Origin of the sequence: Streptomyces sp. 796.1, from assembly GCF_047525675.1 — a bacterium.
In the GTDB taxonomy this organism is placed as follows: domain Bacteria; phylum Actinomycetota; class Actinomycetes; order Streptomycetales; family Streptomycetaceae; genus Streptomyces.
In genome coordinates, this window is record NZ_JBLIWA010000027.1 from 57,672 (window position 1) to 110,252 (window position 52,581).

Annotated in this window: 37 protein-coding genes and 2 pseudogenes (1 of these 39 cut by a window edge); 15 read left to right on the forward strand and 24 right to left on the reverse strand. The window is 72.8% G+C overall.

Going from position 1 to position 52,581, the window contains the following annotated elements; all coding sequences use genetic code 11:
- On the forward strand, positions 1-60 hold the final stretch of the coding sequence (locus ACMA1D_RS19345) for a L,D-transpeptidase family protein (protein ID WP_414725250.1). It extends 885 nt beyond the left edge of the window; the window shows 60 of its 945 coding nt (coding positions 886-945); the start codon falls outside the window, past its left edge; it ends in the stop codon at positions 58-60.
- A 2,872-nt stretch (positions 61-2,932) separates the two neighbouring features.
- Here ACMA1D_RS19345 and ACMA1D_RS19350 read toward each other — a convergent pair.
- The 4 genes and pseudogenes from ACMA1D_RS19350 to ACMA1D_RS19365 all read right to left on the reverse strand — a co-directional run.
- Positions 2,933-3,514 (reverse strand): annotated as a pseudogene (locus tag ACMA1D_RS19350) (RNA polymerase sigma factor); the annotation flags it as partial.
- A gap of 78 nt (positions 3,515-3,592) precedes the next feature.
- Complete coding sequence (locus ACMA1D_RS19355; RefSeq protein WP_414725251.1) at positions 3,593-4,486, reverse strand: DUF4328 domain-containing protein; 894 nt, start codon at positions 4,484-4,486, stop codon at positions 3,593-3,595.
- An 812-nt stretch (positions 4,487-5,298) separates the two neighbouring features.
- On the reverse strand, positions 5,299-5,571 hold the full coding sequence (locus tag ACMA1D_RS19360; protein WP_414725252.1) for a hypothetical protein: 273 nt from the start codon (positions 5,569-5,571) through the stop codon (positions 5,299-5,301).
- Positions 5,572-5,780: 209 nt separating this feature from the next.
- Entirely contained in the window at positions 5,781-6,674 is an 894-nt protein-coding gene (locus ACMA1D_RS19365) for an NADP-dependent oxidoreductase (protein ID WP_414725253.1), read from the reverse strand.
- A 70-nt stretch (positions 6,675-6,744) separates the two neighbouring features.
- Between ACMA1D_RS19365 and ACMA1D_RS19370 the strand changes: the two genes are divergently transcribed.
- Positions 6,745-7,359 (forward strand): TetR/AcrR family transcriptional regulator, encoded by a 615-nt coding sequence (locus tag ACMA1D_RS19370; RefSeq protein ID WP_414725254.1) that lies wholly within the window; start codon positions 6,745-6,747, stop codon positions 7,357-7,359.
- 149 nt (positions 7,360-7,508) lie between these two features.
- On the opposite strand, the gene ACMA1D_RS19375 is transcribed toward ACMA1D_RS19370, so the two are convergent.
- Positions 7,509-9,194, reverse strand: coding sequence for a beta-N-acetylhexosaminidase (locus ACMA1D_RS19375; RefSeq protein ID WP_414725288.1), 1,686 nt, complete (start codon positions 9,192-9,194; stop codon positions 7,509-7,511).
- A 603-nt stretch (positions 9,195-9,797) separates the two neighbouring features.
- Between ACMA1D_RS19375 and ACMA1D_RS19380 the strand changes: the two genes are divergently transcribed.
- The 5 genes from ACMA1D_RS19380 (at position 9,798) to ACMA1D_RS19400 (ending at position 14,262) form a co-directional block, all read left to right on the forward strand.
- The gene (locus ACMA1D_RS19380) at positions 9,798-10,391 is read left to right on the forward strand and encodes a 2-oxo-4-hydroxy-4-carboxy-5-ureidoimidazoline decarboxylase (RefSeq protein WP_414725255.1); all 594 of its coding nucleotides are present in this window, start codon (positions 9,798-9,800) and stop codon (positions 10,389-10,391) included.
- A 473-nt stretch (positions 10,392-10,864) separates the two neighbouring features.
- Complete coding sequence (gene sdhC / locus ACMA1D_RS19385; protein ID WP_349992057.1) at positions 10,865-11,245, forward strand: succinate dehydrogenase, cytochrome b556 subunit; 381 nt, start codon at positions 10,865-10,867, stop codon at positions 11,243-11,245.
- 2 nt (positions 11,246-11,247) lie between these two features.
- Complete coding sequence (locus tag ACMA1D_RS19390; RefSeq protein WP_349992074.1) at positions 11,248-11,718, forward strand: succinate dehydrogenase hydrophobic membrane anchor subunit; 471 nt, start codon at positions 11,248-11,250, stop codon at positions 11,716-11,718.
- 22 nt (positions 11,719-11,740) lie between these two features.
- Entirely contained in the window at positions 11,741-13,495 is a 1,755-nt protein-coding gene (gene sdhA, locus ACMA1D_RS19395) for a succinate dehydrogenase flavoprotein subunit (RefSeq protein ID WP_414725256.1), read from the forward strand.
- A complete protein-coding gene (locus ACMA1D_RS19400) occupies positions 13,495-14,262 on the forward strand; it encodes a succinate dehydrogenase iron-sulfur subunit (protein WP_414725257.1) in 768 nt (255 codons plus the stop codon). The genes sdhA and ACMA1D_RS19400 overlap by 1 nt, the downstream gene beginning before the upstream one ends.
- 194 nt (positions 14,263-14,456) lie before the next feature.
- Here the strand turns inward: ACMA1D_RS19400 and ACMA1D_RS19405 are convergent, their stop codons facing one another.
- Positions 14,457-14,858, reverse strand: a complete 402-nt coding sequence (locus tag ACMA1D_RS19405) for a MerR family transcriptional regulator (RefSeq protein WP_414725258.1) — start codon at positions 14,856-14,858, stop codon at positions 14,457-14,459.
- A gap of 66 nt (positions 14,859-14,924) precedes the next feature.
- On the opposite strand from ACMA1D_RS19405, the gene ACMA1D_RS19410 reads away from it, so the two are divergent.
- Positions 14,925-15,821 carry an alpha/beta fold hydrolase gene (locus ACMA1D_RS19410; protein WP_414725259.1) on the forward strand — a complete coding sequence of 299 codons (897 nt, stop codon included), beginning with the start codon at positions 14,925-14,927 and terminating at the stop codon, positions 15,819-15,821.
- A 145-nt stretch (positions 15,822-15,966) separates the two neighbouring features.
- Here ACMA1D_RS19410 and ACMA1D_RS19415 read toward each other — a convergent pair whose 3' ends face one another.
- The 3 genes from ACMA1D_RS19415 to ACMA1D_RS19425 all read right to left on the reverse strand — a co-directional run bounded on the left by ACMA1D_RS19415 (position 15,967) and on the right by ACMA1D_RS19425 (position 19,850).
- A complete protein-coding gene (locus ACMA1D_RS19415) occupies positions 15,967-17,535 on the reverse strand; it encodes an ABC transporter substrate-binding protein (protein ID WP_414725260.1) in 1,569 nt (522 codons plus the stop codon).
- Positions 17,536-17,990: 455 nt separating this feature from the next.
- Positions 17,991-19,583, reverse strand: a complete 1,593-nt coding sequence (locus ACMA1D_RS19420) for a metallophosphoesterase (protein ID WP_414725261.1) — start codon at positions 19,581-19,583, stop codon at positions 17,991-17,993.
- Between the two features lie 15 nt (positions 19,584-19,598).
- The gene (locus ACMA1D_RS19425) at positions 19,599-19,850 is read right to left on the reverse strand and encodes an SCO4848 family membrane protein (RefSeq protein ID WP_349992075.1); all 252 of its coding nucleotides are present in this window, start codon (positions 19,848-19,850) and stop codon (positions 19,599-19,601) included.
- Between the two features lie 112 nt (positions 19,851-19,962).
- Between ACMA1D_RS19425 and ACMA1D_RS19430 the strand changes: the two genes are divergently transcribed.
- A complete protein-coding gene (locus ACMA1D_RS19430) occupies positions 19,963-21,390 on the forward strand; it encodes a D-alanyl-D-alanine carboxypeptidase family protein (protein WP_414725262.1) in 1,428 nt (475 codons plus the stop codon).
- Between the two features lie 96 nt (positions 21,391-21,486).
- Here the strand turns inward: ACMA1D_RS19430 and ACMA1D_RS19435 are convergent, their stop codons facing one another.
- The 5 genes from ACMA1D_RS19435 to trpS form a co-directional block, all read right to left on the reverse strand.
- The gene (locus ACMA1D_RS19435) at positions 21,487-22,512 is read right to left on the reverse strand and encodes a YihY/virulence factor BrkB family protein (RefSeq protein WP_414725263.1); all 1,026 of its coding nucleotides are present in this window, start codon (positions 22,510-22,512) and stop codon (positions 21,487-21,489) included.
- A 409-nt stretch (positions 22,513-22,921) separates the two neighbouring features.
- Positions 22,922-25,186, reverse strand: coding sequence for a HelD family protein (locus ACMA1D_RS19440; RefSeq protein WP_414725289.1), 2,265 nt, complete (start codon positions 25,184-25,186; stop codon positions 22,922-22,924).
- A 744-nt stretch (positions 25,187-25,930) separates the two neighbouring features.
- Positions 25,931-26,641, reverse strand: coding sequence for a TetR/AcrR family transcriptional regulator (locus tag ACMA1D_RS19445; RefSeq protein ID WP_414725264.1), 711 nt, complete (start codon positions 26,639-26,641; stop codon positions 25,931-25,933).
- A gap of 55 nt (positions 26,642-26,696) precedes the next feature.
- Positions 26,697-27,308, reverse strand: coding sequence for a 2'-5' RNA ligase family protein (locus ACMA1D_RS19450; protein WP_414725265.1), 612 nt, complete (start codon positions 27,306-27,308; stop codon positions 26,697-26,699).
- A gap of 269 nt (positions 27,309-27,577) precedes the next feature.
- Complete coding sequence (trpS, locus tag ACMA1D_RS19455; RefSeq protein ID WP_414725266.1) at positions 27,578-28,591, reverse strand: tryptophan--tRNA ligase; 1,014 nt, start codon at positions 28,589-28,591, stop codon at positions 27,578-27,580.
- A 261-nt stretch (positions 28,592-28,852) separates the two neighbouring features.
- Here trpS and rocD point away from each other — a divergent pair, with 261 nt between their 5' ends.
- Positions 28,853-30,064, forward strand: a complete 1,212-nt coding sequence (rocD, locus tag ACMA1D_RS19460; protein WP_414725267.1) for an ornithine--oxo-acid transaminase — start codon at positions 28,853-28,855, stop codon at positions 30,062-30,064.
- Between the two features lie 324 nt (positions 30,065-30,388).
- Here rocD and ACMA1D_RS19465 read toward each other — a convergent pair whose 3' ends face one another.
- Entirely contained in the window at positions 30,389-31,894 is a 1,506-nt protein-coding gene (locus ACMA1D_RS19465) for a PLP-dependent aminotransferase family protein (RefSeq protein WP_414725268.1), read from the reverse strand.
- Positions 31,895-31,940: 46 nt separating this feature from the next.
- On the opposite strand from ACMA1D_RS19465, the gene ACMA1D_RS19470 reads away from it, so the two are divergent.
- Both ACMA1D_RS19470 and ACMA1D_RS19475 read left to right on the forward strand, forming a co-directional pair.
- Positions 31,941-32,426, forward strand: a complete 486-nt coding sequence (locus tag ACMA1D_RS19470) for a carboxymuconolactone decarboxylase family protein (protein WP_414725269.1) — start codon at positions 31,941-31,943, stop codon at positions 32,424-32,426.
- Complete coding sequence (locus ACMA1D_RS19475) at positions 32,426-33,175, forward strand: isocitrate lyase/PEP mutase family protein (RefSeq protein ID WP_414725270.1); 750 nt, start codon at positions 32,426-32,428, stop codon at positions 33,173-33,175. The genes ACMA1D_RS19470 and ACMA1D_RS19475 overlap by 1 nt, the downstream gene beginning before the upstream one ends.
- A gap of 826 nt (positions 33,176-34,001) precedes the next feature.
- On the opposite strand, the gene ACMA1D_RS19480 is transcribed toward ACMA1D_RS19475, so the two are convergent.
- A complete protein-coding gene (locus ACMA1D_RS19480) occupies positions 34,002-35,504 on the reverse strand; it encodes an aldehyde dehydrogenase family protein (protein ID WP_414725271.1) in 1,503 nt (500 codons plus the stop codon).
- Between the two features lie 202 nt (positions 35,505-35,706).
- Here ACMA1D_RS19480 and ACMA1D_RS19485 point away from each other — a divergent pair, with 202 nt between their 5' ends.
- Both ACMA1D_RS19485 and ACMA1D_RS19490 read left to right on the forward strand, forming a co-directional pair.
- Positions 35,707-36,486, forward strand: a complete 780-nt coding sequence (locus ACMA1D_RS19485) for a hypothetical protein (protein ID WP_414725272.1) — start codon at positions 35,707-35,709, stop codon at positions 36,484-36,486.
- A gap of 348 nt (positions 36,487-36,834) precedes the next feature.
- Positions 36,835-38,061, forward strand: a complete 1,227-nt coding sequence (locus tag ACMA1D_RS19490; protein WP_414725273.1) for a metallophosphoesterase — start codon at positions 36,835-36,837, stop codon at positions 38,059-38,061.
- 607 nt (positions 38,062-38,668) lie between these two features.
- On the opposite strand, the gene ACMA1D_RS19495 is transcribed toward ACMA1D_RS19490, so the two are convergent.
- The 8 genes from ACMA1D_RS19495 to purN all read right to left on the reverse strand — a co-directional run bounded on the left by ACMA1D_RS19495 (position 38,669) and on the right by purN (position 50,977).
- The gene (locus ACMA1D_RS19495; protein WP_414725274.1) at positions 38,669-39,658 is read right to left on the reverse strand and encodes a malate dehydrogenase; all 990 of its coding nucleotides are present in this window, start codon (positions 39,656-39,658) and stop codon (positions 38,669-38,671) included.
- 889 nt (positions 39,659-40,547) lie between these two features.
- Positions 40,548-41,447: a macrolide 2'-phosphotransferase gene (locus ACMA1D_RS19500; protein ID WP_414725275.1), complete on the reverse strand. Its 900-nt coding sequence runs from the start codon at positions 41,445-41,447 to the stop codon at positions 40,548-40,550.
- 370 nt (positions 41,448-41,817) lie between these two features.
- Positions 41,818-42,648, reverse strand: a complete 831-nt coding sequence (locus ACMA1D_RS19505; RefSeq protein ID WP_414725276.1) for a hypothetical protein — start codon at positions 42,646-42,648, stop codon at positions 41,818-41,820.
- A gap of 217 nt (positions 42,649-42,865) precedes the next feature.
- The gene (locus ACMA1D_RS19510) at positions 42,866-46,291 is read right to left on the reverse strand and encodes a DUF2690 domain-containing protein (RefSeq protein ID WP_414725277.1); all 3,426 of its coding nucleotides are present in this window, start codon (positions 46,289-46,291) and stop codon (positions 42,866-42,868) included.
- A gap of 921 nt (positions 46,292-47,212) precedes the next feature.
- Complete coding sequence (locus ACMA1D_RS19515; RefSeq protein ID WP_414725278.1) at positions 47,213-47,710, reverse strand: DUF3017 domain-containing protein; 498 nt, start codon at positions 47,708-47,710, stop codon at positions 47,213-47,215.
- A 29-nt stretch (positions 47,711-47,739) separates the two neighbouring features.
- Positions 47,740-48,612, reverse strand: coding sequence for a bifunctional methylenetetrahydrofolate dehydrogenase/methenyltetrahydrofolate cyclohydrolase (locus ACMA1D_RS19520; protein WP_414725279.1), 873 nt, complete (start codon positions 48,610-48,612; stop codon positions 47,740-47,742).
- Between the two features lie 152 nt (positions 48,613-48,764).
- Positions 48,765-50,330, reverse strand: a complete 1,566-nt coding sequence (purH, locus tag ACMA1D_RS19525; RefSeq protein ID WP_414725280.1) for a bifunctional phosphoribosylaminoimidazolecarboxamide formyltransferase/IMP cyclohydrolase — start codon at positions 50,328-50,330, stop codon at positions 48,765-48,767.
- Positions 50,327-50,977, reverse strand: a complete 651-nt coding sequence (gene purN / locus ACMA1D_RS19530; RefSeq protein WP_414725290.1) for a phosphoribosylglycinamide formyltransferase — start codon at positions 50,975-50,977, stop codon at positions 50,327-50,329. The genes purH and purN overlap by 4 nt, the downstream gene beginning before the upstream one ends.
- Before the next feature lie 1,178 nt (positions 50,978-52,155).
- Here purN and ACMA1D_RS19535 point away from each other — a divergent pair.
- Positions 52,156-52,581, forward strand: a pseudogene (locus ACMA1D_RS19535) (hypothetical protein); the annotation flags it as partial.

Here is a 52,581-nt window from a genome sequence, read left to right on the forward strand (position 1 = left end):
AAGATCGCGGCCGTCTTCGACCAGGTCAAGGCGGGCGACAAGGTCGTCGTCTACCGCTAGCCGCCGGCGCGGAGCGCCCGCCGGCCACCACGGCTCGGGAACCGCTGCTGCTCGCGATCCGCCTACCCCGACCCGCGCCAGGCCCTCATCAACGAGCTCCGGCACGGAGAGGGAGCGGGCGTGGGCGCGCACTCGGGCGCGTAACGCGGTGCGCACGGAGGCGCGTACGCGGGCGCCAACAACGCGACCGGCAGCGGCCCGGTCCCACCGCCGGCACGGACCTATCGCCACCGCCGACGCTGGCCCACCGCCACCGGCGCAGCCCCGTCGGCCGCCGCCGTACGCGGCACGGGGACGGGCACACGCCGCCAGCATCCGAGACGAGGTGACGGGGCTGGCGAGGCCGCAGCCGTGCAGCGTCGTGCGTGTCACATCGCGCCCTGTCCCGCGGCGCGGGAATCGCGAAGGGAAGAGGGGGCGCGGGCAGGGCCGGGGGAACGTGCCCCACCCGCGCCGAGTGCGCGTAGCCGCAGGTACGGGGGGAACCCCGGCTTGCGCGCGGCCGATGACCAGTCGGCCCGCTCCGTACAGCGCCGTGAAGCGAGAAAACGTCACACCTCATCGGTTCTGAGCGACGCACATCACCTTACGGTGAACATTTTGCCGCTTTATGTCCGGGTTCTCGGGGGCGCTAGCCGGCCCGCGCGCCCCGCCGGCGCTCCGATTCCTGCATGAACATTCAGTGGCCCGTGGCGGGAATCGGTGTGCCGCTCGGGGCGGCGGAGGGCGTTACGGGGGTGGATTCCGAGGGAGAGGGGCCGCCCGTGGCGGGGGGCCCCTCTCCCTCACCGGCCCCGCCGGGACGGCCGCCATGGCCGCCGGCGTCACCGTCGTGGTCACCGCCGCCCGGCTCGGCACCTCCGTGGTCACCGCCACCACCGCCGCCCCCGCCTCCGCCTCCGCCGTTGGCGCCTCCACTGAGGCCACCGCTGACCCCACCCGCGCCCGGTTGGGAGTCGGTGCCTTCGGCGATGAGATCGGCGCAGAACTTGCGTACGGCACCGGCTCCGCCGGCCGATCGTTCCAGGGTGAGCAGGGTCTCCTGGTCGAGCCCGGCGTCATGGCCGTTCTTCTGCGCGACGTAGTCCCGGCACACCGCGATCGCCCACCGCTTCCTGGTGGGGTCGGGCTTCCACCGCGGCGGCTGGTGGCCGGGGCGGCCACCGGGCCGGGTCACGGGCGGGCGCTGGCCGTCCGCCCAACCGTCCGCCCAGCCGCCGGTCGGGCTGGCGTCGCCCTCCCGGCTCGGTTCGTCGCCGGGGTGGGACGAGGCCGAATCGGCGGGCTCGGGCTCGGCACGGCGCGTGGTGGCCGAGGGGTTCGGGCCGCCGGTCGACGTGCTACCCGCGTCACCACCGCTGACCTTCGGTTGGGGCAGGGCGCCCTGCGGCGTCTCGGCGGCCGTCATGCTGGGGGCCGGCGCGGGCCGCATACCGCCCCGAAAGGGGGTCGCCAGCACGCCGGTGCCGGCCGCGACGGCCACGCTGCCGAGGGCGCAGCCGACCAGGGCCGCGGCGAGCCCGGCGCGCAGCGGCCGGCGTACCGACAACGTTCTCCCGCGGGTGGGCTTGCCCTTGCGGCCGGGCCCGGTGTCCGCACGGTTCGGCCCGGCGGTCGCCGGGGACCCGGGGGCACGTCTGCCGCGAGCCGTGGTGAGGGGCGTACGGGGTTGCCCGACCCCGCCACGCGCACCCGCTTCGGCGCCGGTGGCCGCGGGTTCACGCGCCGGCGCGTCCGCCCCGTCGGCGGTGGCCGCCCGGCCGGTCCCGGACGTACGGCTGGTTCCGGGTGGAGGGCTGACCCCGTCGTGGGCACTGTGCGCGCCCTGGCCACGCAGCGGATCGGCGTCCCGCCCGGCGCGCCGGGCATCGCGTGCGCCCGCGGTCGAGCCGGCAGGCGATGCGGGTCCTGGCGCACCGGTACGCGCCGAAATCTCGGACGTCACGGCGCCGTCGCGGGCCGGCGACAGGCGACCGGGGGCGGCGTCGGAGGCCACGGCGCCGAGCGGGCCGGTCAGAGACGCGGCAGGGGCCGCGCGGGCCGCACGGAAGGCGGCGACCGCCGCCTCCTCACCCGGAAGCGGGTCGTCCGCACCGGCGGGACGGGCGAGCGGCCCGATGGCGTCCTCCGCCACGGCCGCGAGCACGGCCGCCAACCGCTGCTCCGTCACCACCCGGCCCGCTTCCGACCCGGCGGAACCGTCACCGCCGCCGGCGCCACCCACCGCGCCGGGGCCGGACGGGACACGCGCCCCGCGGCGCCGGCCGCCGCCAAGGGCCGCAGCACCGGAAGCACTCCGAACGGCAGGGGCGTCAAACGCACCGGGGGCATGCGGGCGCGCGGCGCCGGGGGCTTGATCATCCTCCGCTCGCCCGGCGCTCTTGGCCGAGTCCGCTGCCTCACCCACGGCCCGTACACCCGCGTCGGACGAGGTCTCCGGGCCCGCGTTGACGATTCGTTCCGCCACGCTCCGCACCAGGTCAGCAGGGGTATGATCAGGTTCGGAAGGGTCGGGTTGCGCGGGGTTGAACGCGCTGTGACCCTGCACCGGAGTGCCGCTGAGCAACCGCTCTGCGGCGTCGTCATCCAGCCAGCCGTACTGGTGCTTGTCGGCCATCACATGTCCCTCTGCGTCCGCGGGCACGAATCCGTCACACTCGCGGACGTCGCCGCTCCGCTGCGCCCCAGACGCTGCGTCGCGACCGCTTCCCCCGCCGCGTCCGCTCCCACCTCGGCCGGCATCCCCTCCCTGCCCGTCAGCGCCGGCGCCCCCGGTCGTACGGCGGATGGCGCCCCCCGGCGCGGCAGCGGGGCCGGCTCCCGCGCCCGCATGGTCCCCCCGTGGGCCGCCGTCGCCCGGAGCGTCGCCGGGCCGCCGCCCCGGGGGGCCTTCGGAGTCGGCGGGCGGCCCCTCGATGAGGTCGGCCAGCCGTCGCAGCCCGCGGTGTGCGGAGGTCCGTACGGCGCCGGGGCGCTTGCCCAGCACTCCGGCCGCGCTCTTCGCATCGAGCCCCACGACCACCCGCAGCACCACGGCTTCGGCTTGGTCGCGGGGCAACTGGGCGATCAGTGCGAGGGTGTGCCCGGTGCCCAGCGACTCCAGGGCCTCGCGCGCGGTGTCGGCATCGGCCGGCCGGTCGGCGAGTTCGGTCTCGTCGCCGCCTATCGCCGGGCGCCGCCCGCGCATCCTGATGTGGTCGAGCGCCCGATTGCGGGCGATGCGCGCCGCCCAGCCCCGGAACCGGTCGGCGTCGCCGTTGAACCTGCCGAGGTCCCGGGCGATCTGCAACCAGGACTCGGAAGTGACGTCCTCCGCATCCGATTCGCCGACCAGTGTCCGTACATATCCGAGCAACCGTGGGTGCACGGATCGGTAGACGGTCCGGAAGGCGGCCTCGTTCCCTTCCTGCGCCGCGCGGACCGCGGCGGTCAACTCCCCGTCGTCCCCCTGCACGCCCTCATCCTGCTCCACTTGGAGAATCCGCTGCTCAGCGGCGCCGTACGTGGTCGTCGTCCGGGCCGCCCTTCAGGCTCAGTACCCGGTGGGACCCGAGCCGTACGGGTTCTGTTGCTGTCCCGGCGCCTGGTACCCGGGCCCGGGAGGCGTACCGGGGCCGGCGCCGTACTGCTGTCCACCGTACTGCGGACCGCCGTAGGGGGCGGCGCCCCCGTAGGGCTGGCCCTGCGCCCCGTACGGAGCGGTGCCGGGCGCACCGAACGGCGGGGTGCCGCCCTGCGGACCGAGCGCGGCGCGTCCTTCCTGCATGCGGGTGATCTGGCGGACGAGGATGATCGCCAGAATCGCGCAGGCGATGAGCACCAGGGTGGAGACGACGCTCATGGCGAGGCCGGTGTGCATGTCGTCCAGCAGGTCATTGGCCTCCGCCAGGCTGGTGACGCCGTTGTCCATGTCGTCGTACGCCTGGTCGTACATGATCTGGCCCCACGTGCCCACGATGCCGCCCGCAAGGAACGTCACCCACCAGGCGTTGAGCAGGCCGCGGGGGGCGGCGTGCGGGCCCTGCGGGGAACTCGCCCGCCAGATGTCGTTGGCGATCTGCTTCGGGAACCACAGGTTCACCACCGGCGTGAACCAGGCGCCGGCCGCCCAGCCGGGGCTGAACCGGTGCTGCCCCGGCGCGAAGGTCTCAGCATTGAGCCGCAACCGCCGGAACCAGACGGCCCACACGACGATGACCGGAACCACGGCCACCAGGTTGAGGAACGACATGGCCACCGCGAAGTCGTCGGCGTCCTCCGCCTTCCCGTACGAGACGGACTTGCCGTCCTTGATGTCCCCCACGACGCCCAACTGGTTGATCTCGGCGATCAGCACGAGCGCCAACGTGACCAGCATGACCGGGAACAACACCGTCAGCGTGGTGGACAGGCCCCGGCGCAGGTCGACCGGGACGGGCATCCCCATGCCGGGGACCGCTGGGGACGGGTAGCCGATCGGAGGCGCGCTCGGCAGCGGCTGTTGCTGCTGGTAGGCGCCACAGGCGGCGCAGCGCCCGTCGACTCCCACAGCGGTGGCGCGGCAATTCCCGCACGGATACATGTCAGGCCCCCTGGGTCGCGGCCGGTGGTCCACGCCGCGAAGAGATATGCAAAAGACGCGCCTGTCGGCGCGGACCTGCACGTTACGGGCATCCGCTAGGCCGCGTCCAGACCGGTTTCGAGCGCCGGTGTGACGCATTCGAGGCGCACGGCGCTGAAGGGGATACGGGCTCGTACGCGGGCCCGTCTCGTACGGCGGTCGGGGCCTCTCCTGTGGGGGGTGGCGGCCCCGGCCGTCTTGAGTGAGCCCCACCTCCGGGTGGGGCTTCTCTTTTCCCCACCACCTCTCTGAACAGCCCCTGACCAGGCATTTTGCCGAACGCGGCCGGTACGCGCCGAGCGTGGAGTGGCTGTGTGGTGGCTGTGCGATGGCTAGGGGCGGGGCCTTCGGCGGACATGTGACCTAGATGTGACCAAGGGGGGCGGGGGGCGGGTGTCCATTTGCTGAGACAGGGGGCTCCCCCTCCCCCTCCCCCGGCGTATGCCGCAGCCCGCCCGCGCCCCCAAGCACCTCGTTTCGTTCGCCAGAAGTTCTTCCAGCCGCCGGAGGAGTGGCACGGCATCGGTACCGGGATGTCGGCGCCGATCATGCCGGCGCCACCCTCGCGCCGGCAGCGGCGGGCCGACCCCGCCTCGGTCGCGCGCCGCGTACGACCTTGCGGGGAGAGTGGAGGGACGTCAGCAGCGCGACGCCAGGTTGCCGACCGCGAGGAGCCGCCCCGAAGTAGTGCCGGAGGGCAGCCGGGCGTAGCACGTCGACAGCGGACCCAGGGCGAACGGTGCGCCCCACACCAATACGACGCCGAGCAGGGGCACCAGCGACCAGCGGGCCAGAACCCCGAAGTAGGCCACCAGACGCCAACTCGCCCGGTTCCTGGCGAGCGTCACCGCCGAGGCGAGCAGCGGGCCGGGCAGGGCGGGTCGGCGGCTGAGACGGTACGACCACTTCACAGATGCTCGCCCAGCGCTGGCGGTCGGCGGCGCCGAGCAGGTGCAGTGCCCGGTCCGCGAGGATCACCAGCGGTATGCCCGTCCAGTCCGACCGGCACCAGGCCGGCGGAGTCTTGACGCTAGCGAGGGAGGCCCCCCTGCGCGGGCGCCGCAGTCGGGCTGGCCGGTGTGGCGACCTGTGTGCGCGGCGCCGGGGGTTGTGGTGGTGGCTAGATGACGATGACTCGGCGCCCGCGGGTGTGGCCGGCCTGGCTGTCGATGTGGGCCGTGGCGGCGTCTGCCAATGCGTACTCCTTCTCTATGGGGATGTGGAGCCTGCCGAGGGTGATCAGGCGGACGGCTTCGGCGAGGGCGTCGGGCACGCTGCCTGCGGCGCCGGAGAAGCGGACGCCCAGGGTCGGGGCGTCGAGGTCGGCTATGGAGGTCACCTTCCGGGGGTCTCCGGTCAGCTCGACGAGTTCGCGGATCACGCCGGAGCCGGACAGGTCGAGCGCGGCATCGACCGGGCCGATCGCCCGCACCCGCTCCACCCAGCCGGGGCCGTACGTCGTGGCGCGGGCGCCCAGGTCGCGCAGATAGTCCTGGTTGGCGGCGCCGCCCGTGCCGATCACTGCGATGCCGCGGTCCCTGGCTATCTGGAGCACCGCCGAGCCCACTCCCCCGGAGGCGCCGCTGACCAGCAGTGTCTGCCCTGGCTCCACGCCGACCTCGCGGATGATGCGCAGCGCGGTCTCCACCACCGACGGATAGCCGGCGGCTTCCTGGAACGAGAGGCCCGCGGGCATCGGGGCCCAGGCGGACAGCACCGCGAACTCCGCATAGGTGTCGATGCCCTCGCCGAAGACGCGGTCGCCGAGCTCCACGCCTTCGACACCCGCGCCGAGCTCGTCGACGACTCCGGCCGCGTCGAGACCGAGGCCGGCGGGCAGGGCGATCGGGTGGGCCTGCAACTTCTGGCCTTCGCGGATTCTCCAGTCGACGGGGTTCACGCCGGCCGCGCGCACCGCGATGCGCACCTGGCCGGGGCCTGGGTGGGGCTCGTCGGCCGTCACGAGGCGTAGCACTTCGGGGCCGCCGAACTCGGCGAAGTTGATTTTCTTCATGTGACGTAGCGTAACGCTAGCGGTTATGGTTTTGCAACGGGTTTGGAGTTGGATTTGTTAGCATGACGTCATGACCATGCCGACTGGCCGCCGGGAGCGTAAGAAGGCCGCCACCCGCCAGAAGATCGCCGATGCCGCCCTGTGGCTCTTCCTGGAGCGGGGGTACGACGAGGTGGGCATCCGGGACGTCGCTGCCGAGGCGGACGTGGCCGTGACCACGCTCTTCTCCCACTTCGCCTCCAAGGAGGCGCTGGTCTTCGAGCAGGACTGGCAGTTCAAGGACCGCCTCACCCGGGCGGTCACCGAGCGGGACGCGGACGCGCCGCTGCTGCCGGCGCTGCGCCAGGAGATCCATGCGTTGGTCGCGCACTGCACGGCGGACGGTGCCGCGCCGATCTGGAACATGATCGCGGGCTCGGCCGCGCTGCGGGAGTACGAGGAGTCGATGCGGCTGCGCCATGCGGAAGCGCTGGCCGCGGCCATCGACGCCGACCCCCGCCTGCCGCTGACCGCCACGGCCGGGCGCTCGATCGCCCGCTTCGTCGTGGACGCCTACTCCGTGGCCCGCGAGGCGGACGACCCGCCGGCCGCGGTGGACGAGGTCTTCCGGATGATCGAGGCAGCCTGGGAGGTCGCCTGCTCGACGGGTCCGGAGCGGGGAGCGGCAGAGCAGACTGCCGGATAAGGCCGAGAAGACCAGCAAGCCAGCGAGAACGCCAGCAGGCAGGCCGGCGCCGCCGATCCGACGGCCGGCCGCCCTACCGACACGCGCCCACCCCGCACCCCACCCAACCCCGCCCGCCCCCTCGAATCGAGCAGCGCGAGCCCCGGTCGTCAGCGTCCCGAGCCCGCAGGTTGCGCCGTGACCTGGTCGCCCAGTGCGGCGAACTCCTTCCACGGCCGTGTCGGTGGGCGCGGGTCCCACACCCGCTGGGACAGGGCGCGCAGCGGTCCGCGGATGCCGCGGGCGATCTGTTCCGGGGTCTGTGCGTCGGCGATGTCGCACCAGATGCCGAAGCGACCGCCCAGGATCCGGTCGGGACCGCCCAGTTCGGCGGGTACCGGCTCGGTGCCCCGCACCACCCGCGGCGACCACTGTTCGTAGATGCGCCGCCCGGTGGGGTAGGTGAAGTCGTTGGGTTGGCCGAGTACGTAATAGAGGTACTCGTCGTTCACGTTGATCAGCGGGCGGCCTTCGCGCAGGTACTCCTCCGGCTGTCTGGCCCCGATCTCCTTGCCCGTCCAGTACTCCACCTCGCGGTCCCGGTCGGCGTGGACGACGCCGCCGCGGAAGAGGCCGTCGTTCCACGACTTGACCCGGGCGCCGGCCTTGCGGGCCGCCGCCGCCCGGTCGTTGAGCCAGCCCGTCGCCAGGTCCTGCACCCGGGCGCCCTTGCCGTACTTGCGCACGGCCGCCGCGGCGAGGTCGGGGAAGGTGTCCTCCGGGTCGCGGACCGTCAGCGCCTGGTACTCGTCGCCGCCCAGGTGCCAGTACGGGCCGCCGCCGCTGTGGGTCGCGAACAGCGGCGCGAACTCCCGCAGCAGGTCGTCCAGGATGCGCGCGGCACCCGGGGCGGAGATGTCGATGGTGCCGCGCGGGGCCTGCCCGTCCACGCCGCGCAGTTGCAGCGAGGGGTGGGCGCGGATGACCGTGCCCAGGTGGCCGGGCGAGTCGATCTCCGGGATGACCGCGACGTGCAGTTGCTCGGCGAGCCGTACGATCCGGCGGACCTGTTCCTTGGTCAGGTGCTGCCGGGAGACGACCTCCGGGTGTGAGCTGCTCTCGATCCGGAAGCCCTGGTCGTCCGTGAAGTGCAGGCCGACCTGGTTGAGCTTGAGGTCCGCCGCCTCGCGCACCCGGTCCTCGATCCAGCGGGCCGGGAAGTGCTTGCGCGCCGTGTCGATCATGAGCCCGCGTTGGGCCCGGTCCGGGCGGTCGCGTACGACGCCGGCGGGGAGTTCGCCGCCGCCCGAGCGCAGCGCCTGGCGGACGGTGCGGGTGCCGTAGAAGACGCCGGCCTGGCCGCTGCCGGTGATCAGGGCCTGCCCGTCGCGGACGGTGAGCACGTAGGACTCGCGGGCGATCTGGTCGGCCGCGGCGCGGGCGGCGGGTGCGGGGGCGGCGGCCGGTCCGCCGCCCGAGGCCGTCGGCCCGTCGGACGGTGCGGGCTTCGCCGGGCGCAGGGCCAGGGCGATGTCGCCGCGGCGGGGCGGGCCGGCCGCGACGGTGAGGCCGAGTTCGTCGGCGAGCCGGCGCGCCTCGTCGCCGAGCGGCCCCCGCGGGTCGGCCACCACCCGGGAGCCGGGGCCCGGCCGCCAGCCGGGCCCGCCTTCCGGTTCGTACGCGCGCACGGCCGGGATCACCCGCGGCGCGGGCGGTGGCGCGGCCGAGCCGAGTGGGCGGGGCGAGCGGTCGTCCAGGGGGGTCGGCCCGGCGGACGCGGAGCTCGGTCCGGTACGCCGGGCCGGAGCGGAGTCGTCGCCGTCCGGCCATCCCACGATGAGCAGGGTGATGGCCATGGCCGCCACGACGACCACGGCGGCTGCGGCGATGACCGTGGTCTTCGACACGGAGCGAGGCATCCTCATGGGGGCAAACTTCCCATTGAGGGACGAAATACCAGACGAAGCGGAGGTAATGCGTCCATCACTCGCAGAAAAACTCTCTCCTTCGAGTGAAATTGATGTCGCATGGGGTTCATTTCGGGGAGGTGTCGCTACCGTGACCTCCGCCTCCCCCCTGAGCCTTCGTCACGCGTCTCGTTCCGACTCCGTCCGACTCCGTCCGAGTTCATTCGCTCCCGCCGGCCACCGCTCGCCTCCGCCCGTCTCCGCGCTCACGCGTTCGACCCGGCGCACCCGCACCCGCTCCTTCCGCCACAACCCGATCGACCGCTCCTCGTCCGACCCCTCTTGACCTCGTCCCGCGCGCGGCGCCCCGCCCGTCGCGCGATTCCGCATCTCTCCTTCCGCGTCAATTTCCCTCACCGTTCCCTACATGTAGCCGGCTCGTCACACAGCGCAGGCACCACGCCGTGCGGTGTGGCCCGGCGTCCGATCCGCCGCTCCGAAACTCCGATTGCCGCCTTCTTCTCCGGGCTCGTTCATCCCGAGGAGGCCACCGTGCCCAATCCGACTCCGCACGTGCTGCCCGACGCGTCCACCGCGCCCGCGCCCGCGCGTACCGCCACGCCCGACGCACCGGCCACGGCGGTCACCCCGCCGGCCCTCTGCGCCTTCGACCGCCTCAACACCGCAGCGGACGGGGCCGCCGAGGCCGCCCTGCTCGCCTGTTGCGGCAGCCGTCGCTGGGCCCGCCGGATCGTCACCCACCGGCCCTACCCGACCCTGGAAGCGCTGCTCGCCGAGGCCGACGAGGCCAGCCACGCCCTGACGCCCCGCGACCTCACCGAAGCGCTCGCCGACGAATCCGCCCTGCAACACGCCCTGTGCGGCGCCCGCAGCCCGGGCCCGCCCGTCGCCCACACCGCGCTGCGCGCCGCGCACGCCGCCTACGAGAGCAAGTTCGGCCACGTCTTCGTGTACTGCCTACAGAACGTCCCGGAAGAAGAGGTGGTCGGCCACGTGCTGGCCGCGATCCGGGCCCGGCTCGGCCATGCGGAGGAGGCCGAACGGGAGGTCGCAGCCGAGGAACTGCGCCGCATCGCCCGTGGACGCCTGGCCCACCTCGCCTCCACCACCCCACACAGCCCCTGACACACACCGCGCGCACCACACCGCACACCGCAGATACGCCCCACCCGCACCAAGCATCGCCAAGCCCGCCCCACAGCACCCACACCAGCTCGCCCCCGACCAGCCCGCAGCCCGCACCCGCTGCCCGGCCCCGGACCTGACGCGTACCACCCCCGCCGCGCCAGGTCCGCCACCGGGCCGCCCGCTCCGGCCCGTACGCGCGAGGACACCGGCCCGTACGAGCGGGTGCCCCGAGAAGCGCGGAGTGTCGCCCCGTACGAGGGGAGGTGCGGACACGCCGCGCGGGGCCGGGGCGGGCGCGTGAGGGTGCGGCGCCCCTAGGCCGTACGTGGCTGTTTGATCACACCTCTGGACCCCGACGTGGGGAACCGACAACACGTCGCTACGATGGCCAGGGCCGGTGGACCGTACCCGGCCGGGCCCGACCGACAGTGAAGCCGGTGGCCCCAGTCCCCGCTCCCGGAGGGTTTTCCGTGCCGGCTGGAACGCTGTACCGCGGCCGGGAAGGCATGTGGTCGTGGGTGGCTCATCGAGTCACCGGCGTGACCATTTTCTTCTTCCTGCTCGTCCATGTCCTGGACACCGCGCTCGTCCGCGTCTCTCCCGAGGCGTACGACGACACGATCGCGATCTACAAGAATCCCGTAGTGAACCTGATGGAGTACGGCCTCGCCGCCGCCGTGCTCTTCCACGCGCTGAACGGCCTGCGGGTCATCGCCGTGGACTTCTGGTCGAAGGGTCCGCGGTACCAGAAGCAGATGCTCTGGGCCTCGGTGGGTATCTGGGTCGTCCTGATGGCCGGCGCCTTCTACCCGATCATGGAGCACACCCTGCGCGACCTCTTCGGGAGCTGATGATGGCGACTGACACCACCCCCGCGGTCAACGACACGGTCACGGCGTACGACGTCGACCACCCGGCCCCGGTCATCGAGCCGCCCCGGGCGCGCACGGCCAAGACCCCCAAGGCCAGCCGCACCAACTTCGAGCTGTACGGCTGGCTGTTCATGCGGCTGTCCGGCATCCTGCTCACCGTCCTGGTCATCGGTCACCTGCTGATCCAGCTCGTGATCGACGGCGGCGTCTCGCGCCTCGGCTTCGCCTTCGTCGCCGGCCGCTGGGCCTCGCCGTTCTGGCAGGCGTGGGACCTGGTGATGCTGTGGCTGGCGATGCTGCACGGCGCCAACGGGCTGCGCACGATCATCAACGACTACGCGGAGCGCGACCAGACCCGTTTCTGGCTGAAGACGGTGCTCTACTGCGCCACCGTGTGGACCATCCTGCTGGGCACGCTGGTGATCTTCACCTTCGACCCGAACATCCGCTAGAGCCCGGGGCTGACGCATACCGATGAAGATCCACAAGTACGACACCGTCATCGTCGGCGCCGGTGGCGCCGGGATGCGCGCGGCCATCGAGTCGACCAAGCGCAGCCGGACCGCCGTTCTGACGAAGCTCTACCCGACCCGCTCCCACACCGGCGCGGCGCAGGGCGGCATGGCCGCCGCCCTGGCCAACGTCGAGGAGGACAACTGGGAGTGGCACACCTTCGACACGATCAAGGGCGGCGACTACCTGGTCGACCAGGACGCCGCGGAGATCCTGGCGAAGGAGGCCATCGACTCGGTCCTAGACCTGGAGAAGATGGGCCTGCCGTTCAACCGGACCCCGGACGGCACCATCGACCAGCGCCGGTTCGGCGGTCACTCCCGCAACCACGGTGAGGCCCCGGTCCGCCGGTCCTGCTACGCGGCCGACCGCACCGGCCACATGATCCTCCAGACGCTGTACCAGAACTGCGTCAAGGAGGGCGTGGAGTTCTTCAACGAGTTCTACGTGCTCGACCAGCTCATCACCGAGGTCGACGGCGTCAAGAAGTCGGCCGGCGTGGTCGCGTACGAGCTGGCCACCGGCGAGATCCACGTCTTCCAGGCGAAGGCCGTCATCTACGCCTCCGGCGGCTGCGGCAAGTTCTTCAAGGTGACCTCCAACGCGCACACCCTCACCGGTGACGGCCAGGCCGCCGTCTACCGGCGCGGGCTGCCGCTTGAGGACATGGAGTTCTTCCAGTTCCACCCGACGGGCATCTGGCGGATGGGCATCCTGCTCACCGAGGGTGCGCGCGGTGAGGGCGGCATCCTGCGCAACAAGGACGGCGAGCGCTTCATGGAGAAGTACGCGCCCGTCATGAAGGACCTCGCCTCGCGTGACGTCGTCTCCCGCTCGATCTACACCGAGATCCGCGAGGGTCGCGGCTGTGGCCCCGAGGGCGACCACGTCTACCTGGACCTGACGCACCTGCCGCCGGAGCAGCTCGACGCCAAGCTGCCGGACATCACCGAGTTCGCGCGGACCTACCTGGGCATCGAGCCGTACACGGACCCGATCCCGATCCAGCCGACCGCGCACTACGCGATGGGCGGCATCCCGACCAACGTCGAGGGCGAGGTGCTGGCCGACAACGACACCGTCGTGCCCGGCCTGTACGCCGCCGGCGAGGTCGCCTGCGTGTCGGTGCACGGCGCCAACCGGCTCGGCACCAACTCGCTCCTGGACATCAACGTGTTCGGCCGCCGGGCGGGCATCGCCGCCGCCGAGTACGCCGCCAAGGCCGACTTCGTCGAGCTGCCCGATGACCCGGCGTCGCTGGTCGTCGAGCAGGTCGAGCAGTTGCGGGAGTCCACCGGCAACGAGCGGGTCGCCGACCTGCGCAAGGCGCTCCAGGAGACGATGGACGCCAACGTCATGGTCTTCCGCACCGAGCAGACGATCAAGACGGCGGTCGAGGAGATCGGCGCGCTGCGCGAGCGGTACCGGAACGTTTCCGTGCAGGACAAGGGCAAGCGGTTCAACACCGACCTCCTGGAGGCCATCGAGCTGGGCAACCTGCTCGACCTGGCCGAGGTGATGGCCGTCTCCGCGCTGGCCCGCAAGGAGTCGCGCGGCGGTCACTACCGCGAGGACTACCCGAACCGCGACGACGTCAATTTCATGCGGCACACCATGGCGTACCGCGAGGTGGGCGCAGACGGCAGCGAGTCGATCCGGCTCGACTACAAGCCGGTCGTGCAGACCCGCTACGAGCCGATGGAGCGTAAGTACTGATGAGCAGCGCGACCCTGGAGAAGACGGCACTGGCGGACGCCGAGTCCGCCGCCGCGCACCTGATCACGGTCACGTTCCGAATCCGCCGGTTCAACCCGGAGGTCTCGGACCAGGCGGTCTGGGAAGACTTCCAGATCGAGATGGACCCCAAGGAGCGCGTCCTGGACGCCCTCCACAAGATCAAGTGGGAGTTGGACGGGACGCTCACGTTCCGCCGCTCGTGCGCGCACGGCATCTGTGGTTCGGACGCCATGCGGATCAACGGCCGCAACCGGCTGGCGTGCAAGACGCTGATCAAGGACATCAACCCGCACAAGCCGATCTCGGTGGAGCCCATCAAGGGCATGACGGTCCTGAAGGACCTCGTGGTCGACATGGAGCCGTTCTTCCAGGCGTACCGGGACGTGATGCCCTTCCTGATCACCACGGGCAACGAGCCGACGCGCGAGCGCCGGCAGTCCTCGGCCGACCGCGAGCGGTTCGACGACACCACCAAGTGCATCCTGTGCGCCGCGTGCACGTCCTCGTGCCCGGTGTTCTGGAACGACGGCCAGTACTTCGGGCCGGCGGCGATCGTGGGCGCGCACCGCTTCATCTTCGACTCGCGTGACGAGGGTGGCGAGCAGCGCCTGGAGATCCTCAACGACCGGGACGGCGTGTGGCGCTGCCGTACGACGTTCAACTGCACCGAGGCGTGCCCGCGTGGCATCGAGATCACCAAGGCGATCCAGGAGGTCAAGCGGGCGCTGATCACGCGCCGCTTCTGACCTGTGCCGACGGCGGCTGATCGGTCGTCGCCCACACGTACCAAAGCCCCGTCCCGGCCGCGCTGGCCGGGGCGGGGCTTTGGTGTGGGCTGCGTTTGGGTGGGGCCGGTCGTTGCCTGTGTGTACGCGCGCGTGCGCGCGTGGCTGCGGGGCTCCCCCGGCCGGAGCGTGCGCGGTGTGGTCCGTTGCGCCGGCTACCGGGCGGTGTGCTCGACCTGGCCGGTGTGCTCCGGGACCGCGGGGCCCGTGAGGTCGGAGACGGCCGCGTAGTCGGTCAGGGCGGCGCGGCGGCGCTGGAGTTCGGCTATCTCTCCGTCGAGCTTGGAGAGTTGACCGCTGACGATCTCGGTGAAGTGGGAGCAGTCCCGGACGCCGGGGCCCGCGGTCTGCGTGCAGGGCAGCACCGTCCGGATGGTCTCCGTGTTGAGCCCGGTGGCCAGCAGTTCGCGTACGCGCTGGACGGTCTGCACGGCCTCCGGCGCGTACCGCCGGTAGTCGTTGGCGTCCCGCTCGGAGCGCAGCAGCCCCTGCTCCTCGTAGTAGCGCAGCAGTCTGGTGCTGACGCCGGTACGCCGCGCCAGTTCGCCGATCCGCATCACAGCCGTCCGTCCTTCCGCCTGGGCTTGACCTTCACACCCATGTCAAAGGGCAACCTACTGCTCATGGCAGAGATTCCCGCGGCCGGTGCCGCGCAGTTCACCACGTCCACCCCGTCCGCTCCGTCCGCCACCGCGCTGTCCGCGGGTGGGCCGGCCGCCGGAGGTGCGGCGCCCGGCGGCGCGGCGTTCGGGCCGCTCGCCACCCGGGTCATCGGCTCGGGCCCCGGGCTGCTGCTCGCGCACGGCGCCGGTGGCAGCATCGACGGCAACTACGTGCCGATCTTCCCAGCGCTGGCGGCGGGCCACACCGTCGTCGCGCCCGACTACCCGGGCTCCGGCGCGACCCCCCGCGCCACCGGGCCGCTCACCCTCGACGGGCTGGCCGATGCGCTGGTCGCGGAGGCGGTGGGGGCGGGCGTGGAGACGTTCACGCTGGTCGGCTACTCGCTGGGCTCCGCCGTCGCGGTACGGGCCGCCGTCCGGCACCCGGCGCGGGTGCGCGGGCTGGTCCTGACGGCCGGTCTGGCCCGGGCCAACAACCGGGCGCGCACCTCGCTCGAACTGTGGCAGGAGTTGCTCGCCCAGGACGACCTGCGGACCTTCGCCAGGTTCACCTCGGTGTCCGCGTTCTCGCAGACCGCGTACGAGGAGTTCGACGAGGCGCAGCGCCGGGCGCTCGTGGACGACATCGCGGCCTCGGTGCCGGCCGGGACGTCGGAGCAGGCGGCGCTCGCGCTGGCCGCGGACACCACCGCCGACCTGCCCCGCCTCACCGTGCCCACGCTGGTCATCGCCACCACCGAGGACCTGCTCGTCGCGCCCGCCCACTCCCGGGTGCTGGCCGACGCCATTCCGGGCGCGGAGTACGCGGAGTTGGCCACCGGGCACATGCCGATGGTCGAGCGGCCGGCGGAGTGGGCCGCGCTGATCACGGACTTCCTGGGCCGGCACGGGCTGTGAGGCGGGGCGGCAGCGGATGCCGGAGCCGGGTGGGCGGCGGTGACACGGGGCGCTGGTGGCGGTGACGCCGGGCGCTATCGGTACGGCGCCAATTCGGCCGGCTCCGGCCACTCCGGCCGCGCCGGCCACTCCGGCCGCGCCGCCGTCAGATGCGGCCCAGTTCCCACAGCCGCCACATGCCGTTGCCTTCGGACAGGAATTGCGTGCCGGCTATCGAGTCCTTGCTGACCACGATGTCCTTGCCCTGCCACAGCGGCAGGATCGGAATGTCGCGGGCCACGATGTTCTGGATCTCGCGGAAGTCCCATACGCCCCGGTCACGTTGCGGGGTGTTCTGGGTTTCGCGAATCAGGGTCTCCACCCGCTCGTTGCGGTATCCGTTGTGCAGCGTGGACTGCGCGCCGATGAGCGGACTGACGAAGGTCTCGGCGTCCAGGAAGTCCGGATACCAAATGACCCCGTACGCGTCGTAGTCGCCCTTGTTGAAGCCGCTCTGGAATTCGTCCCACGGGTACTGCTTGAACGTCACCTTGAACAGCCCGGTGGCCTCAAGTTGGGCCTTGAGCTCCTCGCCCTCGGCCTTGGCCGCGGAACCCGGTGCATAGGCCATGCTGAAGTCCACGGGCGTGTTGACGCCGGCGTTCTGGAGGAGTGTGCGGGCCCGTTCCGCACTGGGTTCGGGATAGGCGTCGTAGAAGGCGGTGTTGTGGCTCGTGACGCCCTTGGGGATGAGCGAGTAGAGCGGTTCGACGGTGCGGCTGTGCGCCTTGCGGGCGAGTTCCCCGCGGTCGACGGCCGCGGCAATGGCGCGCCGAATGGCGGGGTTGCGCAGCGGCGAGTCCTTGCGGAGGTTAAACACCAGGTTCCCGGTGGTGGCGCCCGGGTTCTCCATCACCTTCACGGAGGAATCGCCGGCGGAAAGCGAACGCACATAAGCGGGCGGCAACTGCCGGGCCGCGACGTCGACATCGCGCTTCTTCCAGGCGTCCCGCAACTGTTCCGCGTCCTTGAAGTAGCGGACCGTGATGGGCTTTCCTGATTGCTTGATGGCGCCCTTGTACTTGCCGTTGGGGCGGAGTTCCGCAACCTTCTCGTGCTCGTACTTCTTGAGTACGTACGGGCCCGAACCCGACACCTCGTCGCCGGTGCGCAGCTTGGTCGGGCTGTACTCCTTGCTGTCGACGATGGAGCCGGCCCCGGTGGCAATCTTGTACGGGAAGGTGGCGTCCGGCGAGCTCAGGTGGAAGACCACCGTGTCCTCGCCCTTGGTCTCCACCGACTTGAGGCTGGTGAGCAGGGGCATCGGGCCGCGCGGGTCGCGGATGGTGGCGAGCCGGTCGAAGGAGAACTTGACGTCCCGTGCGGTGATGTCGCGCCCGCTGGCGAAGCGCAGGCCGGGGCGGAGCTCACAGACGTACGTCAGGAGTTCGTCGGTGGTGAAGGCGCACTGTTTGGCGGCGTCCGGAACCGGCTTGGGGCTCTCGGACTTGAAGGTCAGCAGCGACTGGAAGACGTTGCCGTACAGGCCCCAGGAGCCCGCGTCATACGCGCCGGCCGGGTCGAGCGTGTCCACCGGGTCGGCGGTGCCCACCGTGATGGGATCGTCGCCGTCCCCCGACGACGTCAGAACGCCGCAACCGCTGGCGCCCCCCGCGGTCACCACGACCCCGAGCACCCACCCCAGGGCAAGACATCGCTTGCCGACCCTTCGCATCCCCGCGCCCCCTCCGGCACCTCACGTCACAGGGACGAAATCACGGGCACCCGTGGTAACCCTGCTCCCTGTTCAACAATGCGCATCACCCAATCACACGCCCGACGTGTGCGCTAGCAACCTCCAATTGTCGTTGCAGATTTGACCACTTTACGGCCGCGTACGCCCCCGGGATCCGCTTGGAGTAAGCGGCGCACAACCGGAAAGGGGCTTGCACCGCCGCTTCTCCTGGCCGCGGGCAGGGCGATTTGAGACAGCCGCGCCACAACGCCCGCCCGCGACCCACTAGTTGAAAGCGACCACACCACAAGCCGAAAGCGGGCAAGTCGGTCAGCACTGCCCGGAAAGCGTCGGGCCTTTGGTTACCGCGTGGAATGGCGCGCATACGGATATGGCGTGCCGTGGATATGGCGCAGACCAATGCGCGCGCTTCCGGGGCCGCCCCGGGATATGGGTCAGGCGTTTAGCGAGGCGAGTTCGACGACGGTGATGTCGGGCGGCGCGCCCACCCGCACCGGCGGGCCCCACGCCCCGGCGCCGCGAGAGACGTAGAGCTGCGTGTCGCCGTAGCGCTCCAGCCCGGCGACGGTCGGATTGGCCAGCTCCGCCAGGTAGTTGCCGGGCCAGAGCTGGCCGCCGTGGGTGTGCCCGGAGAGCTGGAGGTCGACGCCGTGCTTGACGGCGTCGTGGATGACCACGGGCTGGTGGGCGAGGAGTACGGCGGTCCGGGCGCGGTCCCGGCCGGCGAGGGCGCGCGCGAAGTCCGGGCCCTTCCCCTCGTCCTCGCCCGCGACGTCGTTGACCCCGGCGAGGTCGAACCCGGGCAGTTCGGTGCGCTCGTTCTCCAGCGGACGCAGCCCGAGTTCGCGCACGTGGTCCACCCAGGCGTCCGCGCCGGAGAAGTACTCGTGGTTGCCGGTGACGAAGAAGGAGCCGTCACGCGCCTGGAGGTGCCGCAACGGTTCTGCGGCGGGCCCCAGGTCGGCCACGCTGCCGTCCACCAGGTCGCCCACGACGGCCACCAGGTCCGGGTTGGTCCGGTTGATGGTCTCGACCACGCGTTGCGTGTGCGACCGGCCCAGGATCGGGCCCAGGTGGATGTCGCTGACGACGGCGATCCGGTATCCGTGGGCCTGCCGGGACAGCTTGGCGAGCGGCACGGTGACCCGCTTGACCCGCGGGCCGCGGAAGACGCCGTAGGCGCCGTACCCCACCGTCGCGGCGGCCACGGCCCCCGCGCCCACGGCCACGGTCCGGGCGACGAACAGCCGCCGCGAGGTCTGGGCGGCGTGGTCGTCGGGGGTGGGGGTTTTGGGGGTGGCCGTGGTGGCGGGGCCCGGCGCGTCAGTGGTGGCCGTGGTGGCGGGGTCCGGCGCGTCAGTGGTGGCCGTGGTGGGTCCGCTGGTGGTTTCGGCCGGGCCGTGGGTCGCGGGAGTCGCCGGAGCGGGGTCCGGGGCGGCGGTGGGCGGCGGCGTGCTCGTGGCGGCTGCGGTCGTGCTCGTGGCGGCTGCGGTGGTGGGCGGCGTGCTCGTGGTGGCCGAGGTGCCGCTGCCGGCGGGGTCGGCGGGGGTGCCGATGGCGGCGGGGGTGTCGGCGGGGCTCCGGGGCTCGCTGGGAGTCGGGGTGTCCGTGATCGCCGGGGGGCTCGTGACAGCCGGGGGGCCGGTCGCGCTCACGGTGTCGCTGGTGGCCGGTGTGGCGGTCAGGTGTGGCGCGGCGTGGCGGGCGCGCCGTTCCAGGAGGCGGAGCAGCAGCGGCCGGACGGCCTCGCCGACGAGCAGGGCCAGCACCAGGTACAGCAGCACCGCCAGCCACAGGTAGCCGGGCCAGGCCAGCACCTGCTGCACGGTGAACGGCGCTCCGGCCCGCCCGCTGACCAGCGCGCCGACGCTGAACAGCGGCAGCACGACCACCGCCCAGGTCCCGACGCGCCGCGGCCATCCCCCCACCGCAGTGACATCGCGCACCATTCTGCGCCATACGTACCCGTGCACGACCACCAGTAATGCGATGATCAGCAGCGCAACCAGGACAAAGACCGCAATCATCCCCCGTACCTCCCGTTACGCCGAAGCGTCCTCGCGTCGAAGGGCACGCAGCCCACGGAACCCGAGCACTCCGATCCCCGTCCCCAAGAGAAACGAGGTCACGGCGAGTGCGAGATGGACCCAGAAGTACGCGGTCGGGTCGCCGGCGTCGTTGAAGGCAAGCCCGCTTGAGTCTTTCCAGAGGTTTTTCACAAAGGTGAACCAAATGCACCAGCTCCACGCCCCGAACGCGAGCAGGAACCAGGACACGGGGCGGCTGAGCTTCATGGCTTCCAGTATGCGGAACGACTCGACGGCTCCCCGAGCAGGGTCGCCCTCGCCCGAACCGACGCCGGCGCCGGCCCCGGAGAGGGCTACCGATACGTTCACCCCTGTGCCGATGTCTCTCCGTACCTCTCCGCTCACCGCGCGCACCGTACGCGCCTCCGACTCCTCCCGCGCCGTACCGGACCCGCACACCACCCGTGCCGTGCGCCCGGCGCGCGCCGGAGGGCGCGGCAACGGGCTGCCGAGGCTCCCGCGCGGGCGCGGGCGCACCGCCGCGGTGGCCGCGCTGCTGCTGCCGGCCGTGCTCGTCGGCGTGGGCGCGCAGCCCGCGTTCGCCGCCGACGGCGACAGCGACGACGGACGGCCGAAGGAGCCCAGGCCGCCGGCCGCGATGTCCACCGTGGGCGGTGCGCAACTGGGCAAGCCGGGCACCCAGGTGCGGCTGAAGCCGGGCGCGCCGGCGCTGCCCAAGCAGCTCACCGCGCGGTCCTGGATCGTGTCGGACGCCGAGTCCGGCGAGGTGCTGGCCGCGCACAACGCGCACTGGCCGCTGCCGCCGGCCAGCACGCTGAAGATGCTGTTCGCGGACACCCTGCTGCCGAAGTTCGACAAGAACGACACGCACAAGGTGCAGCTCTCCGACCTCGCGGGCGTCGGCGAGGGCAGCAGCCTGGTCGGCGTGAAGGAGAAGTACACGTACTCCGTGCACGACCTGTGGCTGGGCGTCTTCCTGCGCTCGGGCAACGACGCCGTCCACGTACTGTCCGCGATGAACGGCGGCAGGCCGCAGACCGTGCGCGACATGCAGGCGCACGCCACCGAGCTGAACGCCCGTGACACGCATGTCGTCAGCCCGGACGGCTACGACGAGAAGGGGCAGGTCAGCAGCGCGTACGACCTGACGCTCTTCGCCCGCTCGGGGCTGCGCCGGGCGGACTTCCGGGAGTACGCATCCACCGTGCGGGCCAAGTTCCCCGGCGAGGTGAAACGGGACAAGAAGACGAAGAAGCCCAAGCGCGAGTACTTCGAGATCCAGAACACCAACCGGCTGCTCACCGGCGACGTGGACCTGGAGCCGTACCAGGGCATCGCGGGCGTCAAGAACGGTTCGACCACCAACGCCGGCGCCACGTTCACCGGCGTTGCCGAACGGGGCAACCGCGTCCTGCTCGTCACGGTCATGAACCCGAAGAAGGACGAGCCGCACGCGGTCTACAAGGAGACGGCGCGGCTCCTCGACTGGGGTTTCAAGGCCGCCGACGCCGTCGAACCGGTCGGCCGCCTGGTGGCGCCGGGCGCGACCGGCCTCGCCGACGACGCCAAGGCCAACGGTCAGGACGGTGCCGCCGGCGGCGGCAAGAACAGCCGCCAGCAGGCGCAGACCGCCGCGGTCGCGCACCCCGGAGAGGACTCGGGCGGCGGCGGCTGGACGGCGGCCGGCATCGCGGGCGGCTCCCTGCTGCTCCTCGGCGCGGCCGGCTACGGAGTACATCGCCGCTGGCCGCTCCCGGAGATGGTGCGCCGCCGACCTCGGGGGTGAGGCTGTTGGGCCCCGGGGCCGGGGGCCCGGCGCCTGGGGCCCGGGGTGGCCGGGGTGGCTGAGCGGGGGCGCGGGGGTGGTCGGGGTGGCTGGGCGTCAGTCCTCGGTTCGCCGGCCGGGCCTGGCCGGGGAGGCTGACGCGCCGGACGGTACGTCTGGGGGCACGGGCCGTGGCGGGTCCTGGGGTGACTCGGTTCGAGGGTCCGGCTGCGGTGTACCCCCAGCCGGGGCGCTCACCCCGTCCGCGCCCGGCTCGGGTACGGGTACCTCCTGGGCCTTGGAGGGGGTGGCCGTCCAGCCCGCGCAGTACAGGGACAGCTTGGCCGTCATGTTGATCCAGAGCAACAGCGCGATCGGCGTGCCGAACGCGCCGTACATGCTCTTCGCCGCCACCCCCTGGAGATAGCCGCTGAGCAGGTACTTGAGCAGTTCGAAGCCGAGCGCCCCGATCAGCGCCGCGACGACGACGGCACGGCGGGGCGGGGTGACGCCCGGGAGCCAGGTCAGGACGTAACACAGCAACAGGAAGTCGGCGGCGACCGCGGCGGCGAAGGCCGTCAGCCGGAGCAGCCAACTGCCCACGCCGCCCTCGGGGATGTCCAACTGTTGGGCGGCCCACCCCACCGCCGTGATCGCGAACGTCGAGACGGCCAGCGAACCGAGCGCCACCCCGCCGAGGCCCAGCAGGATGCCGCCGTCCTTGAGCTTGCGGAGCACCACGTTGTCGTGCTCGTCGTCCAGCTCCCACACGGCGCGCAGGCACTCGCGCAACGAGCCCACCCACCCGATGCCGGTGAACAACAGCGCGGCGCCCGCCAACACCCCGACCGTGGCGGCGTTCTCCACCAACCCGCTGAGGTCAAGCTGCCCCGAGATGCCCGGCACCTGGTCGGCCAACTTGCCCTCCAGTTCACGCATCTTGGCATCGCTGAGCACCGCGGCACCGATGGCCGCACCCACTGTGATCAGCGGGAAGATGGCCAGGAAACTGATGAAGGTGATCGCGGCGGCCAGCCTGGTCCAGTGCACCCGGTCCAGGGTTTCGTAAGTCCGCCATGCGTGGGTACGCATCAGCCGCGCCACGATCGGGCCGATCCACGGCACTCGGGTCAACCAATCCATGGACCTTTTCTACCCCTATTCACATATTTATTCCTATCTTGTTCGACTGGGCCGCTTGCCTGGTCCGCTTGCCTGGTCCGTTCGCCTGGTCCGTTCGCCTGGGCAGCTTCGCCTGGTCCGCGTGCAGGGGTGGAGGGGTGGGTGCGGGCGGCTTGCGGCGACGTGGGTGCGGGGCGGGCGGCTTACGGCAGTGGCAAGGGCGGGCGAGGGGACGACTTGGGGCGGGGCGGCTTGGGGTGAGGTGGAGGCGGGGCGGTCCGGCTTGGGTGGGGGTAGGCGGGGTGGGAGCAGGGGCGGGGGTGGATTTGTTCGGGGTGCCGCCGCCCAACCGCCCGGCCCACCCGCTGCGCGTCCGGCGTGCCGAGTCGCGCCTGACGCTCCGTGCCGCGTCTGCCCTCAGCCAGGGCGGCTATGCCTGTGTCGTGCCTCCTTCCGTCGGGGCCAACATGCTGAGCTCCGCAGGCAGTGGGCGGGCGTGCACGATGTGGAGTCGGGACACCGCCCTGGTGAGCACCACGTACAGCCGGTGGAGCCCCCGCGGTTCGGCCGCGACGATGTCCGCCGGCTCCACGGCGATCACGTGGTCGTACTCCAGGCCCTTGGCGATCGACGCGGGCAACAGCGTCACCCGCCCCTCCGCGTCCGCCGCGCTCCCGCTGCGGCTGGCGGCGCCGGCGCCGCCAGTGCCGGCACCCGCCTCCGCGCCGCCCCCGCTTCCAGCACCGCTCACCGAGTCGACACCAGCGCCACCGGTATCAGCGCCGAGCTCAGCCCTGGCACCGCCCCCGCCCCCACTCGCCACGCCGTCCGGTGTGGTCGTCGCGATGCCCGCTGCGCTCAGGGCACGGCGCACGGACGGCAGCGCGGCGTCAGCGGATATCACGCCGATCGAACCCGCCGTGGGCAACGCCCTCCGCACCGCCGCCACCACGCCAGCGGCTATCTCCGGCACCGGGCAGACCCGCAGTTCGCCGTCGGCGCGCAGCGAGCGGGCCGGGGGCACATCGGCCGCCAGGTGCGTCAGGAGTTCGTTGGCCGCCGCCACGATGGCCGCCGGCACCCGGAACCCGCTGGTGAGGGGCGCCACCGTGGCGTTCGGCTTGCCCAGGTGGGCCAAGTGCTCCGGCCAACTCCGGGCCGCCCAGGGGGTGGTGCCCTGGGCCAGGTCGCCGAGCACGGTGAGCGAGCCGAAGTCGCTGCGCCGGGCCAGTACGCGGCACTCCATCGGGGACAGGTCCTGTGCCTCGTCGACCACGACGTGGCCGTAGCCCTCCGGGCGTTCGATGAGGCCGGCCACCTCGTCGATCAGCACCAGGTCCGCGGTCGACCACTTGGCGCTCTTGACCGAACGCGGCGGCTTGGCCCAGCACAGGGCGGCCTGTTCCGCATCGGTGAGCAATCCGTCCGCGGCGGCCCGGACCACCTGCGGGTCGCCGAGCAGGTCCGCCACCACCTCCTCGGGGCGCACCGCGGGCCAGGCCGCGTCCAGGAACTCCTTGACCGCACGGGAGCGGCTCATCCGACGCACCCACTCCTGCGGCGGAGGCCCGGCGCGCCGCTCGACCTGCCGGCGGACCAACTCCATCGTGCGCGAGCGCACCCATTCGCGTCCCGTGGCGTAAGGCGGTGCCTGTTCCTGGACCTGGGTGACGACCTCGTGCAGCTCGTCGGCGCCGACCCGCCACCGGTAGGTGCCGTCCGGGATGGCCAGGGATTCGTCCGGCGGGCGTACGCGCTGGTGGAGGGCCCGGGCGAGGACCTGTGCCATCCGGGCGTCGTGTTTGACGGAGGCCGCCGCCACCCCGTCCTCGGCCCGCACCGGGAACCGGTCGACGAGGTCGCCGACCGTGCACTGCCGTACGTCGATCTCACCGAGGGCCGGTAGCACTTCGGCGATGTAGCGCAGGAACGTCCGGTTGGGGCCGACGACCAACAGGCCGCCGCGCTGGATGCGTTGGGGGTAGGTGTAGAGCAGGTACGCGGCACGGTGCAGCCCGACGGCCGTCTTGCCCGTCCCGGGAGCGCCCTGGACGCAGACCGAGTCGGTCAGGGGGCGGCGTACCAGTTCGTCCTGTTCGGGCTGGATGGTGGCCACGATGTCCCGCATCGGGCCCACCCGTGGCCGCTCGATCTCGGCGGCGACGATACGGCTCCCGGTAGCCGGGAGGCCGGCCCCACCCGACGTGGCATCCAGCGCCACGCCCGCCCCCGGGGCAGGCGCTGGTCCCGGCACTGGTCCCGATGCTGGCCCTGCCGCCGGCAACGGGTCCCGCCCCGCGCCGAGTCGTTCGTCCTCCAGGCCGGTGAGGTCGGCCGGCTCGCCCTTGCTCGCGGGGGCCCAGCCGAATCGGCGGCGCACCGCAACTCCCTGCGGGTCGCGGGGCGATGCCTGGTAGAAGACGCGGGAGACCGGTGCCCGCCAGTCGATGACCAGCGGGGTCGCGGTGGCGTCGGCGGCGACGTGCCGGCGCCCGACGTAGTACCGCTGGCCGCGGTGGTCGCCCGCCCCTGGGGTGCTGTCGAAATCGAGCCTGCCGAAGAACAGCGGCCCCTCCGGCTCCTCCGCCAACTGCCGGGCGTAGCTACGGAGGTAGCGGCCGAGCACTTCGGCGCTCGCCCCGTCGCCGGAGACGTCCTCGCCGAGCTTCACCTGCCGCCTCGCCGCCGCGACCATACGGGCCAACGTCGCCCGGCTCGCCTCGATGTGGGCTCGTTCCGCAGCGAGTTCACGAGCCAGTCCGTCAGCGTCGGAGGGCTGGGGCGGCCCGTCGGGCGCCCGTTGCCCCGCGGCGTGGGCCGCCCCGTCACCGGGGGCCGGCGCGCCGTCGGCAGCCGATCCGCCACCAGCGGGCAGGGCACCGCCGGATGGCGACCCGGGGCCGGGCGTGGCAGTGGCCAGGCCGTCGGATGGTAAGGACACGTCGGTACGCCTTTCGCGCGATGGTGGTGGGCAGTTGGCCGGTGGAGGAGGGGCGGAGGAGAGTGGCGCCGAGGGGGGCCGGTGGGCGAGAAGGGAGCGGGGAGCGCCGGGCCGCGAGCTGGAGTGGGGCGGGTGGGTGCGGGCACCTGGCGACCGCGGGCCCGCCCCGCCACCAAGCCCCGCCACCCCGCCCCCCCGAAGGCAGCGTCTGGCGCCCAGACGTGGCCCCGGGAGCCGGAGCCCCGCCCGCGCCACGAAGCCTCGCCACCCCGCGCTCCCCCGAAAGCAACGCCCGGCCCACGCGGAGTCCCCACCGCAACCGCACTCCGAAGCCGCAAGCCGGCAGACGGCAGACAGCAGACAGGAACAGCCGCCAGGGCCAGAAGCGCCAAGGGGCAGCCCCCGGCGAGGGCCCGGGAGGGGCCGGGGGCAGCAGCGGTCAGCGCCCAGAGGCCAGCGGCTGCCGAAGCGGTCGGGCTACCGGAGCCCGGGGCCGCACTAATGAGGTGCTGGGGAGCCGAGGATCGCGAAGGCGTGGTCGGCCGCTATGACGGCCGAGGGGTAGACGGCGTCGGCGCTCTCCCCGTCGGCTATCCGTCGCCAGTTGTCGAGCGCCAGGATGCGCTGGGCGGCCGTGACCTGACCGGCGGTGAGGCGGGCCGTCAGGGCCTCCAGGCGGGTCGGCTCACCGGGGCCGGGGAGCTCAGGATCGGTCGGGGGCGGGGTGGCGGCGTCGGCTGCCGCTGTCGCTTCGGTGCCGGAGGCCACCGCGTACAGCGTGCGGGCCAGGGCCTCTTCGGCTCGCGTCGTGTACTCGTACAACCGCGCCACCAGGGTGGGCGTGCCGTACAGCAGGCGGTGGTAGGCGAGGACCTCGGGGACGTCGCACAGGCCCGTGACCGGGTCGCGGGCGTCCAGGCCGGCGCGGAAGTGGGCGTGCAGGGCGGCTATCGGGGTCTGGCCGGGCGCGCGGCCTGCTACGACCCGGCTGGCTTCGCCCTCGTGGTCGGCGAAGCGGTACAGCGCCAGGTCTTCCTTGGTGGGGAAGTACCGGAAGAGGGTGGGCTTGGACACCAGGGCGGCGGCTGCCACCTCAGCGACCGAGACGCGGTCGAAGCCCTCCTTGAGGAAGAGGTCGATCGCGGCGTCGGAGATCGCCTGGTAGGTGCGCTGCTTCTTGCGCTGGCGAAGGCTCGTCTGACCGTCCATGGGGACAGCCTACCGAAAACGTGACCCGGTTAAAAGTGTTACAGCTGGCCTTTTTTTACTCGGTTACATTCAGGGGTTGGTCGCGCACCGGTTCACGGCGCGATGCCTGGCGCGGGAAGACCGGGCCCTGCCCCTGCCCTCCCGCGAGCCCGAAAGGGTACTCGCGCTCCAGCCGCCAGACCCCGTCAGCGCCCTGTTCGTAGAGGGCGAAGCCGGAGCTGGTCCACGTCGCCTCGTACTCCTTGAGCTCGGCGTACGCCCGGTCCATCGCCTCTTCGGAGATGCCGTGCGCGACGGTGACGTGTGGGTGGTACGGGAACTGCAACTCGCGGGCGCACGGCCCGGAGGCCGCGCGGACCCGCTCCTGGAGCGCCGTGCACTCCTCCGCACCCTGCACGATCTTCACGAAGACCACCGGCGACAGCGGCCGGAAGGTGTCCGTCCCGGACAGCCGCATCGTGAAGGAGCCCCAGCCGGTCGCGACCTCCGCGAGGTGCCGCTCGATCCCGGGCAGCGCCGCGGCGTCCACCTCGGTCGGCGGCAGCAGCGTGACGTGCGTGGGGATGCCGTGCGCGGCAGGGTCCCCGAAGCCGGCGCGCCGCTCCTGGAGGAAGCTGCCGTACGGCTCCGGGACCGCGATCGAAACGCCGATCGTTACGGTCCCCACTGCGTTCTCCCTTCCGGGCCACTGTCTGGTCGAGCTGTCCATCACACCGCGTGCCTTCATGTCCCTGCCAGGCCGGTCGAGCGCCCGTGTCAGTGTGCCGGCTCGTCGGGCGTCCCGGCTAGGTTCCGCTGATCCCGTGGCTGGGCGGCGACCTCACGGAGCCGCCCGGGCCGGTGCCGGCGGGCGCCGCGTCCCGGCCGCCCGCGGCTGCCGGCCGGGCCACCCGCGGCCCGCCGCACCGGCGCCGCCACGGATGGTCAGGCCCCTGCTCAGTGCTTGGCGGGCAGCAGGCCGATCTTGTCGTAGGCCAGTGCCAGCGTCTCGGCCGCGACGGTGCGGGCCTTCTCCGCACCCTTGGCCAGGATGTTGTCGAGCGTCTCAGGGTCGTCCAGATATTCCTGGGTGCGGTCCCGGAACGGCGCCACCCAGTCGACCACGACATCGGCCAGGTCGGTCTTCAGCGCGCCGTAGCCCTTGCCCTCGTACTTGCGTTCAAGGTCGGCGATGGAGGTGCCGGTGAGGGTGGCGTAGATGGTGAGGAGATTGCTCACACCCGGCTTGTTCTCCTCGTCGTACCGGATCACCGTGTCCAGGTCGGTGACCGCGCTCTTGATCTTCTTCGCGGAGACCTTCGGCTCGTCGAGCAGGCTGATGATGCCCTTCGGCGTGGACGCCGACTTGCTCATCTTGATCGACGGGTCCTGGAGGTCGTAGATCTTGCCGGTCTCCTTGACGATGTGCGCCGACGGGACCGTGAAGGCGTGTCCGAAGCGACTGTTGAAGCGCTCCGCGAGGTCCCGGGTCAGCTCGATGTGCTGCCGCTGGTCCTCGCCGACCGGCACGTGGCTCGCCTGGTAGAGCAGGATGTCGGCGACCTGGAGCACCGGATAGGTGAAGAGCCCGACCGTGGTGCGGTCCGCGCCCTGCTTGGCCGACTTGTCCTTGAACTGCGTCATCCGGGACGCCTCGCCGAAACCGGTCAGGCAGTTCATCACCCAGCCGAGCTGCGCGTGCTCGGGCACGTGGCTCTGGATGAAGAGCGTGCACCGGTCCGGGTCGAGCCCGGCTGCCAGTAGCTGCGCGGCGGCCAGCCTGGTGTTGGCGCGCAGCTCCCGCGGGTCCTGCGGCACGGTGATCGCGTGCAGGTCGACGACCATGTAGAAGGCGTCGTGGGTCTCCTGGAGGGCGACGTACTGACGGATCGCGCCGAGGTAGTTCCCGAGGTGGAAGGAGCCCGCAGTGGGCTGGATACCGGAGAGCGCGCGGGGACGGTCATGGGCCATGCCGTCCATTCTCTCAGGTGCCCGACGCGATCACGGCCTCCGGTCGCCGGGGAGGGGGCGCACCGCATCGCCCGCCGGCACCGTGGAGGGTGGGCGCCCGCACGCGCCGGCACGTACCGCAATGCGCTGTGCCGGCAAAGACGGCGGCCCCGTGTGCCACACCCCAGAGGCCACATCCGGAATTTTTCTTCGCATTCCCCGCGGGCAGCGATAGAAAGAAGGCTGAGCCCGCCCCGACCCCGCAAGAAGGATGGAGCGCACGTGACCGCTAGTGAACGCAGCATCGCCGCAGCCGAGGCGCACAGCGCGCACAACTACCACCCGCTGCCCGTGGTCGTCGCTTCGGCCGATGGCGCGTGGATGACCGACGTCGAGGGCAACCGCTACCTCGACCTGCTCGCCGGCTACTCCGCGCTCAACTTCGGACACGGCAACCGCCGCCTCATCGATGCCGCCAAGGCCCAGCTCGAACGGGTCACCCTGACCTCCAGGGCGTTCCACCACGACCGGTTCGCCGACTTCTGTACGGAGCTTGCCGCGCTGTGCGGCAAGGAGATGGTGCTGCCGATGAACACCGGCGCCGAGGCCATCGAGACGGCCGTGAAGACCGCCCGGAAGTGGGGCTACCGGGTCAAGGGCGTCCCGGACGGCCAGGCCAAGATCGTCGTCGCGGACAACAACTTCCACGGCCGCACCACCACCATCGTGAGCTTCTCCACCGACCCGGAGGCCCGCGCCGACTACGGTCCGTACACGCCGGGCTTCGAGATCGTTCCGTACGGTGATCTCGCCGCGCTGGAGGCGGCCGTCGACGAGCACACGGTGGCGGTGCTGATCGAGCCGATCCAGGGCGAGGCGGGCGTGCTGGTGCCGCCGGCCGGCTACCTGCCGGGCGTGCGCGAGCTGACCCGGGCGCGGAACGTGCTGTTCATCGCGGACGAGATCCAGTCGGGCCTCGGGCGCACCGGGCGGACCTTCGCCTGCGAGCACGAGGACGTCGTGCCGGACGTGTACGTGCTCGGCAAGGCGCTCGGCGGCGGCGTCGTGCCGGTCTCCGCGGTCGTCGCCGACCGGGACGTGCTGGGCGTGTTCCAGCCGGGCGAACACGGCTCGACGTTCGGCGGCAACCCGCTGGCCTGCGCCGTCGCCCTAGAGGTGATCGCCATGCTGCGCACCGGCGAGTACCAGCGGCGCGCGGCCGAGCTCGGTGAGCACCTGCACCGGGAGCTGGCCCTGCTGACCGGCGACGGCGCGATCAGCGCGGTGCGCGGGCGCGGCCTGTGGGCCGGCGTGGACATCGATCCGGCCCTCGGCACCGGCCGCGAGGTCTCCGAACGCCTGATGGCCCGCCGAGTCCTGGTCAAGGACACCCACGGCAGCACCATCCGCATCGCCCCGCCGCTGGTCATCAGCAAGGAAGACCTGGACTGGGGCCTGGAGCAACTGCGCGCGGTGCTGGACGCGACCCGGTAGCGCGGGTGGCAAGCGGCGGGCCCGCGCGCACAATCCCGTACCCGTGGGGCAGCGCGCGGGCCCGCACGCGTGGGTCAGCTTCGGCCCCCCCAAACCCGGCCCGCCCGGTTCAGGCTCCCGGTACGCGCTCGGTACGTGCGGACCCGCGCGCGTGGGTCGGCTTTCGCCTGCTAAACCCGGAGCACCGGTCAAGGCTCGCGACACGTGCGGGCCCGCGCGCGTCAGCCCGTACCCCCGTACACACGGGGACGCACGCGCAGGCCCGCGCGCGTAGGCCACACCGAGGTGGACCAAACCCGCGTGGGCCCGCCGCTCCCCCGCCCGCTAGTCCGGCAGCGCCCTGCACAGCGCGTCCAGCGCGCCCGCGTACGCGTGGTCGGGTGGTGAGCCATAGCCGACGACCAGGGCATCGCCCATGACGTCGTCGCGCGGGGCCGGGGCGTCACCGGTGCCGGCGCCCAGGCGGTAGCGGCGCAGGCCGTCCAGGGCCAGGCCCTGCCAGGCGGCGCCGTTGATCACCGACTGTTCGGTGCCCTGCGGCAGTTCGAGGACGGCGTGCAGGCCGGCCGCGATGCCGCTGACCTTGATGTGCGGGGCGCGTTCGGCCAGCGCCGCCACGAGTTGGTCGCGGCGGCGCTGGTAGCGCTGGCGCATGCCGCGCACATGCCGGTCGTACGCGCCCGACGTGATGAACTCCGCCAGCGTGAGCTGGTCGAGGCCGCTGGTCTGGAAGCCGGGGCGGCGCTTGAGCTCGGCAACCGCCGCGAACAGCCGCTCCGGCAACACCAGCCAGCCCAACCGCAGCGCCGGCGACAGGCTCTTGCTGGCCGTCCCCATGTACACCACGTGCTCCGGGTCCAGGCCCTGGACGGCCCCGATCCGCTGCCCGTCGTACCGGAACTCGCCGTCGTAGTCGTCCTCCAGGAGCACCCCGCCGCGCTCCACGGCCCACTTCACGGTCGCCGCGCGCCGCTCCGCAGGCAGCGACACGCCGAACGGGAACTGGTGCGCCGGCGTCAACAGCGCCGCCCTGGCCCCGGTCGCCGACAACTCCTCGGTACGCGGCCCCTGTTCGTCGAAGCCGACGGCCACGGTGCGCAGCCCGCAGCCGGTCAGCAGGTCGCGGTGGATGTCCAGGCCGAAGGACTCGACGGCCACCAGGTCCGCACCGGGCCCCGCGCCCGGCAGCCGCGCCGTCGCCCCCAGCACCTCGCCGACCAGCCGCAACCCCTCCGACAGGCCCGAACAGATCAGGATGCGCTCGGGCGCCGCACGCACGCCCCGGGCGCGCGCAAGGTAGTCCGCCAGCGCGCGGCGCAGTTCGGGGCGGCCCGCAACGTGCGTGCCGTAGCCGAAGGCGTCGTTGGGCGCGTGGGTGATGGCCCGGCGGGCCGCGGTCAGCCAGGCCGCGCGCGGAAAGGAGGACACGTCGGGCGAACCCGGCATCAGGTCGTAGATCGGGGCCGGCGCCGGCCGGACCGGCGGGCGGCGCACCGGAGCGGGGGGCTCGATACGGGTGTCGGAGGCAACGGCCCGTTCGGCCACGCGGGTGCCCGAGCCCTGGCGGGCGGTGAGCCAGCCCTCGGCGACGAGTTCGGCGTACGCGTCGGCGACCGTGTTGCGGGCGATGCCCAGGTCGGCGGCGAGGGTGCGGGAGGAGGGCAGCCGGGTGCCGGCGGCCAGCCGGCCCGAGCGCACCGCATCGCGCAGCGCGCTCATCAGCGACGCCCGGACACCCCCCGTTTGGCTCAGCTCCAGGTGCAGGTCACTGCCGACGGCGAAGTCGGCCTCCGGTTCCGGTGGCACCTGACTGGCCCAAGAATCTGCCATGGAAATGGACCATACCCCTGGGCTACTGCCGCCGTAGCGTGAGGGCATGTCGACGAGCGAAACGGCCCGGAGACGGGAGCAGAGGATGGCACTGCCCGCCCTCGCACCCGAGTTCTACAAGGCCATGATCAATCTTGACGCGGCGGCCAGGCGGCGGCTCGACCCCGCCCTGATCGAGCTGGTGAAGATTCGCACGTCGCAGATCAACCACTGCGCCTTCTGCATCACCATGTACACCCGGGACGCCCGGACGGAGGGAGAGAGCGAGGAGCGGATATACCTGCTCAACGCTTGGGAGGAGTCACCCACGTACTTCACCGCCAAGGAACAGGCGGCGCTCGCGCTGACCGAGGCGGTCACCGTCCTCACCGACGGATTCGTACCGGATGCGGTGTACGACCGGGCGGCCCAGCACTTCGAAGCCGCCGAGCTCGCCCAGCTCGTCAGCCTCATCATCACGATCAACGCGTGGAACCGGATCAGCGTGACCACGCGGATGTCCCCCGGCAACCCGCCTTCTGAGGAGCTGTGATGTCTTCCCCCAACACCGCCGCCGCCTTCCTCGCCCTGCACCAGGACCGCGCCCCCGGCGACCCGCTGATCCTCCCCGGCCCGTGGGACGCGGCCAGCGCGCGGGTCTTCGCCGACGTCGGCTTCCCGGCGCTCGCCACACCCAGCGCGGGCATCGCGGCCTCGCTCGGCTACGAGGACGGCGGTGGCACGCCGGTGGACGAGATGTTCGCGGCGATCACCCGCATCACCCGGGTGGTGGACCTGCCGGTGTCGGCCGACGTCGAGGACGGGTACGGGCTCGCGCCGGCCGAGCTGGTCGAGCGGCTGCTCACCGCGGGCGTGGTGGGCTGCAACCTGGAGGACACGGACCTCGCGGCCAAGCAGCTCAAGGACCCGCAGCAGCACGCGGACTGGCTGGCGCAGGTGCGCGAGGCGGCCGGCGACCAGCTCGTCATCAACGCCCGCGTCGACACCTTCCTCAGCGGCGACACCACCGCCGACGCGGCGATCGAACGGGCTCGGCTGTACCTGGCGGCCGGCGCGGACGTGATCTACCCGATCCTGGCGCCGGTGGAGCTCGTCAAGGAACTGGCACAGGGCATCGACGCGCCGCTCAACGTGGCCTTCCTGCCCGGCGGCCCGGCCCCGGCCCAGCTCGGCGAACTGGGCGCGACGCGGATCACCTTCGGTCCCGGACTGTTCCACGAGGCGATGGAAGCGCTCCGTGGCCACGCCGAGCAACTGCGCTCGGCCCAGCCGCGGGCGTAGCCCCACAGCGGGGCGCCGGACACGGGGGTTCTGGCGCCTCTCGCCCCCGCCGCCGGTCCATCCGGCGGCGGGGGCCCACAGCGGGCCGGTGGAACGGGCGCGTACGGACGGGGGATGTGCGTACGACGGGGGCCGTTCCACCGGCCGATGAACGGAGCGCGGGCCGCGTAGATGCGCGGCCTGCGGTTCCACGGGCCGGATCCGTACGGATTCGCCGTGGGCGGCGGCAGCACACGGCCGCGGCCTGCGGGGCGGGCCCAGGGGGGTGCCACGTCTGCGGGGGCGGCGTGGCCTACGGGGAGCCGCGCGCCGCCTGGCCGGGGCGCGGCAACACGGGGGAGAACGGGGGAGGTCCGGCCGTCTGAGAGGTGCCGGACCGCACGGGGGAGCCGCGCCGCCACGGGGGTGGCACGGCACAACGGGGAAGTCCCGCCGCCCGGAAGGGCAGTGGCGGGACACTCGGTCCGACTGCCCAGCGGGCGGCCGGGCCACGGGGTCGAAGCCCTGGTCAGGCGACCGGCCCCAGGGAAGGGCCGCGGTGCACGGGGGCGCCGCGGCGGGCCGTCGGGGCAATCACGTTGGTGGTTGTCTCGGCGGCTCTTTTCTGTTTCCTGTCCCTGCTTTCTTGCGGGCTGGTTCTTCTTGCTTCTCGCGGGCTGGGTGGTGGCTTTGGGCTGTCGGCTTCTGGTCATCAGCTTCCGGTTGAAGGCTTCCAGTCGTCGACTTCCGACGTCCGACTTCTGGCTTCTGGCTTCTGGCTTCTGGCTGTCGGCCGGCGCGGGTTGCGCATGGTGGATGTCACCCCCGCGAACGCGCGGGCGCAGACTCAGCCCGTGAACCAGCGGACCGGGCGCGGTGCCAGGTTCTGGTAGATGTGTTTGGCCTCGCGGTATTCGGCCAGCCCGGTCGGGCCGAGTTCCCGGCCCACGCCTGACCTGCCGAACCCGCCCCACTCGGCCTGCGGCAGGTACGGGTGGTAGTCGTTGATCCACACGGTGCCGTGCCGCAGCCGCCCCGCGACCCGGCGGGCGCGTCCCGCATCCGTGGTCCAGACTGCGCCGGCGAGCCCGTACTCGGTGTCGTTGGCCAGCGTCACCGCCTCCTCCTCCGTACGGAAGGTCTCGACGGTCAGCAGCGGGCCGAAGGTCTCTTCGCGGACCACCCGCATGTTGCGGTGGCAGTGGTCGAGCACGGTCGGGGCGAAGAAGAAGCCGGTGGCGGGGCGGTGCGCGGCGGGCTCGGGTCGGCCGCCGCCGCAGCGCAACACCGCACCGTCGGCGAGCGCCGACGCGACGTACGCCTGGATCTTCTCCCAGTGCTGACGGGAGACGAGCGGTCCGCACTCGACGCCCTCCTCGGTGCCGCGACCGAGCTCGATCCGCTCGGCGCGGCGGGCGAGTTCGGCCACGAAGCGTTCCCGTACCGACTCTTCGACGATCAGCCGGGAACCGGCCGAACAGACCTGGCCACTGTGGATGAACGCGGCGTTCAACGCCTGGTCGACGGCGGTGTCGAAGCCCTCGTCGGTGGCGCAGGCGTCGGCGAAGACGACGTTGGGGTTCTTGCCGCCGAGTTCGAGTGCGACCTTCTTGACGGTGGCGGCGGCGGCCCGGGCCACCTTCGTACCGCTGGCCAGCCCTCCGGTGAAGGAGACCAGGTCCACCTGGGGGTGCTCGGCCAGGCGCGCGCCCACCGGGTCGCCGGCGCCGGTGACCAGGCCCGCGACGCCGGCCGGCAGCCCCGCTTCCAGTAACAGCCGCACCAGGTGCACGGTGGAGAGCGGGGTGATCTCGCTGGGCTTGATGACGAAGGTGTTGCCGGCGGCCAGCGCCGGGGCGACCTTCCAACTCGCTTGGAGGAGTGGGTAGTTCCACGGGGTGATCAGCGCGCAGACGCCCACTGGCTCGTACTCGACCACGCTGTGCACCTCGGAACTGCCCGCGTCCACGACCCGGCCGGCGCCTTCGCTGACGACCAGATCGGCGAAGTAGCGGAAGGCGGCGGTCACATCGTCGACGTCGACCCGGCCTTCTTCCAGTGTCTTGCCGGTGTCCCGGCTCTCGACCAGCGCGATCGTCTCGCGATCGCGCTGGAGGAGATCGGCGACGCGGCGGAGGAGGGCGGCGCGCTCGGAGACCGGCGTACGCGGCCAGGGGCCGTCATCGAAGGCCCGGCGCGCCACGGCGACGGCCAAGTCCACGTCCGACCGATCACTTTCAGCCACTCGCGCGAGCGTGGTCGCATCCGCGGGATCCCACACCTCTCGCTGGGCGCCGCCGAGGGCCGCTCGCCACTCTCCGTCAATCTGGATGGACTCGATCGCCGACACGGTGTCCCGCCTTCCGCTTCTCCCGGGATTCCTGCTGGTCACAACAGCAACCGAAAGTCCTCCCCGGAAGTCTTACAGGTATGCGGCCATGGCTGAAGAAAGTGTCCTGCTTCACGGTCCGTGGTCAGTCCGCGCGAACTTTGACTAGTAAAGAACTGATAAATTCATTTCAGCCAGTCACCACAAGCGGAGGAATCTCGCCATGAAGAGGAAGCACGGCGTACTCGCCGCGGCGGTATGTGTCATCGCGGCGCTCGGCGTCACGGCCTGCGGCAGCGACAGCAAGGACGACAAGGCGTCGCAGGAGCCCAAGAACGAACTGGCCGACCTCACGGCACAGCAGATTTCGGACAAGGCCAAGGACGCGCTGCTCAAGGCGACTTCGCTGCGCATGAAGATGGACCAGGGCACGGGCACCGAGGGCCTCAAGATGAACCTGGCCCTCGACAACAAGGGTGACTGCAACGGCACCGTGGGCGACGGCGCCGGCGCCAGCTCCGAGATCATCAAGGCCGGCAACAAGGTCTGGATGAAGCCGAACGAGAAGTTCTGGCAGCAGCCCGACGTCGCCGGCGGCAAGGACGGCGCCATGGCGGCCCAACTGCTCAAGGGCCGCTACATCCACGGCACCACCGACAACGCCATGCTCAAGGGCAACGCCGACATGTGCGACCTGTCCTCGATGCAGTCCGGCATGAAGTCCTCGGACGACTCGAAGGACAAGCTGACCAAGGGCGAACCCACGAAGATCGGCGACCAGCTCGTCGTGCCCCTGAACAGCCCCGCCGAGAAGGACGGCGAGAAGCAGACCATGTACGTCGCCGCCACCGGCACCCCCTACCCGGTGAAGATCGTCGTCGAGGGCGGCAGCGAGCCCGGCACGGTGGAGATCAGCGACTACGACAAGCCCGTCGTCACCACGCCCCCGCCCGCCACCGAGGTCATCGACGTGGACAAGCTGGAAGCCCAGCTCGGGGGGTAGTTCGGGGAGTAGGGGGGTGGTTGGGGGTTGGGGCTGGGGGTTGGTTGGGGTTGGGCATTGGTTGGGGGTTGTGGCGGGGTTGGTTGTGGTGGGTTGACGGGGGTTGGCTCGTGGGTGGGGTGGTGGGGCTGGGTTGAGGTAGGGCTCGGGTTTTGACACCTGCGGGGGGGCTCCCCCTCCCCCTCCCCGCCCTCCCCCACTCCCCCTCCCCTCCCAGCACAGCCCGCCCCCGCCCCACCCAAGCCGCCGCTCCCGACCCCCAGCCCAGCCCAGCCCAGCCCGCAGAGCTTCACCTCACGTTCGCCATGCCTCCACCATTGGGTCGAAGTTACCTGCGAGAAACTTGGCATGTGCGATGACGAATACACCCCTCCTCGGCCGGACCTCACCGAACGGCAGTGGCTTGACCTCGACGACAGCATCACCACCACGGGTCGGCCAACCCCGGCGCCCATAGCCGACGGCGAATCGGGCGTGCGGCGGCGGGCCGTGCTCGGTGGCGCGGTGGCCGGTGCCGCGGCGCTGACGCTGCTGCCCCAGGCGGCTCACGCGGCGCAGGTCGCCAAGGCGAGCGGTACGCCCGTCACCAAGTTCCCGCTGCCCACCAGGCCCGGCCGGGACGGTTCGTATGCCGTGCTGGTCACCGGCGACGCTGGCACCGGCAACAAGGCGCAGTACGCCGTCGCGACCGCGGCCAAGAAGGTGTGCCGTGCCGAGCGCGTCGGGCTGGCCATCGGGCTGGGCGACAACCTGTACGAGAACGGCCCCGAGTCTGCGCACGACGACGAGTTCCAGACCAAGTTCGAGCAGCCCAACGCGGGCATCGACGTGCCGTGGCTGATGGTGCTCGGCAACCACGACTGCTCCGGCCTCATCCCCGGCAGCGGCGGCGACCCGTCGCGCGGCGACCGTGAGGTGGCCTATGCGACCACGTCGCGCCGCTGGCACATGCCCGCGCGCTACTACTCGACCGCGCTGCCGGCCGGGCGGGGCGGGGCGCCCGTCGTGGAGTTCTTCGCGCTGGACACCAACCCGGTGGCCTCCACCGTCGCCCAGCTCGACCCGTACTTCCGCTGGAACGGCCCGTACATGCGCGAGCAGCGGCGCTGGCTGGACGAGGCGCTCAGCGCCTCCCGCGCCAAGTGGAAGATCGTCATCGGACACCACCCGTATCTGAACAACGGCAAGCACGGCAGTGCGGGCAGCTATGACGGGTTCACGATCGGCCACTACACCAGCGGCGTGCACCTCAAGGAGCTGTACGAAGAGGTGGTGTGCGGGCGGGCCGACCTGATCCTGTCCGGTCACGACCACACCCAGCAGATCCTGGAGCCGACGAAGCGCTCGCGCGGGACCCGGCAGATCGTGTGCGGCACTGCGGGCAAGAAGGGCGACGGCAAGGCACACGGCGATCACCCGGCGCGCTGGCAGAACTTCTCCGAGCACGGCTTCATGCTGCTCAAGGCGTCTGCCGGCAAGCTGACCGTCGACGTCTACACCGTGGACGTGGACACCGCCACCGCGCACCGTGTGCATACCTTCACCTCCACTTCGAAGTTGCGCGCCCACGCCTGACGCTGCGCCACACCAACTGCCACACCAGCCGCCGCGGCCCGCGGGCAGGCCCCATCGCGCCGTGCCCGCGCCGGCCCGGCATCCGGGCACGGGGCAGCACCGCAGCGGCGGACCGCTGGGGGCGCTCCCGGGCCGGTGGATCGGGCGGCGCGTTCGACGTTAGGGGAATCGGGGCCGGCGCGGGGATCGGGGCTCGTACCTGTGGATAACTCGGGTGAGGGATGGCACCAGCCCTGTGGACAAGCGCTCTCTCGCGCGTCGCTGCCGGTGCGTCGTCCCCACACCGCCCCGGGAGCCGCCCCGTACGGCCGAGGTGTGACCGATGCGTACGCCGCCCACCCACGGCAGCCCACCCCGTCCCCACACCCACGTCCACGCCCACCGCCCACCGCCCACACCCGAACCGCGCCCGGCCGTACCCCTTCGCCGGTCCGCAGCGGGTCGGCGTACGGCAAAAGGCCGCCCCCGGCAGATGCCGGGAACGGCCTTTCGTGTCCGTGCGTACGTCCAGGTCACGCGCCACTGCTCCCGCAACCGGGCGGGGCGCTGCGGGGGCGCGGTGTCGTGGCGCAGCCGCGGCGCGAGGGGCGGACGTTGCGCAGGGGACTTAGATCAGGCCGAGGCCGCGCACGGCCTCGCGCTCCTCTTCGAGCTCCTTGACCGACGCGTCGATGCGGGCGCGCGAGAAGTCGTTGATCTCCAGACCCTGCACGATCTTGTACGTGCCGTCCTGCGTGGTGACGGGGAAGGAGGAGATGAGGCCCTCCGGCACGCCGTACGAACCGTCCGAGGGGATGCCCATGGAGGTCCAGTCGCCGTCGGCGGTGCCGTTGACCCAGGTGTGGACGTGGTCGATGGCGGCGTTGGCGGCCGAGGCGGCCGAGGACGCGCCACGGGCCTCGATGATCGCGGCGCCGCGCTTGGCGACCGTCGGGATGAACGTGTCGGCCAGCCACTGCTCGTCGTTGACGACCTCGGCGGCGTTCTTGCCCGCGACCTCGGCGTGGAAGACGTCCGGGTACTGGGTGGCCGAGTGGTTGCCCCAGATGGTGAGCTTGCGGATCTCGCTGACCGGCGTGCCGGTCTTCTGGGCGAGCTGCGAGACGGCGCGGTTGTGGTCCAGGCGGGTCATCGCGGTGAAGCGCTCGCGCGGCACGTCGGGGGCGGCGGCCTGGGCGATCAGCGCGTTGGTGTTGGCCGGGTTGCCCACGACCAGGACCTTGATGTCGTCCGCGGCGTGCGCGTTGATCGCGGCACCCTGCGGCTTGAAGATGCCGCCGTTGGCCTCCAGGAGGTCACCGCGCTCCATGCCCTTGGTGCGCGGGCGGGCGCCGACCAGCAGGGCGACGTTGGCACCGTCGAAGGCCACGTTCGGGTCGTCCGAAATGTCAATGCCGCGCAGCAGCGGGAACGCACAGTCGTCCAGCTCCATGGCGGTGCCCTCGGCGGCCTTCAGGCCCTGCGGGATCTCCAGGAGGCGGAGCTTGACGGGCACGTCCGCGCCGAGGAGGTGGCCGGAGGCGATGCGGAAGAGCAGCGCGTAGCCGATCTGGCCGGCCGCGCCGGTAACGGTGACATTGACGGGAGTGCGGGTCATGGCAATCTCCTGCTGCGAGCTAGCGGTGGGTGTCCCTGCCCATTTTCCGAGGTCTCTTGGTATCGAGAGACCCGGCGTCAGGCTATCCGACGCGACGCACACCCATTCCGCGGCCCGGTGTGTCCCACCTCACCGGACGCATGGCGGCGGGGCCGCGGGCTGGCACGGAAGCGAGTCGTACGGGGCCGTACGGGGCAGTACGCGGTCGTAGGAGGCCCCATGAGTCGGTACGGGTGTGCTTCTCGGGCGCCGTTCCCGACCGCTCGCCCGCCGACCCGGGGCAGCCGGGCTCCGGCGTCCCCGTGCCTCGGCGTCTCCCACATCCCCACGTTTCCCGCAGCTCCGCGCCCCGCAGCCCGCGACCCGGTATCCCACGCATCGATGTCCCCGCGTCCCCGCGCCCCGTGGGGTCTCCCGCCTCCGCCCGCGCGCGCCTTCTGCCGCTCCCCCGCCCCTCAACGCCAGCGGCGGCCGTCCGCCTCCAGGAGGAGACGCGGACGGCCGCCTGCGGCTTGCCGTACCCGTGGGGGGTTACTAGTCGCTTGCCCAGCATTGGCGTGCCCATGCCCCGCACCTCGCACCATCACGGAACGACCACGCCCCCTACGCAATTCCGCAACAGATCGGGGCAAAGTAGACCCGTAAGCCTGACGATGCGTCAGTGGACTGCCCGTACGACGATCCCCGAGCCCCACGGAGACCAGCGCCCGGCGGGGCCCCGAATCCGTGGCACCCGGGCCCCGGGGAGCCCCAAGCCCCGCAAGACACGACGCCAGCCCCACACGACGCCAAGACCGGCGGGACCGCGCACTCGGCGGGACCGTGCGCCCGGCGGGACCGCGCGCCCAGCCGGACAGCAGGCCGGCCGCGCAGCAGCTCCGGCAGGCCGTCAGCCCTCGGGGTTCAGCAGCGCCGCCGCGGTGGCCAGGTCGGTCTCGGCCCCGGTGGTCAGCGCGTACAGCGCGTACCCGATCGGGGAGGCGTCCCACAGGTGCTCGGCCTGGGCCACCAGGCCGGCATGGACGCGCCCGCCCGCCTGCTCGTACGCGGCGAGGGTGACCTGGAGCATCTCGCGACCCGCGGCGCCGTACTGCGCGGACAGGTCGCGGGCCGGGTCGTCCACGCGCGCGGTGGTCCAGTCGAGGACCCCGGTGATCGGACCTTCCGCGGCGAACAGCACGTGCGCGGGGTAGATCTCGCCGTGGGTCATCACGGTCCGTTCGGGCCAGCAGGTGTCGTCCGCCAGCCAGGTGTGCCACGCCTCGGCGAGGGCGGGCGCGACGGTGAAGGCCGCGCACACGCGCGCGACGTCGTCCCGCCACGCCTGGCGGGCCCGCGCCGGGGTGCGGACCTCCACGCCCGCGGCCTCCGCCCGCTCCGGGCTGATGGAGTGCAGGCGGGCCAGCAGCCGCCCCAGGCGTTCGGCGTAGTCCGGGCTGGCCGGGTCCATGTGCCAGTGCGGCTCACCGGCGTCCGTCAGGGTCAGGCCGGGGGCGCCGGGCAGGGCCGGGTAGGCGATCAGCTCGGGGGCGCGGACCTGCCAGTCGGGTACCGCGATGCCGTCAGCGGCCAGGACGGGGGCGACCAGGTCGAGGATGCGCGCCTCGGCCGCCATGCCCGCGGAGACGTCGGCGCGGCGCGGCACCCGCAGCACCCATCTGCGGCCGGTCGTGTCGTCGGCCATGACGACGCGGTAGTCCAGGCCCGCCTCGTTCGCGGTGGCGCCCCGCGCGGCGAGGTCCAGGCCGTGGGCGGCGGCCAGCGCGATGACGTCATCGATCGTGCTCATCGGGCCACGGTCTCACCCGCGCGCACGCGACTTCCAGCGCGTTTCCCGGCGCCTGCCGGGCCGGCCGGGTGGCTGTTCCGCGGTCGGTCCCGGCCCCGGTCCGCCCGGCGCTGCGGACGTCGCAGGCATCGCAGACTTAGCAGATACAGCAGTCTTCGCAGGCATCGCAGACTTCGCAGGCGTCACAGCACCGAATTCCGCACGTGCCGCACCGGATTTTCCTTGTGCCAGACTGAATTCCCCACGTTTCGCACCGAATTCCCCATGCGATTCCCCACCGGCTCCCCGCTTGCCGACGCGATTCCCCCGCCCGGCTGCTACCCCTTGGCCCACCCGTCTTCCCGAACGGCCGGTCCGTGATGGTGGGTCTTCATGCCGAACGGCGGGGTCCTGGCGGCGGCTCGAATTTGGCCAGTACCTGGTGGAGTGCGCTCGCGCGGTCGCTCTCGACGGGGAGTTCCGCCAGGCGCGCCTGGAGCCCGCGGACGATTCCGATCGGTACCCGATCGGGCCCCTTCTCGTCGATGAGTACGCCCATCGCCTGGAATCCCCAATATTGGTTGAAGGCGAGTTGTTCGTACAGGACCGCGGCGGCCAGCGCGTCCAGTCTGGCGCTGTCGGGAACGGCGTAGAGCCGTGCGTACGCGGCGAGCCGAATGCCGGGGTCGGCCGAGCCGAGAGAGGCTTCGACGTCGAAGTCGGCCACGTAGGGGGCGGTGGCGGCGAGTTCGGCGAAGATGCGTTCCATGCGGTGAGTACGGGCGCTGCCGCTGGCCATCGTGGCGCGCACCCGGCCGTATTCGGCGGCCAGTTTCTCGACCGATTCGCCGGCGATGACGGCGCCGGTTTCCCCCGCGGTCGCACTGCCGGCCGAAACGAGTGCGACGCGCGCGGCATGTGATGCCCCGTCGACGGCGTGTTCGATGTGCGTGGTGCGTTCCTCGGCGACCTGTACGCGGTCGGCGAGTTGCCTGTACTGGAATGTGGCCCCGCCGGGCAATTCGATGCTGTCGAACAATTCGCCCAGCCACGGCAGTACCGCCACCACCAACAGTGCGACGGTGATGCCGTCGACCCTGAGGTCGGGATCGATGACGTGGACGATCGCCGCCCCGATCGCCGCACAGGTGAGGAGCGTCGCCACGACGTGCCGGGAACGACGGCCGGCCGCACGGGCGTCGTCAGGTTCTCTCACTGTCATCTGCCCCAGCATTGCGGAAATCAGCTTGTCGGGACGGGCGTTCCGGCGATTGGTCGGGCGTTCTGCGGATGGGCCGGATGTTCGGGGGGGTGGGCCGGGCCGAAGCGTACGGCCCGCCCGGCCCGTATGGGGTCCAGGGACCGGCCGCGCGCCACGACCGCCGTGCGCCACGGCCGGGCCCTGGCGCGGCCCCCACGTCCCCGGCCCCGCCCGCCGCCTACTGCTGGGTGCAGCCGCGGTCGCCCGTCGTGCGCAGGATGCAGGCCGTGGCGGCCTTCGCGGAACGTACGGGCACCATCGAGGTGTAGGCGTCGCCGTCGGCGTCCGCCTTGGCGCGGCGCTCCGTGCCCCCCGCGTCGCCCCGGATGCGCACCTCGTCCCCGACGCCCGCCCGGGCCATCCGGGCCCAGGCCGCGCCGCAGACCTTGCTGTACCGCACCTCCATGTAGGCGGGGCCGACCATCGCATCGGTGACGGTGGTGGCGTGCGTACCGCCGCAGCCCATCGCCTCCGGGTCCTTGCCGCCGCACGCGGCGCCCGTGCAGTGAACCCCGGCGGGCAACTGCACGGTGGGCGAGGGCGACGCCGCGGGCTTCTTCCGCCCGCCGTCGCCGAGGCGCAGGTCGAAGACGAGCACCGCGCCGGCGACCATCAGCAGGGCCCCGACGACGCCGGCCAGGAACATGCCCAGTCGGTGCCACCGCCCGTCCACGGGCCGCGAATCCACGGCCCCGTCATCGTCGCCACCCGCCGCGGCCGTGGCCGTGGCATGGCCCGTGGAAGCGGCGTCCCGCGCGCCCTTGCCGCCGGCAGCCGCCGACGCCCGCGGTCCGCGGTCCGGGCCCGCGGACCGCATCCCCATCGCCGCCACCGCGCCCACGTCGGCAGCCGCCCCCTGCGCTCCCCGCGCGGGCGTCCCCGCACCCGACCCCGCGGGCGCGGGCGCGCGCGAGGAGGAGGCGGGTGCGGCCGTCGCGGACGATCCGGTCGTACGCGATCCAGCCGTACCCGATCCGGTCGTACGCGAGGTGGACTTGCGTGACGCAGCCGTACGCGAGGTGGACGTACGCGACTTGGACGTGCGCGGTGTCGACGTGCCCGTCGGGGACGTACGCGACGTGGAGGTGCCGGTCGGGGGCGTACGGGGCGTGGACGTGCCGGTCGGGGGCGTGCGCAGGTCGGACGTGCCGGGGGCGGTCGGGCGCGCCGGCGTCGTCGAGGCGAACGGCCACGGCTGCTTCGCCGGCCGCTCGCCCGTACCGGTGGGCCGGGCGTCCTCCTGCGGCACGCGCGGCGGCAGCGCCGGACTCGGCGTCGGCAGCGCGAGGTTGCGCGGCCAGGCCAGCCGCGGGGCGCGCGGCGGCTCTTCCGCGTCAGCGTCGGCATCCGCCAGGCCGAAGCCGCCAGTGGCGAAGGGGTTGACCGGCGGGGCACCGGCAGCGGGGGTGCCGTCGGCGAACGGACCGCCGGCCCGCGCGGCCTCCACGGCGCCGAGGCGCGAGCCCCGACCCGGCTCCGGGCCCGGGCCCGTGTCCGTGTCTGGGCCCATCTCCGCGTCCGCGTCCGCATCAACGCCTACGCGCGCGCCCGCGCTCGTACCGGCACCCACACCCGCATCCGCGTCACCTTCCCCGCCCGCGACACCGTCCCTGCCGCCGTCCCTGTCGCCGTCCCCGTCGTCGTCCGCGTCGCCGGCTGCTCGGGCCGGCTGCGGGGCGGCAGTCTCCATGCCGGGTACGAACGCATCGGCTGAGGCGTACGCGGCGGCGGCTCGCCCGTCGTCTTCGGCGGGGTCCGCGTCCCGTACGGCGGTGTCCGCGTCCGAGGCGTCCCAGCCGGCCGGTACGGCGTCGTGCAGCGCGTCGGCGTCAACGGCGTCGGCGTCGCCCGCCCCGTCCACGTCCGTGGGCGCGGCCCTGCCCACGGTCCGGGCTGGTTCCGGCTCGGGCCCCGGGGCCGTGGCCGGGCTCGGCGTGACCGCCGCGGCCCCGGCCTCCCGCGCGTCCCCGGCGCGTGGCTCGCCAGTGGCTCCGTCGGACGGCGCGTCCGCGATGCTCGGCCGGTCGCGTTCGGTGTGCGGCGCCGGGGGTTTGGTCAGGTTGATCGATTCGGCAGCGGTAGCCAAGGCGGCAGCGGGTTCGGGGGGTGTCGTGCGGGTGCGGGCCGCCGCGGGGTGCGGGGCGGTCGGGCGCGCCGGGGTGTGGGTCAGGTGCCAGTTGAGCGTGGGGGTGGGGGCGGGGGCGGCGGCCCCGCTGGTGTCCAACGCGCGTTCCCGGTCGAGCACCGGCCAAGCACGCGGAACGGTGCGGCCGTTCGGCTGGCCCGTCCGGGCCGCCGCGGGGACCGAGCCCGGACGGAAGGCGCCCGGTTCGCCGGAGCCGTCGCGTACACCGGGGCCGTCGCTCGTGTCGGCGCCGTCGCGTACGCCAGCCCCGTCACCCGCGTCGGAGCCGTCGCGTACGCCAGCCCCGTCACCCGTGCCGGAGCCGTGGCCTGTGCCAAGGTCGCTGCCGGCGTCCACGTCATCAGCCGGGTCTGGGCCGCCGCCCGCGCCGGGGGTGGTCCCCGAGTCGCCCGCGTCCGAGTCATCGCCCGCGTCGAGGACGGCCTCGGGGTCGCCCGCGTCGAGGTCGTCCACGCGGCCCGCGCCGGCACCGACGGGAGGCTCCGTGTCGCGGTCGTCCGGTGCACCCGGGACGCCCGGGGCATCCAGGGCATCCGGTGCGTCCGGGCCGGGCCGCGCGGCAGCGTCCGCGGCGCGCTGCGGGGGCGCGTCGGTGGGGTCGTCGGTGAGCAGCGGCGCGGAGGCGTCGGCGGGGGCGTCCGGGCGCGCCGTGCTGGGCGGTTGGGCGGGCGCACCGCCCGACGCGGTCACCGGTGTGGCCCCGGGTGCGGCCTGGCCGGATATCCCGGCGCCCGGCGGCGGAGTGGCCGCGGTCGGGCGGGCCGTGGCCGGGGGCTCGCCGTGCTGCGTGGTGAGCCGCCCGCGCAGGGCCCGCCACGAGGCACCGGCCGAGCCCTTGGCCCGCCGCTTCGCGGGCCCCGCCATCGCCCGCAGCGGCGTCGTACGGGGCGCACCCTTCGCCGCGGCACCCGGGCGGGGGCCCGCGGCCACGGCAGCCGCATCGGCGGCGGTACGGGGAGCCTGCGCCGCAGCGTCAGCCGTGCGCGGCGCAGCCGGCCCGGCGCCGGCGGCCGTACGGGGCTCCGACGCCGCGCCATCGGGCACGCGCGGCGCAGCCGAGTCCCCGCCGTCGGGCACGCGCGGCGCGGCCGGCACCACATCAGCGGCCCGGGGCCCCGGCGTCTTGGGCACGGTCGCGGTCGCGGTCGGGGAGGGCGGGCCCGACGCCGTGTCGGGTTGCCGGCGGGCCGCCCGTACCGCGCGGTCCGCCGCTTCCCAGTGCGCGGTGAGTGCGCTCGGATCGGTCCCGGCCGCTGCGGTGAGCGCCGTCAGTGCGGCGCGCGGCGGGAGCGTGTCGCCGGTCAGATAGCGGTCCCAGGCGGCCGTTCCGTACCCGGTGCGGTCGGCGACCGCGGCCGTGCTCAGCCCGGCGTCGTCGATGAGCTCGCGCAGCTTCTCCGTGAACTCCCTTACGCGCGGATCGAGTTCCTCAGGAAGCTCGTCCCAGCGAGGCATCATCTCCCCAACCCCCCTGTCGTTCTCTGCCCGTCGGCCGCGCCTCGGGCCCACGGTGTGCCGGCCCCTACCGGGCCGGTGCGCCGTGCAGCGACGTGACGTCCCGTCGTGCACAGGCCATGCCCAAGGATGACAGTTCCCCCATTCGGGGCGCTGCGCGGCGCCCCCCGTCACGGTCCCGCCGCCTCGTCCGCGGCCCGGCCCGACGGCCGGCAGCCCGCCCTCGTACGCGCGCGTACGCACGCCCACTGCGTGGTCCGTACGCGCCCCGTGCGCGGCCCCCGGGGGCGAACCCTCCGCGCGCGTACCGTGCATGGCCCCGGCAGGGCCCTGGCACTGCCTCCCGTGCGCCCCGCGGCAGCCCCGGCCCGTCGCTGAGATCAACCCGTGCGCCCACCCCCGCGTCCCCCATCCCGTAGGCGGCCTCGCAGGGCTCCGTTCGGGCCCGGTGGAGGTGGCGAAGTGCCAGTTCGGGGCGGTTCCGTTGCGCAACTGCAACGCCGTACCGGAACAGTCACTTCCGCGCCACAGGGCCAACCCCGCGCTTGATCCGCGTCGAGCGCGGCGGTGATGCTCGTACACAGTTCGAAACGCGACCGGGAACACCCGCGCTCCAGTGCGACACCAGCGTGATACCACGACACCAGCGCGACACTGCTGTACCGCGCGTCAGTGGCCGTCACTTCTGGTACGGGGGGCGGGCCCGGGCGCAGCACGCGGCGGCTCGTCCTCCCACGGGGGTGGAGGGCGAGCCGCCGTCGTGTGTGGTGCCGATCCTCGCGCCGGCGCCGTCACGGCCGCCGCTCCGGCGCCACCGCTGGGCCCGCGGCCTACGCGTGCGCGTACGCGCGCGAGGCCGGCGGAACGGCCCGACGGAACGGGTTGGCGGGAAGCGCTGGCGGACCAGCGGCGGTCAGCGGCGCGTCAACGGACCGTGTAGTGGACGACGTCCTCCAGGAACGGGATCTCCAGCCACGGATCGGGCTGCGTCATCATCGACAACAGCGTGATCAGGGTGCCGAGCAGGCCGTAGGTGACCATGTCGGTGAAGCGCGACCGGACCGCGAGCATGCCGACCGACGGCAGCACCCACCGCAGCACCGCACCGACCAGCAGCGAGACGCCGATCACCAGGGTGCCGGCGCGGTGCGCGTCGAACGCGACGACGAGCAGCCCGGCGGCGACCCCGGCGAGCACCGTGAGCAGCGGCCACTGGCGGGCCGGTGCCGGGGCCTGGCCGCTGGCCGCGCGACCGCCGCCCTCGGGCCGTGCGGTGTCCCGGGTGATCAGCGGGAATCTGCGCGAGGGGCGCCCAGGGCCGGAGTGGCGCTGGGCCACCGTCCCGGCCCGTGGGCCCTGCGCGGCCCCGGACAGCGCTGCTGCGGCGGCCGTGCCGCCCTCACCGCTCGCGTGCGCACTCATGGCTGACGGCCCCTCTCCCCGCTCCTGGTTCAGTCCTGCGCCGCGTCCGCGGCGAGCGCCCGCTCGGCGGCCTCGACGACGTTGACGAGCAACTGCGCCCGGGTCATCGGGCCGACGCCGCCCGGGTTGGGCGAGAGCCAGCCGGCGACCTCGGACACGCCGGGGTCCACGTCGCCGGCGATCTTGCCGTGTTCGTCGCGGCTGACGCCGACGTCGAGTACGGCGGCGCCCGGCTTGATGTGCTCAGCCTTGATCAGGTGACGCACACCGGCCGCGGCGACGACGATGTCGGCCTGCTTGAGGAGGGCCGGCAGGTCGCGGGTGCCGGTGTGGCACAGGGTGACGGTCGCGTTCTCGGTCCTGCGGGTCAGCAGCAGGCCGATGGAGCGGCCGACGGTGATGCCGCGGCCGACGACGACGACGTGCGCGCCGTCGATCTGCACGTTGTGGTGGCGCAGGAGTTGGATGATCCCGTACGGGGTGCAGGGCAGCGGGCCCGGCTCGCCGATCACGAGCCGGCCCAGGCTCATCGGGTGCAGCCCGTCGGCGTCCTTGGCCGGGTCCATCAGCTCAAGCACCCGGTTGGTGTCGATGCCCTTGGGGAGCGGCAGTTGGACGATGTAGCCGGTGCACTCCGGGTCGTCGTTGAGTTCGCGGACGACCGCCTCGATCTCCTCCTGGGTGGCGGTGTCGGGCAGTTCGCGCCGGATGGAGGCGATGCCGACCTGGGCGCAGTCGCGGTGCTTGCCCGCCACGTACCAGGTGCTGCCCGGGTCGTCCCCCACCAGCAGGGTGCCGAGGCCCGGCTGGACGCCCTTCGCCTTGAGCGCCTCGACGCGGGTGGTGAGTTCGGACTTGATCGCGGCGGCCGTGGCCTTGCCGTCGAGAATCTGGGCGGTCATGGACCCATCCTCCTGGATAAGCGGGGACCGGTGCGCCCCCGGGGTGCGGGTCGGGCGGACCCGCACCCCGGGGGCGGTCCCGTGCGAGCTGGGGAACGGCGGGGTTGCGGCGCGGCCGGCGGGCCCTGGTGGGGGCCCGCCGGCCGGTGGGCTCAGTGGAAGAAGTGGCGGGTGCCGGTGAAGTACATGGTCACGCCGGCCGCCTTCGCGGCCTCCACGACCTGCTCGTCACGGACCGAGCCGCCGGGCTGCACGACGGCCTTGACGCCGGCCGCGGTGAGCACTTCGAGGCCGTCGGGGAAGGGGAAGAAGGCGTCGGACGCGGCGTACGCGCCACGGGCCCGCTCCTCGCCGGCGCGCTGCACGGCGAGCCGGGCCGAGTCGACCCGGTTGACCTGGCCCATGCCGACGCCGACGGTCGCGCCGTCCTTGGCGAGCAGGATCGCGTTGGACTTCACGGCGCGGCAGGCGCGCCAGGCGAACTGCAACTCGGCCAGCTCGGCCGGGTCCAGGGCGTCGCCGGTGGCCAGCGTCCAGTGGGCCGCGTCGTCGCCCTCGGCCTGGAAGACGTCCTTGGCCTGGGCGAGGCCGCCGCCGTCGATGGGGCGGAACTCGGCCGGCGCGGTCGGCGCCTGCGGGCAGCGCAGCACCCGGATGTTCTTCTTCTTGGCGAGCGCCTCGACCGCGCCCTCCTCGTAGTCCGGGGCCACGATGACCTCGGTGAAGATCTCGGCGACCTGTTCGGCCATGGCGACGGTGACCGGCTGGTTGACGGCGATCACGCCGCCGAAGGCGGACAGCGGGTCGCAGGCGTGGGCCTTGCGGTGGGCCTCGGCGACGTCCGCGCCGACCGCGATGCCGCACGGGTTGGCGTGCTTGATGATGGCCACGCACGCCTGGTCGGTGCCGTGGTCGTAGGCGGCGCGGCGGGCGGCGTCGGTGTCGACGTAGTTGTTGTACGACATTTCCTTGCCGTGCAACTGCTCGGCCTCGGCGAGGCCGCCGCAGCCGCCGGTGTACAGGGCGGCGGCCTGGTGCGGGTTCTCGCCGTAGCGGAGCACGTTCTTGCGCTCGTAGGTGACGCCGATGAAGCCGGGGAAGTCCGCGCCGTCGGACGCGTAGTCGGCGGCGAACCAGGAGGCGACGGCCGTGTCGTAGGCGGCGGTGTGCTGGAACGCCTCGGCGGCCAGGCGCTTGCGCTGGTCGAGGTCGAAGCCGCCGTCGGCGGCTGCGGCGAGCACCTGCGGGTAGCGGTCGGGGTTGACGACGACGGCCACCGACGGGTGGTTCTTGGCGGCGGCGCGGACCATGGACGGGCCGCCGATGTCGATCTGCTCCACGCACGCGTCGGGGTCGGCGCCGGAGGCGACGGTCTCCTCGAACGGGTACAGGTTGACGATGACCAGCTCGAAGGGCTCCACGCCCAGTTCGGTGAGCTGTTCGCGGTGGTCGGCCAGGCGCTGGTCGGCGAGGATGCCGGCGTGTACGCGCGGGTGCAGCGTCTTGACCCGGCCGTCCAGGCACTCGGGGAACCCGGTCAGCTCCTCGACCTTGGTCACCGGCACGCCGGCCGCGGCGATCTTCCCGGCCGTCGAGCCGGTCGAGACGAGTTGGACGCCCGCCGCGTGCAGGCCGCGTGCCAGCTCCTCCAGGCCACTCTTGTCGTAGACGCTGACCAGCGCGCGGCGGATGGGCCGCTTCGTACCTTCGACGGTCACGGGATTCTTACCTTTCGTCCCTCAATGCGGTAGCCGTGTCGGGCCAGGCGCCCCACGACATCGACGAGCAGCCTGCGCTCGATTTCCTTGATCCGCTCGTGCAGAGCGGCCCCCCCGTCTTCGTCGTCCTCATCCCGGACCTCGACCACGCCCTGGGCGATGATCGGTCCGGTGTCGACCCCGTCGTCGACGAAGTGGACGGTGCAGCCGGTGACCTTGGCGCCGTAGGCGAGCGCGTCGCGCACCCCGTGGGCGCCCGGGAAGCTCGGCAACAGCGCGGGGTGCGTGTTGACGATCCGCCCCCCGAAACGGGCCAGGAACTCCGGGCCCACGATCTTCATGAAGCCAGCCGAGACCACCAGGTCGGGTTCGTACGCGGCGGTCGCCGCGGTCAGCGCGCGGTCCCAGTCGGCGCGGCTGGCGTGGTCCTTCACCCGGCACACGAAGGTCGGCAGGCCGGCCCGCTCGGCACGCTCAAGCCCCGCGATGTCGCTCCGGTCGGCGCCCACGGCCACGATGGCGGCGCCGTAGCCGTCCGGGTCGGCGGCGATCGCGTCCAGCAGTGCCTGGAGGTTCGTACCGGAGCCGGAGACCAGGACCACGAGCCGGGCGGGGCGGCCGTCGGCGCGCGGCGGGGCGACGGTCAGCGCGGCGCTCCCGGCGGCCGGGGCCTGCTCAGCGGTGGCCAGGGCCTGCTCGGCGGCGGGCCCGTCGGCGGTGGCCCGGGGTGCGGAGGCGGCGGGGGCCGCGGAGGCGGTCGGGGCGTCGGCGCGGTCGGCACCGGCCGACGCGGAGGGGGGCGGGGCGGCCACAGCGGGTCTCTCTCTCGTGGTTCGCGCACGGTGCCGCACGCGAAATGCGGGGTCCGCACGCGGGGTGCAGCGGGTCTTGCAGGTCACGCGGGTCTTGCGGGTCACGCGAACGGGGTGGTGCGGGATCTTGCGGGTCGTACGGGGTCTGCGGTCCTGCGGGGGCCGCGGCGGCTCGGCCGGATCGGATCGGCCGGTACGGACCGGGCCCGGCCGGTGGACGCGGCGGGTCCGCGGGGGCCGGGCGGCCCGGTTGGCCCGCGCGGGCTGGTGCCGGTCCCGGCCCCGACGGGCGGATGCGTACGGGGCGGGGCGGAGGAACGGGTGGGGCGAGGTGGGCGGAGCGGGTGGAGCCGGTGGAGCGGTTGATCGGGCGAAGCGGTCGGATCGGGCGGAGCGGATGTGCAGGGGCTGAGGCTGGGGCGAACTGTGGCGAACCGGGGCGGTCCGAGTGGACGGGGACGCTCTCGGGCGACCCGGGACGGGCTGGGGCGGACAGGGACGGACGGGCCCGGCGGGGCCGGCCGCCCGGTTGGTCACCGAGCCACTGGCCGGTGGTTGACCTGGCCTTTCCACCGCCTTTCCACCGCCAGCAAGGCTTTGTACGGTCGTACGAGATCGCGGAACACAGAATTCCAGGGAACTCTACGAAGCGATCGACCGTCGGCAACGATACCGGCACACGGAACGGCCCCCACGGGACGGGGGCGCGCGCGGGAGGTAGCGTCTGGACTGCGAATCCGCCGGGAAAACCGGAGGATCCGCCCCGGAGGCCCGGGAAAATCACCGGATGTCCGGGGCCGGCAGGGGCGGGGCCGTGCGGATCGATCGGGGGATTCGCTGATGACGTGGGAACCACAGTCCCGCCCGCGCCCAGGCCGGCCGGGGACCGCCGGGCCACCAGGCCCGGCACGCGGGACGACGACACAAGGGGAAGACACACTCCACATGCCGGACCCATGCCGCCGCGCGGCTCACCGCTTCCCACAGTCCTCCGTCCGCAGCGGGGGGACGCGATGAGGTACGCCGACACGCCCCGCGTCGCGCCGCTCCTGCGCGACCAGCGGCCCCCGTCGTCGGCCGCCTCCCCGGGCGACGACCGGGACGGCCGCCCGCAGGCGCAACAGCCACACCAGCCGCACCAGCCGCAGGACGCACAGCCGGGCCAGCGGCCCGGCCAGGCGTCCGGTCAGGCGCCCGCGGCGCCGGGCGCGGGCCGGGGGCCCGAGGACCCGCGCGGTAGCGAGCCGGTCGGCGGCCGTCGCGAGGACGAGCAGCCCGCCGCTTCCGCCGGCCAGGGCGGCCCGCACGCCGGCCCGAGCGGCCCGGCCGACGACCCGCGCGGCAGCCAGGACGGCACGCCCGCCGGCGGCCGAGACGGCGGCTCCGACAGCGGCGCCGCCGGCGAGGGCCAGCCGCCGGCCACCCCGCAGACCCCGGGC

Coding starts and splice junctions, on each gene's coding strand:
- ACMA1D_RS19355 (WP_414725251.1), bottom strand. CDS start 4,486: ATGGGGATGCCCGTCCCGGTCGACCTGCGCCGGGGCCTGTCCACCACG.
- ACMA1D_RS19365 (WP_414725253.1), bottom strand. CDS start 6,674: ATGAAGAAAATCAACTTCGCCGAGTTCGGCGGCCCCGAAGTGCTACGC.
- ACMA1D_RS19370 (WP_414725254.1), top strand. CDS start 6,745: ATGACCATGCCGACTGGCCGCCGGGAGCGTAAGAAGGCCGCCACCCGC.
- ACMA1D_RS19375 (WP_414725288.1), bottom strand. CDS start 9,194: ATGGCCATCACCCTGCTCATCGTGGGATGGCCGGACGGCGACGACTCC.
- ACMA1D_RS19390 (WP_349992074.1), top strand. CDS start 11,248: ATGGCGACTGACACCACCCCCGCGGTCAACGACACGGTCACGGCGTAC.
- sdhA (WP_414725256.1), top strand. CDS start 11,741: ATGAAGATCCACAAGTACGACACCGTCATCGTCGGCGCCGGTGGCGCC.
- ACMA1D_RS19400 (WP_414725257.1), top strand. CDS start 13,495: ATGAGCAGCGCGACCCTGGAGAAGACGGCACTGGCGGACGCCGAGTCC.
- ACMA1D_RS19405 (WP_414725258.1), bottom strand. CDS start 14,858: ATGCGGATCGGCGAACTGGCGCGGCGTACCGGCGTCAGCACCAGACTG.
- ACMA1D_RS19410 (WP_414725259.1), top strand. CDS start 14,925: ATGGCAGAGATTCCCGCGGCCGGTGCCGCGCAGTTCACCACGTCCACC.
- ACMA1D_RS19415 (WP_414725260.1), bottom strand. CDS start 17,535: ATGCGAAGGGTCGGCAAGCGATGTCTTGCCCTGGGGTGGGTGCTCGGG.
- ACMA1D_RS19420 (WP_414725261.1), bottom strand. CDS start 19,583: ATGATTGCGGTCTTTGTCCTGGTTGCGCTGCTGATCATCGCATTACTG.
- ACMA1D_RS19425 (WP_349992075.1), bottom strand. CDS start 19,850: ATGAAGCTCAGCCGCCCCGTGTCCTGGTTCCTGCTCGCGTTCGGGGCG.
- ACMA1D_RS19430 (WP_414725262.1), top strand. CDS start 19,963: ATGTCTCTCCGTACCTCTCCGCTCACCGCGCGCACCGTACGCGCCTCC.
- ACMA1D_RS19435 (WP_414725263.1), bottom strand. CDS start 22,512: ATGGATTGGTTGACCCGAGTGCCGTGGATCGGCCCGATCGTGGCGCGG.
- ACMA1D_RS19440 (WP_414725289.1), bottom strand. CDS start 25,186: ATGGTCGCGGCGGCGAGGCGGCAGGTGAAGCTCGGCGAGGACGTCTCC.
- ACMA1D_RS19445 (WP_414725264.1), bottom strand. CDS start 26,641: ATGGACGGTCAGACGAGCCTTCGCCAGCGCAAGAAGCAGCGCACCTAC.
- trpS (WP_414725266.1), bottom strand. CDS start 28,591: ATGGCCCATGACCGTCCCCGCGCGCTCTCCGGTATCCAGCCCACTGCG.
- ACMA1D_RS19465 (WP_414725268.1), bottom strand. CDS start 31,894: ATGGCAGATTCTTGGGCCAGTCAGGTGCCACCGGAACCGGAGGCCGAC.
- ACMA1D_RS19470 (WP_414725269.1), top strand. CDS start 31,941: ATGTCGACGAGCGAAACGGCCCGGAGACGGGAGCAGAGGATGGCACTG.
- ACMA1D_RS19475 (WP_414725270.1), top strand. CDS start 32,426: ATGTCTTCCCCCAACACCGCCGCCGCCTTCCTCGCCCTGCACCAGGAC.
- ACMA1D_RS19485 (WP_414725272.1), top strand. CDS start 35,707: ATGAAGAGGAAGCACGGCGTACTCGCCGCGGCGGTATGTGTCATCGCG.
- ACMA1D_RS19490 (WP_414725273.1), top strand. CDS start 36,835: ATGTGCGATGACGAATACACCCCTCCTCGGCCGGACCTCACCGAACGG.
- ACMA1D_RS19495 (WP_414725274.1), bottom strand. CDS start 39,658: ATGACCCGCACTCCCGTCAATGTCACCGTTACCGGCGCGGCCGGCCAG.
- ACMA1D_RS19500 (WP_414725275.1), bottom strand. CDS start 41,447: ATGAGCACGATCGATGACGTCATCGCGCTGGCCGCCGCCCACGGCCTG.
- ACMA1D_RS19505 (WP_414725276.1), bottom strand. CDS start 42,648: ATGACAGTGAGAGAACCTGACGACGCCCGTGCGGCCGGCCGTCGTTCC.
- ACMA1D_RS19510 (WP_414725277.1), bottom strand. CDS start 46,291: ATGATGCCTCGCTGGGACGAGCTTCCTGAGGAACTCGATCCGCGCGTA.
- ACMA1D_RS19515 (WP_414725278.1), bottom strand. CDS start 47,710: ATGAGTGCGCACGCGAGCGGTGAGGGCGGCACGGCCGCCGCAGCAGCG.
- ACMA1D_RS19520 (WP_414725279.1), bottom strand. CDS start 48,612: ATGACCGCCCAGATTCTCGACGGCAAGGCCACGGCCGCCGCGATCAAG.